Origin of the sequence: Paracoccus sp. PARArs4, assembly GCF_947311865.1 — a bacterium.
In the GTDB taxonomy this organism is placed as follows: Bacteria; Pseudomonadota; Alphaproteobacteria; order Rhodobacterales; family Rhodobacteraceae; genus Paracoccus; species Paracoccus zeaxanthinifaciens.
Genome location: NZ_CAMZMW010000013.1, coordinates 1 through 57,496 on the forward strand (window position 1 = coordinate 1; position 57,496 = coordinate 57,496).

Consider the following 57,496-nt stretch of genomic DNA (forward strand, 5'->3'; position numbering starts at 1 on the left):
ATCATGCCCCCATCAGTTCGGGAGCGTGAATCACGCCGGCAAGGTGGTCGCAACCCGATTAATGGGTCCTGACCCTAGGGTAATGCAACAACGTCGTCAGGAAACCAAGGGGCGGGCCTTCTCGGTGTGACGCTCGACCATGCGGCGCAGCTTGGCGCCCCGCTCCAGCTGGCGGGCGGCGACGGGCATGGGGGCATTCTCGTCCATGATGCCGGGGAAGATCGCCTCGATCTCGGCGATGGCGGCGGCGCCGAGCGCCTTGATCGCCTGCGGCCCGGGATAGAGCGATTCCGTCAAGGCACCGTTCGACATCACCACCTCGTGGGCGTCGAACATGATGTGGCAATAGGTGACGGGCTGGTCGTCCGCGACGATCTCGATGCCCGGGACGCCGGTCAGGTGCTTGGCGGGGGCCAGGATCTCGTCCGTGCCGAACATGCGCCGCGCGATGGCCGAGCGGATCAGCACGCGGTGCTGCGGCGACACGACCAGGTCCTGCGCAGGCTGCTGGTCCCCCAGGGCGCCCGCCGCGATGCGGATCGGGCGCAGGCGCGGGTCCATGCGCAGCGTGGCGGCATCCAGCGTCCGCTGACCGATCCAGCGCAGCGGCTGCAGGCCGTTGTCACGGGTCCAGACCAGGTCGCCCTCGGCCAGATCCTCGACCCGGGTTTCGCCCGTGGCCGTGCGGAGCAGCGTGCCCGCGGCAAAGCAGATCACCTCGAGGTCGGAGATGCTTGGGTTGTAGGAGATGTTTGCGGCATAGGTGCGAACCGGTAGCGGGTCCGCATTGGTGATCTGCACCGAGTTCAGCTGCGTGATGTTGTCCCAGTCGCTCAGGTCCGAGAACGATGGGCGGAAGAACATGTCCCCGTTCCGCATCTGGATCAGAACGCCTTCCTGCGTGTCGGTCGAACCGTCCGGCGCAGTCAGCAGATAGTCCACCCGCAAGAAGCCGGTGATCTGCTGAGTCACGGTGTTGCCGGTCGACGGCGAGACATAGGTGAAGTTCGACGGTCCGTTCGGGTGACCGTTATAGGTCGTCGCGAACGCCTGGACGCCGGTGTTGTTCACGGAGATGCCGCGGGTGGTGCCGGACAGCGTGACGGGTTGGATCTGGGATTTTCCGACCGCGGTATAGCCTTCGATGCTGTCCGCATTCGCCTGCGTTGCAGGGGTCGAGCTGTTGGTGTTGATCTGCGATCCGTTACCGAACCACATCCATGTCACGTCAGGCATACTCACACACTCCGGGCACTACGAGTGGCAGTAGCTAATGGTCTATTAGGTCGCGCGCTATCTATCTCTTCGGATAGGTTTAGCCAAACTGTATAGTTCCGACGCAGCGTCACATATCGAAGGGACAGGAGCTGCGGCATGCAATGGCATACCGACTTCCCATTGGGGGTGGATTGGGGTATCCAGCGCGCATCCTGACCATTCCCGAACCCGAGGGGGACCCCCATGTCGAAGATCAAGGTGGACAATCCCGTCGTCGAACTCGACGGCGACGAGATGACCCGGATCATCTGGGATTTCATCAAGCAGAAGCTGATCCTGCCCTATCTGGACATCGACCTTAAATACTACGACCTGGGCATCGAGGAGCGCGACCGCACCGAGGACCAGGTCACCGTCGATGCGGCCGAGGCGATCAAGAAATACGGCGTCGGCGTCAAATGCGCGACGATCACCCCCGACGAGGCGCGGGTCGAGGAATTCGGCCTGAAGAAGATGTGGCGCAGCCCCAACGGCACGATCCGCAACATCCTGGGCGGCGTGATCTTCCGCGAGCCGATCATCTGCAAGAACGTCCCGCGCCTGGTGCCGGGCTGGACGCAGCCGATCATCGTGGGCCGCCACGCCTATGGCGACCAGTACCGCGCGACCGACTTCAAGTTCCCCGGCAAGGGCAAGCTGTCGATCAAGTTCGTCGGTGATGACGGCCAGGAGATCGAGCACGAGGTCTTCGACGCCCCCGCCGCCGGCATCGCGATGGCGATGTACAACCTCGACGATTCGATCCGCGACTTCGCGCGCGCCTCGTTGAACTATGGTCTGAACCGCGGCGTGCCGGTCTATCTCTCGACCAAGAACACCATCCTCAAGGCCTATGACGGCCGCTTCAAGGACCTGTTCCAGGAAGTCTACGAGGCCGAGTTCGAGGACAAGTTCAAGGCCGCCGGCATCCATTACGAACACCGCCTGATCGACGACATGGTCGCCTCGGCGCTGAAATGGTCGGGCGGCTATGTCTGGGCCTGCAAGAACTATGACGGCGACGTGCAGTCGGACACCGTCGCCCAGGGCTTCGGCAGCCTCGGGCTGATGACCTCGGTGCTGATGACGCCGGACGGGCAGATCGTGGAATCCGAAGCGGCGCACGGCACCGTCACGCGCCACTACCGCGAACACCAGAAGGGCAACGCGACTTCGACCAACTCGATCGCGTCGATCTTCGCCTGGACGGGTGGCCTGAAGCACCGCGCCAAGCTGGACGGCAACGACGCGCTGATGACCTTCGCCAAGACGCTGGAGCGTGTCACCGTGCAATGCGTCGAGGATGGCCACATGACCAAGGACCTGGCCCTGCTGGTCGGCCCGGACCAGAGCTGGCTGACCACGATGGGCTTCCTGGAAAAGGTCGACCAGTACCTGAACAAGGCGCTGTCCTGATCGGCAGCCACGCGAAGGGCCGGGGGAAATCCCGGCCCTTTTCGCATTAAGCGGGCATTCCTCGACCACGCCCCTTTCTTCGATCCCCGTCTTGCGCTATGGCGCTGCCAATCCCCCTGCAGGAGCATTGCGATGAAAGCCGCCGTCGTCACCTTCCCCGGATCCAACTGCGATCGCGACCTTGCCGTCGCGCTGGAGCGCGCGGGCGCCGAAGTGACGCGCGTCTGGCACAAGGATGCCGAACTGCCCGCGGGCACGGATCTTGTCGGCGTGCCGGGCGGCTTCTCCTATGGCGACTATCTGCGCTGCGGAGCCATCGCGTCGCAATCGCCCATCGCGTCGGCGATCCGCGCCCATGCCGAACGCGGCGGCTTCGTGCTGGGCATCTGCAACGGCTTCCAGGTCCTGACCGAGCTGAAGCTGCTGCCGGGCGCGCTGATGCGCAACAGCGGGCTGACCTTCCTGTGCAAGCCCGCCGTCCTGAACGTCGAGACCGCCGACAGCGCCTTTACCGGCGGCTATGCCAAGGGCGCGAAGATCACCGTGCCGGTCGCCCATCACGACGGCAACTACCAGATCGACGCCGAGGGGCTGGCCGCGCTGCGCGACCAGGACCGCATCGCCTTCACCTATGCGCCGGCGATCAACGGCTCGGTCGCGGATATCGCGGGTGTCCTGTCCGAGAACCGCCGCGTGCTGGGCATGATGCCCCACCCCGAGCGCGCCGCCGATCCGGCGGTCGGCGGCACCGACGGCGAGGCCCTGTTCCGGGGCGTCGTGGGTGCGCTTGCCAACGCCTGACTTGAGCGACGCGCCCCTTCGCCGTAGATTGCGTCAGTCGATCCGGAGGGGACGGAGCGCCATTTGGCCAGCGAAGACGATACCGAAGATGCCGCCGCGACGCGGCGTGCCCGCCCGCAGCGGCTGGTCAGCCCGTGGTGGCTGCGTGCCAGCGTGGCCGGGATCTTCCTTGCGGCGCTGGCCTCGGTCTGGATCACCAATGCCTGGCTGACCGAGCGTTTCTCGGAAACGACGCGGGTGCGGTCGGAACTGCGGCTGGCGCTGTATTCCGGCAACCTGATGTCGGAACTGCAGCGCAATTCGGTCGTGCCGCTTCTGCTGGCGCGCGATCCCGCGCTGATCGGGGCGCTGGACGGGAACGACTTCTCGACCACCTCGGCGCGGCTGATGGCCGCCCAGAAGGAGATCGGGGCCGCCTCGATCCGGCTTCTGGACGCGACGGGCCGCGTCGTGGGGTCGACCGACCGCTACCAGATCGGGATGGGCAGCGGCACCGCGCCCTTCTTCGTCGAGGCGCTGCGGTCGCGCGATACCGTCTTCACCGTGTCCGAACAGGCATCCGGCGCCTTCGAATTCGCCTACAGCCGCGCGGTCCTTGCCGATGGCAAGACGCTGGGGGTGATCGTCGTGGGCGCGGACCTGACGCGGCTGGAACGGTCCTGGGCCAGCATTTCCGACGCGGTGGCGGTGACCGACAGCGAAGGCAACATCATCCTTGCGACCGAGCCGCGTTGGCGCGGGCTGACCATGGCCGAGGCGCTGTCGGTGCGCTCGGCGCCATCCGCGATCCAGCGCGCGTTCCAGGTGACGGCGGACTGGACCTCGACCCCGGCCGACGCCTATGTGCAGGGCCGCGCCGTGATGCGGGCCGAGGCGCGCGTGCCCTTCCGCGGCTGGCGCATGATCAGCTTCACCGCCTACAGCAGCGTGCGCGAACGGGTGAACGCGATCCTCGCGCTGGAGATCATGGGCTTCGCGATCCTGCTGGCGGGCACCTTCTGGCTGCTGTCGCGCCGCGCCCGCCGCCAATCGGTCGCCTATATGCGCGAATCCGCGGATCTTCGCGCCCTGAACGCCCGCCTGACCCGAGAGATCGCCGAACGCGAACGCGTCCAGAAGGAACTGCGCGTGGCCGAGCAGACTGTCCAGCAATCCTCGAAGCTGGCCGCGTTGGGCGAGATGTCGGCAGGCGTCAGCCACGAGCTGAACCAGCCCTTGGCCGCGATGAAGACCTATCTTGCAGGCGCGCGCCTGCTGCTGCAGCGGTCCCGCCCCGAAGAGGCTCTGTCCAGCTTCCAGCGGATCGACGATCTGATCGACCGCATGGGCGCGATCACGCAGCAGCTGAAATCCTATGCCCGCAAGGGCGGCGAGGCGGTCGAGCCCGTGGACCTGCGCGCCGCCGTCAGCAGCGCCCTGACCATGATGGAGCCGCAGCTGCGCGCCCGTCCCATCCGCATCGCCCGCAACGTCCCGCGCGAGAAGGTGATGGTGCTGGCCGACCGCATCCGGCTGGAACAGGTGCTGATCAACCTGATGCGCAACGCGATCGACGCCCTGCGCGACACCCGCGATGCCCGCATCGAGATCACGGTCGAGGCCGGCGCTCACGCCCATGTGTCCGTCCGCGATAACGGGCCGGGTATCTCGGACCTGGAAAAGCTGTTTGAACCCTTCTGGACGACGAAGAAGCCCGGCGAGGGCACCGGGCTGGGTCTTGCCATATCATCCACCATCGTGGCCGATTTCGGCGGGCGTCTGACCGCACATAACGAAACCGATGGCGGGGCCGTCTTCGAGGTGGAGCTGCCGCTCTATCGTCCGGGCGAACCGCGCCAGGCCCTTGCGGCCGAGTGATGTAACGAGAGAGGAATTGCGATGTCCCGCAAACTGAAGATCGCGATCGTGGATGACGAGCCCGACATGCGGGAATCCATCAGCCAGTGGCTGGTGCTGTCGGGGTTCGAGACCGAGGCCTTCGCCTCGGCCGAGGATGCGCTGAAGGTGATCGGGCCGGACTGGCCGGGCGTCGTGGTCAGCGACATCCGCATGCCCGGAATGGACGGCATGGCCTTCCTGCGCCGCCTGATGGCGGTGGACAGCAGCCTGCCGGTCATCATGATCACCGGCCATGGCGACGTGCCCATGGCGGTCGAGGCCATGCGCATCGGCGCGATGGACTTCATGGAGAAGCCCTTCAACCCCGACCGCATGACCCAGCTGGCCAAGAAGGCCACGCAGGCCCGCCGCATGACGCTGGACAACCGCGCCCTGCGCCGCGACCTGTCCGAGGGCCAGCAGGTCATGTCCAAGCTGATCGGGTCCAGCCCCGTGATGGAGCGCCTGCGCGAGGACATCCTGGACCTGGGCCAGGCCGACGGTCACGTGCTGATCGACGGCGAGACCGGCACCGGCAAGACGCTGGTGGCCCATGCGCTGCACGCGGTCGGCCCGCGCGCGTCCAAGCGCTTCGTGCCCGTGTCCTGCGCGGCCTATAACGACGAGTCGCTGTCCTCGAAGCTGTTCGGCCCGCTCGAAGACGGGCTTCCGGCGGTCGAGGAGGCGCGCGGCGGCACGCTCTGCCTCGAGGATATCGAGGCGCTGTCCGAGGGGCTGCAGGCGCGGCTTCTGGCCTTCATCGCCGATCAGGGCACGCCCGCCGAGACGCGGATCATCGCCATCTCGAACGCGCGGGGCGAGGGTCGCCGCGCCGAGGATTCGCTGCGCCCCGACCTGTTCTATCGCCTGTCCGCGCTGAAGATCACCCTGCCGCCGCTGCGTGCGCGGGGCGAGGATATCCTGCAGCTGTTCACCCGCATGTCCGAGCAGTTCTCGGAGGAATACGGCTGCGAGCCGCCGCAGGTCAGCGCCCAGGAGGCCGCGCAGCTGCTGCAGGCCCCTTGGCCCGGCAACGTGCGCCAGCTGATCAACGTGGCCGAACGCGCGGTCCTGCAGAACCGCCGCGGGTCGGGCAGCATCGCATCGCTGCTGATGGCCGACGGCGAGGAGACGCAGGAAGCCACCACCACCGAGGGCAAGCCGCTGAAGGAATATGTCGAGAGCTTCGAGAAGATGCTGATCGACAACACCATGCGCCGCCACAAGGGCAGCATCGCCAGCGTGATGGACGAACTGTGCCTGCCGCGCCGGACCCTGAACGAGAAGATGGCGAAATACGGCCTGCAGCGCAGCGATTATCTGTGAAACTGCAGCGCAGCGACTATCTGTGAAATGGCTGCGCCGGGGGACTGTGCCCCCGGCGCGACCGGTCACCTTGCAATCGTTGAACGGACACCACGGCACGCGTCATGGTGAACCGGATACCGTCGGGTCCGAGGGCCCGGAAATCTTGAACTGTGCTGACTGCCGACCCGCCCCGACCGGGGCATGGGGTCATTTCATGGGGGGCAGGGGGCAGAACAAGCGAACGGATAACAAGCAACCATCGCCCCCTGGATACGGACCCGCCGCGCCGATGCCGCCTGTCCGCAAAGGCAGTATTACACTGTAAAGGTAGGCCCCCCAACTGCCCATTGGGACAGGTTTCGCGGCAACATCTGCACATATTGCCACGAATGCGACGGGGTTTGCGCGACGCCGTTCCGCGTGGCGGAACGCCCCTCGGGGGCTTGCCTGAACCGGGCTTTGGGACTAGGCCGCTTGGCAAGCACTGGAAAGGCCGTCCCATGACCAATTCGCCCGACAAGAAGCTTCACCCGCGCACCGAGGCCGTTCATCACGGCACCCGCCGCAGCCAGTATGGCGAGATGGCCGAGGCGATCTTCCTGACGCAGGGCTTCGTCTATGACAGCGCCGCCCAGGCCGAGGCCCGCTTCGAGGGCACCGGCCCGGACGAGTTCATCTATGCCCGCTATGGCAACCCGACCAGCCGCATGTTCGAGGACCGCATCGCCGCGCTGGAAGGGACCGAGGACGCCTTTGCGACCGCCAGCGGCATGGCCGCCGTGAACGGGGCGCTGTTCTCGATGCTGAAGCCGGGCGACCGCGTGGTCGCGGCGCGCGCGCTGTTCGGGTCCTGCCTGTACGTCCTGGACCTGCTGGCCAAGTTCGGGGTCGAGGTGGCCTATGTCGACGGGACCGACATGGACCAGTGGCGCGCGGCGATCACCCCCGCCACCACCGCCGTCTTCTTCGAGAGCGTGTCGAACCCCACGCTGGAGGTGATCGACATGCGGGCCGTGTCCGAGCTGGCCCATGCGGTCGGCGCAACCGTGGTCGTGGACAACGTCTTCGCCACGCCGGTCTTCTCGCGGGCGGTCGAGATGGGGGCCGATGTCGTGGTCTATTCCGCGACCAAGCATATCGACGGGGGCGGGCGTGCGCTGGCCGGCGTCATCTGCGGCACGCGCAAGTTCGTCCGCGAGGTGGCCGAGCCTTACCTGAAGCATACCGGCGGCGCGATCAGCCCGTTCCATTCTTGGCTGATGCTGAACGGCCTGACGACGATGGACCTGCGGGTCCGCGCGCAGGCCGATGCGGCCGCCGCCATCGCCAAGGCGCTACAGGGGCACAAGGCGCTGGCCCGCGTGATCTATCCCGGCCTGGCCGATCACCCGCAGCACGACCTGGCGATGGCCCAAATGGGATCTGGCGGCACCATGATCGCGGTCGAACTGGCGGGCGGCAAGGACGCGGCCTTCGCGGCGCTGGACCGGCTGCGGATCTTCAAGATCTCGAACAACCTCGGCGATGCGAAATCCATCGTGACCCACCCGGCCACGACGACCCACCAGCGCCTGCCCGAGGACCAGCGCGCGCATCTGGGCATCACGCCCGGCCTGCTGCGCCTGTCGATCGGGCTGGAGGATGCCCAGGATCTGATCGACGACCTGACGCAGGCGCTGAACTAGGGTCGGGTTTTCCAGATCGGGGCTGTGATTTGGCGGCAATCGTCCTATATGCAGGGCCAGAGTACCGGAGGCCCCGATGACCGACGCCCGACCCATGACGCCCGCCTATCCGGCGCTGATCCGCGAATATGACGCGGATTTCGCCGTGGACCAGGATTACAAGGACAGCCTGCCGGACCTGCAGAACGGTCCGGCCAGCCTGATCGTCGGCGCGCGCCGTCCGATCCAGCATGTCGGCATCTCGAACTTCCGGCTGCCGATCACCTACCTGACCCGCGACGGCGGCGAGATCCGGCTGGAAACCAGCGTCACCGGCACTGTCAGCCTCGAGGCGGATCGCAAGGGCATCAACATGTCCCGCATCATGCGATCCTTCTACGGCCATTCGGAAACCAGCTTCAGCCTGTCGGTGCTGGAAGCCGCGCTGGACGATTACAAGTCCGACCTGGATGCGCTGGACGCGCGGATCCAGATGCGCTTCAGCTATCCGATGCGGGTCGCGTCGCTGCGCTCGGGCCTGTCGGGCTGGCAGTATTACGACCTGACGCTCGAGGTGATCGAGCAGGCGGGCCGCAGGCTGCGGGTGATGCACGTGGACTACGTCTACAGCTCGACCTGCCCCTGTTCGCTGGAACTGTCGGAACATGCGCGTGAATCGCGCGGGCGGCTGGCGACGCCGCATTCGCAGCGCTCGGTCGCGCGGATCTCGGTGGTGATGGAGGGCCCGGACCGCCTGTGGTTCGAGGACGTGATCGACATGTGTCGCCGCGCCGTCCCGACCGAGACGCAGGTGATGGTCAAGCGCGAGGACGAGCAGGCCTTCGCGGAACTGAACGCCGCCAACCCGATCTTCGTCGAGGATGCGGTCCGCGCCTTTGCCGGTCAGCTGATGGCCGACCCGCGCATTGGCGATTTCCGCGTGCTGGCCAGCCACCAGGAATCGCTGCATTCGCATGACGCGGTCAGCCTGATGACCAGCGGCCCCACATTCGAACAGCAATCGCTGGACCCCAGCACCTTTGCCGCGCTGAAGGCGTGAACACAAAGGGAACGCGGCGCTTTCCATACGCCGCCGCGGCCCCTATGTTGGGGGCATGGACCTGATCGACGATTCCGAGAACGGGGCGAACGTCCCCCTGTCGCGCCGCGCGATGGCCGCGCGGCCATCGCCCTATCTGGACGGGCTGAACGCCGCCCAGCGCGCCGCCGTTGAAACGCTGGAGGGGCCGGTCCTGATGCTGGCGGGCGCGGGCACCGGCAAGACCCGCGCGCTGACCACGCGGATCGCGCATCTGCTGACCTTGGGACTCGCGCGTCCGGGGCAGGTCCTTGCCGTGACCTTCACCAACAAGGCCGCGCGAGAGATGAAGAACCGCATCGCCCGCCTTCTGGGCGAGACGGTCGAGGGCATGCCCTGGCTGGGCACTTTCCACAGCATCAGCGTCAAGATCCTGCGCCGCCATGCCGAACTGATCGGCAACGGGCAGCTGCACCTGAAACCCAGCTTCACCATCCTGGATACGGACGACCAGATCCGCCTGCTGAAACAGCTGATCCAAGCCGAGAATATCGACGAGAAGCGCTGGCCCGCACGGCAGCTGGCCCATCTGATCGACGGCTGGAAGAACCGCTGCCTGACGCCCGGCAACCTGCCGCGCGGCGAAGGGGCGGCCTTCGACGGCCATGGGGGCAAGCTCTATGCCGCCTATCAGGACCGTCTGCTGACGCTGAACGCGGTCGATTTCGGCGATCTGCTGATGCATTGCGTGACGCTGTTCCAGGCGCATCCCGACGTGCTGCGGCAATGGCAGGACCGCTTCCGCTTCATCCTGGTGGACGAATACCAGGACACGAACGTCGCGCAATACATGTGGCTGCGGCTGCTGGCGCAGGCGCACCGCAACATCTGCTGCGTGGGCGACGACGACCAGTCGATCTATGGCTGGCGCGGGGCCGAGGTGGGCAACATCCTGCGGTTCGAGAAGGACTTTCCCGGCGCACAGGTCGTCCGGCTGGAACAGAACTATCGCTCGACCCCCGAGATCCTTGCGGCGGCGTCGGGGCTGATCGCGTCGAACCAGGGCCGCCTGGGCAAGACGCTGTGGACCGACGCCCCCGCGGGCGAGAAGGTGCGCCTGATCGGCCATTGGGACAGCGAGGCCGAGGCCCGCTGGATCGGGGAGGAGATCGAGACCTTCCAGGGCGGCCATCGCGCCGCCATCGGGCCGGTCAGCCTGAACGAGATGGCGATCCTGGTGCGGGCCAGCCACCAGATGCGCGCCTTCGAGGACCGTTTCATGACGATCGGTCTGCCCTATCGCGTGATCGGCGGCCCGCGCTTCTATGAACGGCAGGAGATCCGCGACGCGATGGCCTATTTCCGGCTGGCCGTCAGCCCCGAGGACGATCTGGCGTTCGAGCGTGTGGTGAACACCCCCAAGCGGGGTCTGGGCGACAAGGCGGTCAAGACGATCCAGGGGCTGGCGCGCGAACACGGGCTGACCCTGCTGGACGCCGCGCGCCTTGCGGTCGAGGAAAAGCATCTTGGCGGCAAGGGCGGCGCGAACCTGCGCGAATTCGTGAGTCTGATGACCGGCGCGCATCTGTCGGTGCAATCGGGCGGCGATCACATCCAGATCGCCGAGCGTCTGCTGGACGAAAGCGGCTATACCGCGATGTGGCAGAACGACAAGTCGCCCGACGCGCCGGGTCGTCTGGACAACCTCAAGGAACTGGTCAAGGCGCTGGAGGAATTCGAAAACCTGCAGGGGTTCCTGGAGCACGTGTCGCTGGTCATGGATCGCGACGATGGCGAGAACACCGAAGAGGTCAGCATCATGACCCTCCACGCCGCCAAGGGCCTGGAATTCCCCGTCGTCTTCCTGCCGGGGTGGGAGGAAGGGCTGTTCCCCAACCAGCGTGCCATGGACGAACAGGGCAACAAGGGCCTCGAGGAAGAGCGCCGCCTTGCCTATGTCGGCATCACCCGGGCCGAGCGGCTGGCCACGATCAGCTTCGCGGGGAACCGCAGGCTGTACGGGCAGTGGCAATCCAGCATGCCGTCGCGCTTCGTGGACGAACTGCCCGAGGAGCATGTCGAGGTGCTGACCCCGCCGGGGCTCTATGGCGGCGGATACGGGGCCGCGATGGCCATGGCGGGCGGCGTGCAGATGCAGGAACGCGCGGCCAAGGCGGATGTCTACAACAGCCCCGGCTGGCGGCGGATGCAGGCGCGCGCGAATGAACGCAAGGCCCCCGTGGGCCGCACGCCCGTCACCATCGACGCGGCCCCCGCGACGCGGTTCACCGTGGGCGACCGCGTGCGCCACGCCAAGTTCGGCGAGGGGCAGATCATGGGCATCGCCGAGGATACGCTGACCGTCCAGTTCGACACCGGCTTCAAGACGATCAAGGCGTCCTATGTCCAGCCGCTGGACGGCGCGGACGACGTGCCGTTCTAGGCCCTGCCGCGGCGAAGGAAGCGGGCCTCGCGGACGGGCTTGCCCACCCGGCGCAGTGCCTCGGCATAGGCGGCCTCGACATCGATGTCGGGGTTGTCCTCGGCCAGGCGCAGCAGCCGGAAATGGATATGCGCCACGCGTTCGTAGTAATCGAGATAGGCATAGTTGATCGCCGCGCCCGTCATCGCGCCCAGGACCGGGATCGTCTGCGCGCCCAGCTTGGTGGTGATGCGGCTGCTGGCGGCGGCGGCAAAGCGGCGAAGCAGCGTGGCGGCGGTCTGACCGTTGGCCAGCATCCGGTGCGCAAAGAAGGCCTGCGCGGTGCCGTCGCCATCGGTCCCCGGCTCTCCTCGCTGGAAGACGGCCAGCGATTCAAGGCGGATCACCGGGTCCGAGGTGTCGAAGCCATGCACCCGCGCCACCTTCTGGATGGTGTTGAAGATCAGCGTGGTGGACGCCACCAGATCGGGCACCAGCCCCGCCATCCCGAACCAGCCCCCCGTCGCGCCGCTGAGGACCGCCGCCACCCGGTTCGCCCCGAGCGGCGAATTGCGCAGGATCTCGACCCGCTCTCCTCGGGCCGAGAGGTCATAGAGCCTGCGGAACACCGTCTCCATCGCGCCTTCCAGCATCTGCGGGCTTTGCCCCGCCAGCGTCGAGACGGCACCCTCGGCCAGCCGGCCCACGTTCTCGACCCCCTGCATCAGCATGCCGCGGCTGTCGTTCTGCCGATGCGCAAGGCGGTCCAGCTCGGCCGTCAGGTCGGTGCGGGATTGTGCGGGCAGGCTCATCTTCGGTCCTTTCGGCTGACATGCTGGGGGGCAAACGCCCATCTGCCGCGCGGGGTTTCCCGCCTGCCGCGCGCCCTGACGCGACGCGACATCTGGCCGATCCCCGCGACGCCGTGCTAGCCTTGGGCGAAAGGGGCGGACTGAATGGCGGTGATCCGGCTGTGGCTGGTGCTTCTGGCGCTGGAGGCGGTTTTCTTCGTGGCATTGCGGCTGTATCTGCGGCTGCGGCGGGCCGAGAGGCTGCGCGACCGCTGGCGCGAAGGGCACGGTCGCGGCGCGGCGGGCGAGGATGCCTTCGTCGCGCGCGGCATGGCCGGCTTCGAGAAGGGCCTGCGGGCGCGCCTGTCATTCCTGGTCTTCGTCCTGCCGAACCTGGCGGTGCTGGTCATCGTCTACCTGGTCAACTGGCACTAAGGGGGTGCCCCACATGTATTACGCCCGCGTCGTGATCGGCGTCCTGTTCGGAGTGCTGGTCTTCGCGTTTCTCGACTATGCGCTGCCGTCGCAGAATGTCGTGCGGATCAGCAACACCTATAACCGCCTGACGAACATCCCGGCGTCCAGCAGCCTCTTCTGGGCCGCCGACAGCACCGGCACGGTGGAAAACGCCCGTGGCCAGCGCGACGTGCGCTTCATGGACACGGTGCGCCCGAACGGAAGGGTCTTCGTCTATCGCAACGAGGATACGGGCTGGGTCTGGCCACCTTATTTCAAGTATGACAGCGCCAACCTGCAGGCCGAGGCGACGAACCTGCAATCGACCGGCGCCGATCCGATCTGGGTCAACGTGACCGCCTATGGCTGGCGCGTGGCGCCGATGTCGATCTATCCCAACGCGATCTCGATCAATTCCGTGGCGGGACCGGATGCGCGCCCGACGAACTGGCCGGCGATGATCGTCTGCGCCGTGCTGCTGGCGCTGCTGGCGCTGGTCTGGCGCATGTGGGGCCAGTTCCGCGAAACCGGGCTGCGACGCTTCAGAAGGAAGAGCACATGACCGGAAATCCCGGCACCGACCTGCGGACCGACGGCTTTGCCGATATCCGCATCAACACGCCCGCGGTGGAACGCCGTGCGGCGACGCTGCCCGCACGTCGCAGCCTGAAGAAGGACCACCAGGCGGCGTGGCTTCTGAACGCGGTGCGCTGCATCGACCTGACGACGCTGGCCGGCGACGATACCGAGGACCGCGTGGCACGGCTGTGCGCCAAGGCCCGCCAGCCCATCGCGCCCGAGCTGCTGTCGGCCCTGGGGGTCGAGGGGCTGACCACCGGCGCAGTCTGCGTCTATCCCACGATGGTCGCCGCCGCGAAACGCGCGCTGCAGGGCACCGCCATTCCGGTGGCCAGCGTCGCGACCGGATTTCCGGCCGGGCTGATGCCCCTGGACCTGCGCCTGGCCGAGATCCGCTATGCCGTCGATCAGGGCGCCGACGAGATCGACATCGTCATCACCCGCGCCCATGTGCTGCGGGGCGACTGGGCCGCGCTTTACGACGAACTTCGCGCCATGCGCGAGGCTTGCGGTCCGGCGCGGATGAAGTCGATCCTGGCGACGGGCGATCTGAAATCGCTGGAAAACGTCGCCCGCGCCAGCCATGTCGCCATGCAGGCGGGGTCCGACTGGATCAAGACCTCGACCGGCAAGGAGGGCGTGAACGCCACGCTGCCCGTCAGCCTGGTCATGGTCCGCGCCATCCGCGACTATCGCGCGCAGACGGGTCACATCGTGGGCTTCAAGCCTGCGGGCGGCCTGCGCACCGCCAAGGACGCGATCGGCTGGCAGGTGATGATGAACGAGGAACTGGGCCGCGACTGGCTGACCCCGAACCTGTTCCGCATCGGCGCCAGCAGCCTTCTGGGCGATATCGAGCGTCAGATCAGCCATCACGTGACGGGCCGCTATTCGGCTGCCCATCGCCTTGCCATCGCCTGAGGAAGATATGAGCCGCGTGAGCGAGATCATGGAAAGCATGGAATACGGACCCTCGACCGAGGACAGCAGCGCCGCCCGCGACTGGCTGGCGCGGCGGGGCAGCTTCGGTCACTTCATCGGCGGCAGCTTCACCGCGCCGGGCGATGTCTTCGAGACGCGCGACCCCTCGACCGGGGAGGTGCTGGCCCGCGTGACGCAGGGGACCGCCGATGACGTGGCCGCCGCCGTCAAGGCCGCCCGCAAGGCGCAGCGCCCCTGGGCCAACCTGTCGGGCCAGGAACGCGCGCGGTTCCTCTATGCCATCGCGCGGCACGTGCAGAAGCGCGAACGCTTCCTGTCGGTGCTGGAGACGCTGGACAACGGCAAGCCCATCCGCGAGGCGCGCGACGGGGACATCCCGCTGGTCGCACGGCATTTCTATCACCATGCGGGCTGGGCGGAACTGCGCGATGATCGCTTCCCCGACCACGCGCCCCTGGGCGTCTGCGGCCAGATCATCCCGTGGAACTTCCCGCTGCTGATGCTGGCCTGGAAGGTCGCGCCCGCGCTGGCCGCCGGGAACACGGTGGTGCTGAAGCCCGCCGAATACACCCCCCTGACCGCGCTGGCCTTCGCCGAGATCTGCCAGGAGGTCGGCCTGCCCGCGGGCGTCGTGAACATCGTCACCGGCGACGGCGCGACAGGTGCCGCGCTGGTCGCCGCGGATGTGGACAAGATCGCCTTCACCGGCTCGACCGAGGTCGGGCGCGGGATCGCCTCGGCGCTGGCCGGGACGGGTCGCAGGCTGACGCTGGAACTGGGCGGCAAGTCGCCCTTCGTAGTGATGGAGGACGCCGATCTGGACGCCGCGGTCGAGGGCGTGGTGGACAGCATCTGGTTCAACCAGGGCCAGGTCTGCTGCGCGGGTTCGCGCATCCTGGTCGCGGAATCCGTGGCCGAGCGGTTCGAGGGGCTGCTGCGCGACCGCATGGCGCGGCTGCGCGTGGGTGCGCCGCTGGACAAGTCCACCGATATCGGCGCCATCGTCGATCCGGTGCAGAAGGCGCGCATCCTGTCCATCTGCCAGCGCGCCACGGCTGCGGGCGCCGAACTGGTCGGCGGCCAGCCGCAGGAAGGCTGCTTCGTCGCGCCCGGCTACCTGCGCGCCATCGGCCCCGCGAACCCCGGCATGCAAGAGGAGATCTTCGGCCCCATCGCGACGCTCTCGACCTTCCGCACCGCCGACGAGGCGGTCGAGCTGGCGAACAACACCCGCTATGGCCTTGCCGGATCCGTCTGGTCCGAGAGCGCGACCGTCGCCACCGACATCGCCGCCCGCATCAAGGCCGGTGTGATCTGGATCAACGGCGCGAACATGTTCGACGCGGCGGCCCCCTTCGGCGGCTATCGCGAAAGCGGATACGGCCGCGAGGGCGGGGCGCAGGGGATGCTGGATTACCTGTCCGCGCCTTCGGTGAAATCCGCCAAGGAGGTCGCGCCCAAGCCGCCCGTCGCGGTCACGTCCGCCGATGCGGCCAAGCCGCAGGGGATCGACCGCACGGCCAAGATGTATATCGGCGGCGCGCAGAAGCGGCCCGATGGCGGGGCCAGCTATGCCGTGCCGGGCGGGCTTGCGCCCCTGGGCAGCCGCAAGGACATCCGCAACGCCGTCGAGGCCGCGACCAAGGCCGGCAAATGGGCGGGGATGGGCGGTCATGCCCGCGCGCAGGTCCTGTATTTCATCGCCGAGAACCTCTCGGCGCGGGCGCAGGAATTCGCCGCCCGCACCAGCAAGGCCGAGGTCGAGGCCGCCATCGCGCGCGCCTTCCACTATGCCGCATGGGCCGACAAGTTCGACGGGGCCAACGTGCAGGCCAAGCCGGGGCACCTGGTCAACGTCCTGCCGGAACCGATGGGCGTGCTGGGCATCGCCTGCCCGAACGCGCAGCCTCTGGCGGGCTTCATGTCGCTGGTCATGCCGGCCATCGCGATGGGCAACGCGGTCGTGGTCGTCCCCTCGCAGGACGATCCGCTGCCGGTGACGGACCTCTACCAGGTGTTCGACACCTCGGACCTGCCGGCGGGCGTGGTGAACATCGTGACCGGTCCCGTGGCCGATCTGGCCCCGCATCTGGCGTCGCACGAGGAGGTCGCGGGCTTCTGGCACGCGGCGGGCGCGGACCTGCTGGAGCAGGTGGATCTTGCGGCGGCGGGGAACCTCAAGCCCGTGTGGCCGGTGCCTGCACGCGACTGGACCGGCGCGCAGGCGCAGGGGCAGGGCTTCCTGCAGCGCGCCGTGCGGACCAAGACGATCTGGCTGCCCTACGGCGCCTTGCCCGCGGGCAGCGGCAGCGCGGCCTATTGAAACGGGAAAGGGGGCCGATCCGGCCCCCTTTCGCATTCAGCGTCCGCGGATGCGCGGGTCCATCGCGTCGCGCAACCCGTCCCCGATATAGTTCACGCACAGCACCGTCAGCGAGATCATCAGCCCCGGGAAGATCACCCGCTGCGGATAGAGCACCATCTGGTCCACCGCATCATAGAGAAGCCGCCCCCAGGTCGGGAAATCGGGCGGGAAGCCCAGCCCCAGGAAGCTGAGCGCCGATTCCGTGATGATCGCGGTCGCGATGCCCAGGGTGGCCGCCACCATGATGGGCGACAGCACGTTGGGCAGGATGTGCCGGACGATCATGCGATGCGAGGGCGTGCCGATCGACCGCGCGGCCAGGATGAACTCGCGTTCCTTGAGGCCAAGCACCTCGCCCCGGACGATGCGGGCGGACTGCATCCAGCTGGTGGCCCCGATGGCCGACACGATCAGCAGGAAGATCCCGAAGGCCGACCCGAAGGTCTGGGACAGCGGCTCGCGGAACAGCGTGACCATCAGCAGCAGCAGGGGCAGCAGCGGCAGGGCCAGGAACAGCTCGGTCAGGCGCATCAGCGGCGCGTCCAGCCTGCGGAAATAGCCCGAGACGACGCCCACCAGGCTGCCCAGGAAGATCGCGATGGCCATGGCCGTCAGGCCCACGGCGATCGACACCTGCCCGCCTGCCATCAGCCGCGCCAGCAGGTCGCGACCCAGCTGGTCGGTCCCGAGCGGATGCGCCAGCGAGAAGCCCGAGTTCCGCGCCCGGATGTCCACATAGGTCGGATCGATGGTCCACAGAAGCGGCCCCACCGACACGAACAGGATGATGAACACGAAGATCGCCAGCGCGACCATCGCGCCCCGGTGGCTGCGGAACTGCCGCCAGACGTCGCGCCACTGGCTGCGGGTCTGGACGGTCTCGGGTTCGGCGACATTCGGCACGGCGGGCGGCACGACGGGCGGGCTTGCGCCCTCGGGGGTGGCGGCGTTTCCGGCAGCGGCCTTCAGCGCGTCGGTCGGGTGCGTTTCGGGTCGTTGCGGCTCAGTCATAGCGGATCCTCGGGTCCAGAACCCCGTAGAGAATGTCGGCGATCAGGGTGAAGACCACGATCAGGATGGCGAAGATGAAGGTCAGCGTCAGCACCATCGGGATGTCGCTGCCGTGGATCGCGGTGATCAGCAGCTGCCCGAGGCCGTTCACCTTGAACACCTGTTCGGTGATGATCGCGCCGCCGAAGACGGCGGGCAGGCCCAGTGCGATGACCGTGACGACGGGGATCAGGCTGTTGCGCAGGACGTGCTTCAGCACGACCTTGCGTTCGGTCAGGCCCTTGGCCCGCGCCGTGCGGACATAGTCCTGGCCCAGGTTGTCCAGCATGGACGACCGCATGAAGCGGCTGATCTGCGCGGCGTTGTACAGCGCCAGCACCGTCACCGGCATCACCATCTGCCGCGCCTGCACCAGGAAGCTGTCCCAGTCCGTCACCTCGTGCGTGGTGTCGTAGACCGAGGGGAACCATTGCAGGTTCACCGCAAAGACGATGATCAGCACGACGCCGGTGAAGAAGGTTGGCATGGAAAAGCCGATCATCGACACGAAGGTGCCGATCTGGTCGAACCAGGAATACTGCTTGTAGGCCGACAGGATGCCGATCGGGATCGCGATCAGGATGCCCACGACATAGGACATGCCGACGACCGTCAGCGTCTGGGGAACGCGCTGCGCGATCACGTCGAAGACGGGGCTGCGCGACTGGAAGCTGATGATGCGCTGCATGTCGGCGGCATACGCGGTGCCGAAGATCTGGTCGAACCAGTAGAGCGGCTCGACCCAGAAGAACTGCTTGAGCCACAGCACGTAGCGGACGGGCCAGGGCTCGCCCAGGCCCAGGGCCGCGCGCATGCGTTCGCGCACCTCGGGGGGGACGGTCAGGGGCACGTCGCCAAGCGGATCGCCGGGCGATGCCTCCAGCAGAAGGAAGATCACCAGCGAGATGAACAGAAGGGTGGGGATCGCCAGCAGAAGCCGGCGGATAGTGAAATTCAGCATGGCGCCTCGGTCATGATGTGGACGGGCATGGGACTCCGCCCCCGGCTCGGGCCCCGGCTCGGGCCCCGTCCTGGACACGGCCGCGCCGTCCCCAGGAGAGAGGTGGCGCCGCCCCGGCGCGTGGCCGGGGCGGCAGGGGTCGTCATTCCTCGATGCGGGTCCAGTCGGCCACGTTCCAGATCTCGCTGTCCCATGCGTTCAGCTCCACGCCGCCAAGCGTGTTCGAATGGGCCGAGGCGGTGCCGCGATAGACGATGGGGATGATGACGTTGTTGTCCTTGGTCAGCATGTCGTTCATCTTGCGGCCCATCGCCGCGCGTTCGTCCGCATCCACGATGCCTTCGAGGTCGGCGACCATCTGGTCGTATTCCTCGTTGCAGAAGCGGCTGGTGTTCTCGCCCTGCCACTGGTTCGCGGGCGAGGGGGCCTTGTTGCAGGTGTGCTTGGCCAGGTAGGGCGCCGGGTTCGTGCCGTCGAAGTTGTCGGCATACATCTCGATATCGGCATAGAACTTCTGCAGGGTGTCGGGCGAGCCCGCATCCGACCCGAAGAAGACCGAGGCGTCGATGGTCTTCAGCTCGGTCTCGACGCCGATCTCGGACCACCACTGCTTGATCAGCGCCTGGAAGTCCTGGCGGACCGCGTTGACCGAGGTCTGGTAGGTGATGCTGAGCGTCACGCCGTCCTTCTCACGCACGCCGTTGCCGTTCATCACCCAGCCGGCTTCCTCCAGCAGGGCGTTCGCGCCCTCGATGTCCTGCGTCAGGCATTCGGTGTTCTCGGATGCCCACGCCTCGGGGGCGGGGACATAGTTGCAGGTCGGCTTGCCCGCGGGGCCATAGCCGATCTCGACCAGCAGCTCGCGGTCGATGGCCATGGACAGCGCCTTGCGGACGGCGGGGTCCGACAGGAACGGGTGCGGATGCTCCAGCGTCGAACGCTCGCCCTCGGGCAGGGACGAGGACGGGTCGGTCAGGTTGACATGCAGGCGTTCCACGAGGCTGCCGAAGGCCGCCGCCACCTTGCCGCGACCGGCGGCTTCCATGCCCTCGATGACGTCCGGGGCCAGCTGGGTGTTCCAGGCATAGTCGAACTCGCCCGTTTCCAGCACCGAACGCGCGGCACCGGCCGCGTCGCCGCCGCCCTTGACCAGCACCGTCGCGAAGGCGGGCTTGGCCGGGTCGCGATACTCGCCGTTCGCCTCCAGCGAGATGGTGTCGTTCGTCAGGAACTCGGTCACCGCGAAGGGACCGGTGCCGATCGGGTTGAAGTTCTGGTCCGTGCAGGTCGGCGCGTTCGAGCCGATGCAGTTCTCGAACTGGGCCTTCTGCAGGATCGGCGACTGCGAGCCGACGAATGCCGAGAAGGGATCGGGGCGGGGCGCCGCGAAGGTGATCTTGACGGTCTGCGGGTCGATCGCCTCGATCGAGGTCACGCCCTCGAACTTGGCCAGCTGCGAGCAGCCGCCCTCGGGATGCATGCAGTATTCGCCGGTGAAGACCACGTCCTCGGCGGTGAAGGCGCTGCCGTCCGACCACTTGATGTCGTCGCGCAGCTTCCAGGTGACCGAGGTCATGTCCTCGGGGATGCCGCCGTTCTCCATCGTGGGGATCTCGGTCACGAGGCGCGGATAGATGTTGCCCTGCGCGTCATAGCCGGCCAGCGGCTCGAGCGTCAGGCTGCCCGCGATGATTTCCTTGGTTCCGCCCGACAGATAGGGGTTCATCGTCGAGGGCGCCTGCCAGAGGATCAGGTTCAGCTGCCCGTCGCTGCCGCGTTCCGCCATGGCAGCCGGGGCCATCGCCAATGCGGCGGCAGCGCCCATGAGAACAGTCTTCAGTTTCATCACACTCTCCTGTTGGGTGTTGTGGTCCGCGGTCGTTGCCCCGGCACGATCAGCCATTCGGCTGTTTTTCTTGCGTCCGTCCCTTATGTGTCGCGGGTGCTTCCTTCATCGTGTCGTCGCCCTGCGGAATGGCGTCATCTTCGGATGAAGCCTTCAATCAATGCAAGAGTATTCGCGACCGTGCCCTGACGGCATTCGCCTTTGACTTTTCGCGGGCAGCGATTAGCCTTCGCGCTTGTACTTCTTCAGGGGGCCGCGATGCTGGACGATAAACCACTTGTTTCCATTGAGAAACTTCGCGTCGAATTCGATACGAGCGACGGGGTGGTCGTGGGCGTCAAGGATGTCAGCTTCGACATCAAGCCCGGCGAATGCGTCTGCGTGGTGGGCGAATCCGGTTCGGGCAAGTCGGTCAGCTCGCTGTCGCTGATGCGGCTGGTGGGATTCGGCGGCGGGACCATCGCGGGCGGGCGCCTGATGTTCACCGACGACAAGGGCCGCGACATCGACCTGGCCCAGCAGCCCGGCGGCGTGATGCGCGACATCCGCGGCAACCAGATCGGCATGATCTTCCAGGAACCGATGACCGCGCTGAACCCGGTCTTCACCGTGGGCGACCAGCTGACCGAGGGGCTGATCGCCCATCGCGGCATGTCGAAATCCGAGGCCCGCGCCCGCGCGCTGGAGATCCTGCGCCAGGTCCGCATCCCCGAACCCGAACGCCGCCTGGACCAGTATCCGCACGAATTGTCGGGGGGCATGCGCCAGCGCGTGGTCATCGCCATCGCCATGGCCTGCGAGCCCCGCCTGCTGATCTGCGACGAACCGACCACCGCGCTGGACGTCACCATCCAGGCCGAGATCCTGGCCCTGATCGACCGGCTGAAGCGGGAAAAGCAGATTGCCGTTCTTTTCATCACCCACGACATGGCCGTGGTCGCCCAGATGGCGGATCGGGTGGTCGTGATGTATCGCGGCGACAAGGTCGAGGAGGGCCCGGTCGAGCAGATCTTCGAGGCGCCCCAGAAGGACTATACCAAGATGCTTCTGGCCGCCGTGCCGCGGCTGGGCGAGATGACGGGCAAGCCCGCGCCCGAACGCCTGCGCCTGATGCGCGACGGCAGCCACGGCGCCCCCGAGCCGATCATCGTGGCCGATCCCCAGCCGCTGCTGACGGTCAGGAACCTGACGACGCGCTTCTCGGTCAAGGGCGGCCTGCTGCGCCGTACCGTCGCCCGCGTGCACGCGGTCGAGGATGTCAGCTTCTCGATCAACGCGGGCGAGACGCTGTCGCTGGTGGGGGAATCGGGCTGCGGAAAATCGACCTGCGGGCGTTCCATCCTGCGGCTGGTCGAACCCGACAGCGGCAGCGTGGACCTGGGCGGGACAGATGTGCTGGCGCTGTCGCAATCGGGGCTGCGCAAGGCGCGGCGCGACATGCAGATGATCTTCCAGGATCCCTTCGCCAGCCTCGATCCGCACATGAACCTGTACGACCAGGTGGCCGAGCCGCTGCAGAACTATGGCATCGGCAGCCGGTCCGAGCGCGAGGACCGCATCGCCACCCTGTTCGACCGGGTCGAGCTGCCCCGCAGTTTCATGCGCCGCTTCCCCCACGAGATGTCGGGCGGCCAGCGCCAGCGCATCGCCATCGCCCGCGCGCTGGCCTTGAACCCGCGCCTGATCGTCGCCGACGAAGCGGTGTCCGCGCTGGACGTGTCGGTGCAGGCGCAGGTGCTGAACCTGCTGATGGAACTGCAGCAGGATCTGGGCATCTCGATGCTGTTCATCAGCCACGACATGGCGGTGGTGGAGCGCGTCAGCCACCATGTCGGCGTGATGTATCTGGGCCGCATCGTGGAACTGGGCACCCGCCAGCAGGTCTTCGAGAACCCTCAGCACAGCTATACCCGCCAGCTGATGTCGGCGGTGCCGGTGGCCGATCCGCGCCAGAAGAAGATCTCCGAGGATCTGAACTTCCGCCCGATCCCCTCGCCGATCCATCCGGTCGATTATCAGCCCGTGCCGTCGGTCTATCGCGAGGTTGCGCCGGGGCACCGCGTGCTGGTCGATCCCGTCACCCACGGCTGAGGCGCCCCAACGTTTGCTGCCACGGGGGGCTGCCCGCGCGACGGTCAGCCCCATGCGATTTTCGGGACGGCTGCGATGCGAGACTTGCAGTATCTGCATCCTCGCGCCAGTCTGCCCGCGAAGGAGAAAGACATGCCGATCAAGAACCGCTTTTCCGAACTGCTGCCCGAGATCACCGCGTGGCGTCGCGATTTCCACGAGCATCCCGAACTGCTCTATGATGTGCATCGCACGGCCGGCAAGGTCGCGGGCCTGCTGCGCGATTTCGGCTGCGACGAGGTGGTCGAGGGTGTGGGCCGCACCGGCGTCGTCGGCGTCATCAAGGGTCGCACCGACAGCAAGGGCCGCGTCGTGGGCCTGCGCGCCGACATGGACGCCCTACCGATCGAGGAACAGACCGGCGTCGAATATGCCAGCAAGACCCCCGGCAAGATGCATGCCTGCGGCCATGACGGCCACACCGCCATGCTGCTGGGCGCGGCGAAATACCTGGCCGAGACGCGAAATTTCGACGGCACGGCCATCGTGATCTTCCAGCCCGCCGAGGAAGGCGGGGCAGGGGGCCTGGCCATGGTCGAGGACGGTCTGGTCGACCGCTGGAAGATCGACGAGTTCTACGGCATGCACAACATGCCCGGCATGCCCGTCGGCCAGTTCGCGATCAAGCCCGGCCCGATGATGGCCGCCGCCGACCAGTTCGACATCACCGTGACCGGCAAGGGCGGCCACGCGGCCAAGCCGCATGAATGCATCGACACCACCCTGACCGCCGCGCAGATCATCGTGGCCGTGCAGTCGGTCGTGTCGCGCAACATCGACCCGCTGAAGAATGCCGTGATCTCGGTCTGCGTCGTGTCCACCGATTCGACCGCGCATAACGTGATCCCCCAGGTGGTGAAGCTGAAGGGCACGGCCCGCAGCCTCGATCCGCAGGTGCGCGACCAGCTGCAGGAGGGGATCACCCGCGTGGCGACGAACATCGCCGCCGCGATGGGGGCCACCGCCAAGGTCGATTACGAACGCGGCTATCCCGTGACGATGAACGACGAGCAGGCGACCGACTGGGCCATCGACGTGGCCCAGGGCATCGCCGGTTCGGTCAAGACCGACATGGAGCCGATGATGGGCGGCGAGGATTTCAGCTATATGCTGAACGAGCGCCCGGGCGCCTATATCTGGGTCGGCAACGGCGATACCGCGATGGTCCATCACCCCGCCTACAACTTCAACGACGAGGCGATCCCCGCAGGCTCCAGCTGGTATGCCGGCATGATCGAGGCGCGGATGCCCGCCGCCTGAACCCAGGAGGGGCGCGGCCATGATGTCGCGCCCCGACCTTCGCGCGTCGGAAACGCGATTGTCTTTCAGCGCCATCTGCCCGAAATGACGGGAAAGAAGGACAGCGAAAGGACGTCACTCCAGATGGACAGCTTCACCCTGCGCGTCACCTGCGAATCCACCCGCGGGATCGTCGCGGCCATCTCGGGCTTTCTGGCCCGCCACGACTGCAACATCACCGACAGTGCGCAGTTCGACGATGCCGAGACGGGGCGCTTCTTCATGCGCGTCAGCTTCCGGTCCGAAGGCGCGGCTGCGCTGGATGCGCTGCGCGACGATTTCGCCCCCATCGCCGAGCAGTTCGGCATGCAGGCCGATTTCCACGACCAGGCGTGCAAGCCGAAGGTGGTCATCATGGTCAGCCGCTTCGGGCATTGCCTGAACGACCTGCTGTACCGCTGGCGGATCGGTGCGCTGCCGATCGACATCGTGGCGGTGATCAGCAACCACATGGATTACCAGAAACTGGTCGTGAACCACGACATCCCCTTCCACTGCATCAAGGTGACCAAGGAGAACAAGCCCGAGGCCGAGGCCCAGCAGATGCGCATCGTCGAGGAGACGGGCGCCGAGCTGGTCGTGCTGGCGCGCTACATGCAGGTGCTGTCCGACCAGATGTGCCGCAAGATGTCGGGGCGGATCATCAACATCCACCATTCCTTCCTGCCCAGCTTCAAGGGCGCGAACCCCTACAAGCAGGCCTACGAGCGTGGCGTGAAGCTGATCGGCGCGACCAGCCATTACGTCACCGCCGATCTGGACGAAGGCCCGATCATCGAACAGGACACCGTCCGCGTGACCCATGCACAGTCGCCCGGCGATTATGTCAGCCTTGGCCGCGACGTCGAGGCGCAGGTGCTGGCCCGCGCCATCCACGCCCATATCCACGGGCGCGTCTTCCTGAACGGCGACAAGACCGTGGTCTTCCCGCCCTCGCCCGGTAGCTATGCGAGCGAACGCATGGGCTGATCGTCCAGCAGCCTGGCCGCATGGCGATCCGCAAGGGGAGCGATGCGGTCATGGACGGGGGTGCGGGCGCAGATCTCCCACCACAGGCGGTAGTAGGGCAGGTCCTGCGCCTTGATGTTCTGCGTGGCGTTCAGGGGCATGCCGGGGCGGTTCAGCGTGGCGATGCGGTCAAGGATCAGCCGTTCCTGCCGGTCGTTCAGGCGCAGGTGGAAGGGCTTGGCGATGCGCCCGGCAAAATCCGCCATCGCGGGGCGGAACATGCCCGGCGGCGCCATGTGAAAACGTAGGTTGTAGCGGTCATGCGCGCGGGCATAGTCGCTGCCATGCGTCATCGAGAACAGCCCCTGGTCCCCGAAGGGCATGTCGGTCCGTTCCGCGATCATCCGCGCCATGTCCAGATAGGGCGCCAGCCCGCGATCCTCGCGTCGCATGCGGACAAGGTTCAGCACCATCGCCCCGCTGTTGATCAGCCCGTGCCCGATGCGGCGGGTGCGCGTCATCGCCCTGGGCGCAAGGTCGGTGTCGGTCACGGGGCGGGCGAGCAGCGGGGGCCTGAAGGGCAGCTCCCGGCAGGCGGCGAGCATGCGGCCCAGCAGCGGCTGGTTCAGGAAGGGCACGAGGTCGTCCATCACGATCACATCCAGCGGATCGAGATAGATCACGCGGTCCAGATCGGCGGGCAGGTATTCATGCGCCAGGTACCACAGGAAGCGCGCGCCGAAGGGCTTCTGCCCCAGCTTGCTCAGCTCGGCGAATTCCTGGTGCCGGGTGACGTGGACGACATGCAGGTCCAGATTGGGAAGACCCGCGCAGAATCGCTCTATCCCCGCGATCTGTTCGGGGCCCAGATGCAGGTGGAACAGCCAGAAGCGGATCCGGTCGCGCGGGTGGCTGTCGCACAGCGATTGCAGCATGACCTGCACCACATCCGCATCCTTGCCCCCGACCGAGGTCATCACGTCCAGCGTGACCGGCGCACGCCTGCGCCTGCGCCCGATCGTCTCGATCGCGAATGTCCACGGGCTGGGCGCCCTGCGATAGACCGGCGACAGAAGCGGGCCGGGGTCGGGGAATTTCATGATGTCCTGCGGGATGAGGGTGGTCCGGTAACGGTTCCGTCATCATGCACATGATGCAGGCAGGCGTGCAAGGCATGTGAGGGGGCGCCCCGCCGCGGGGGCGGGGCGCCTGTCGTCTTACTGCGGGATCTGCGCGGTGATGCCCTCGACATAGAAGTTCATCGACTGCAGATCCTCGTCCGAGGCGGTCTCGCCCTCGGCCAGCCAGGCGGTGCCGTCGGCCTTGTTCAGCGGGCCGGTGAAGGGGTGGTATTCACCCGCGCCGATCGCGTCGCGCAGGGCCTCGGCCTCAGCCTTGACCTCGGCGGGGACGGCCTCGGTGATCTCGCCGATCTCGACCTCTCCGTCGCCGATGCCGGCCCAGGTGGCCTTGCTTTCCCAGGTACCGTCAAGCACCTCGCCCACACGCTCGACATAGTAGGGCGCCCAGTTGTCGATGATGGACGCCACGCGGGGGCTGGGGGCGAAGGCCGCCATGTCGCTGGCCTGGCCGAAGCCGATGGCGCCTGCTTCTTGCGCCTTGGCAAGCGGTGCGGTGGAATCGGTGTGCTGCAGGATCACGTCCACGCCTTCGGCCAGCAGGGCGGCGGCGGCGTCGGCCTCTTTCGCCGGATCGAACCAGCTATAGGCCCAGACGACCTTCATCTCGACATCCGGGTTCACCTTCTGGGCGTGGATGAAGGACGAGTTGATGCCCTGGATCACCTCGGGGATCGGGAAGGACCCGATATAGCCGATCTTGTTCGATTCCGTCATGTGGCCCGCGATGGTGCCGATGACCGCGCGACCCTCGTAGAAACGGGCGTCATAGGTCGCGACGTTGTCGGCGCGCTTGTAGCCGGTGGCGTGTTCGAACTTCACGTCCGGGAACTTCGCGGCCACGTTGATGGTCGGGTCCATGAAGCCGAAGCTGGTCGCGAAGATCAGCTTGTTGCCCGCCAGCGCCAGCTGGGTCAGCGCGCGTTCGGCATCGGCGCCTTCCGGCACGCTTTCGATGAAGGTGGTTTCCACCCGGTCGCCATATTCGGCCTCGACCGCCTGGCGGCCCAGGTCGTGCTGATAGGTCCAGCCGCCGTCGCCGACCGGGCCGACATAGATGAAGCCGACCTTCAGCGGCTCGTCCTGGGCCATGGCGGGGGCGGCGATCAGGGCCGAAAGCGCGGCGGCGCCGGCAAGAAGTGTTCTGCGTTTCATGTCTACCCTCTCTGATGGACGGCTGCGTTCAGCGCAGCGCGTGGAAGTTCTGGCCGAGCGATCCGGGCGCGGCGGCCCCCGCACGGCGGCTGTATTTCTGCCGACCCGAGATCAGCACGAGGACGATGATCGTGGCAAGATAGGGCGCCATCGACAGCAGCTGCACGGGCACGTTCACCCCCGCCGCCTGCAGCCGCAGCTGCAGCACCGTCACCCCGCCGAACAGCCACGCCCCCGCCAGCACGCCGACCGCGGTCCAGTTGGAAAAGACGACGATGGCCAGCGCGATCCAGCCCGCGCCCGCCGTCATCCCTTCGGTCCATTGCAGCACCGTCGCGATCGAGATGAACGCCCCGCCGATCCCGGCCATCGCGCCGCCGAAGGCGATGGCCGCCAGCCGCGTCAGGCGCACGTCATAGCCCAGGGCGTGGGCTGCCTCGTGGTTCTCGCCCACGCCGCGCAGGATCAGGCCGCGCCGCGACCGGGTCAGGAACCACCAGATCGCGGGCACGGCCAGAAGGCCCAGCCAGACGATCCAGTTGATGCCCAGGGGGCCTCCGGGCATCGGGGGCGCCTTTACCCCCTCGAACGGCTTGCCGAACATGGCAGCAAGGCCCAGCCCGAACAGCGTCAGCGCAAGGCCGGATGCGACCTGGTTGGCCAGGAACGCCTGCGTCAGCGCCGCGAACAGGGTCGATATGGCGGCCCCCGCGACGGCGGCGGCGACGAAGCCCGCAAAGGGGTTGCCCGTCGCATGTGCGACCGCGAAGCCTGCCAGCGCGCCGGTGATCATCATCCCCTCGACGCCCAGGTTCAGGACGCCCGCGCGTTCGACGACCAGCTCGCCCAGGGCGGCGAAGAGGATCGGGGTCGAAGCCGACAGCAGCAGCAGGAAGACCGAAAGCGGATCGATCATGCGCGCACCCTCCGGACGATGCGGAACCGGGTCAGGATGTCGAAGCCCAGCAGGAAGAACAGCAGCATCCCCTGGAAGACCTGCACCGATGCGGCGGGAAGCTGCATGGTCAGCTGCGCCAGTTCGCCCCCGATATAGGTCAGCGCCAGCAGCAGCCCCGCCAGCAGGATGCCGACCGGATGCAACCGGCCCAGGAACGCCACGATGATCGCGGTGAAGCCGTAGCCCACGCCCAGCTTGTCGGTGACTTGGCCCGCGGGGCCCGCCACCTCGAACAGGCCCGCCGCACCGGCCAGCGCGCCCGACAGCCCCAGGCAGAAGGCCACCAGAACCTGCGGACGCACGCCCGCGAAACGCGCGGCACGGGGCGCGGTGCCCGCCGCGCGGATGTGGAAGCCGCGGATGTGGCGGCTCATCAGCACCCATGTCGCCACCACGGCGGCAAGCGCCGCGAAGACGCCCCAATGCGCGCCGGTATTCGCGAACAGCTCCGGGTTCGAGGCCGAGGGGTATTGCTGCAGGTTGCGCGAACCGGGGAAGCCGAAGCCCTCGGGGTTCTTCATCGGACCGAAGGCCATCCATGCCGCCACGCGCTGGGCGACATAGACCAGCATCAGCGACACGAGGATCTCGGACGCGCCGAACCAGTTGCGCAGCAGGGCGGGGATCATGCCCCAGGCCCAGCCGCCCGCCAGCCCCGCCAGCACCATCGCCGGAAAGATCCAGAACGCATCCAGCGGATAGAGCGCAAGCGCCACGCCCGCGCCGGTGATCCCGCCGATGATGTACTGACCCTCGGCGCCGATGTTCCAGATGCCGGCGCGGAAACCCACCGCCAGCCCCGAGGCGATCAGGATCAGCGGCGCGGCCTTCACCAGCAGCTGCGGGCGGGAATAGGACGCGGCCATACCGAACAGCGGATCCCAGAAGATCGTGCGGATCGCGGCGACCGGGTCGTGGCCCAGCAGCGCGAACAGCAACCCGCCCGTCAGCATGGTGGCCAGCACGGCAAGAACGGGCGTCGCGACCTGCCACAGGCCGGATGCGCCCGTGCGCGGAACAAGCTGGATCATATGCGGGCCTCCTCCATCCCGTGTGCGCCGCCCAGCATCAGGCCGATGCGTTCGAGGGTCAGCCCCTCGGTCGGGACCGGATCGGACAGGCGCCCCTCGTTCAGGGCGCAGAAACGGTCGGACAGTTCCAGGATCTCGTCCAGGTCCTGGCTGATGACGATGACGCCCGCGCCCGATCGCGCAAGATCCAGCAGCGACTGGCGCACGGCGGCGGCGGCGCCCGCATCGACGCCCCATGTGGGCTGGTTCACGACCAGCACGCGCGGGTCCTGCAGGACCTCGCGGCCGATGACGAATTTCTGCAGGTTGCCGCCCGACAGCGCCTTGGCGGCGGTGCCGGGACCGGGGGTGCGCACGTCGAAGGCGGCGATCACGGCCTGTGCGAAATCGCGCGCGGCGTCATGGTCGATCAGCCCGCGCCGGACCAGCGACTTGCGGTCGCCCGCAGTCAGCAGCGTGTTCTCGGTCAGGCTGAAATCGGGCACGGCGGCATGGCCCAGCCGGTCCTCGGGGGCGGCCAGAAGGCCCGCGCGGCGGCGAGCGGCGGGACCGGCCTGCGACAGGTCGGCGCCCTCGACACTCAGGGTGCCGGCAGCGGAGGGCATCTCGCCCGACAGGGCCGCCAGCAATTCCTCTTGCCCGTTGCCCGCGACGCCGCCGATGCCCAGGATCTCGCCCGCGCGAAGCGACAGGGACACGGATTTCAGGGCCACGCCCTCGGCCGTGGGGGCGGGCAGGGACAGGTCGCGCAGGTCCAGCAGCGTCTCGCCCGCGTTGCGGCCCGAGCGGTCGACGGCGCGCATCTCTCCTCCGACCATCATGGCGGCCAGCTGGTTGGCGGAATGGTCGCGCGGGTTGCAGCTGTCCACCACGCGGCCATGGCGCAGGATCGTGGCGCGGTCGCAATTTGCGCGGATCTCTTCCAGCTTGTGGCTGATATAGAGGATCGCCGTCCCCTGCGCGGCCAGCTTGCGCAGGGTCGCGAACAGCAGCTCGGCCTCTTGCGGGGTCAGCACGCTGGTGGGTTCGTCCATGATCAGCAGGCGCGGGTTCTGCAGCAGGCAGCGGATGATCTCGACCCGCTGGCGTTCGCCCGCCGACAGGGTGACCACGCGACGCGCGGGGTTCAGCGGCAGGCCGAATTCGTGGCTGACCTTGGTGATCCGGTCGGCCAGCTCGCGCCGGGGGGGCGGGTTCTCCATCCCCAGGGCGATGTTCTCGGCCACGGTCAGCGCGTCGAACAGGCTGAAATGCTGGAACACCATCGCCACGCCCGCCGCACGGGCCGCGCGCGGGTCGGACGGTTCGTGGGGGCGGCCCAGCAGCGTCATGTGCCCGTCATCGGGCCGCACGAGGCCATAGATCATCTTGACCAGCGTGGATTTCCCGGCGCCGTTCTCGCCCAGCAGGGCGTGGATCTCGCCTTTGGCGATCTCGAAGGAAACGTCGTCATTCGCGCGCACACCGGGATAGGTCTTGCCGACCCCCTCTGCGCGAAACACCGTGGCGCTGTCCAAATTCACCTTCCCCTGTCGAGCCTTGCGAGAAACCCGGCCTGCTTAGACCGCAAATCGCGGGGCTGGCAATTGCGCTGTTTGGTCAGGCTGCGATACTGTTGCAATCATGGCCGCAAAATCCCCCCGATTCATCCATCTTCGCACACATTCCGAGCATTCCTTGCTGGAAGGTGCCATTCCTGTCGGCAAAATGCCCGCGATTGCCGCCGAAATGGGCATGCCGGCCGTCGCGCTGACGGATACGAACAACATGTTCGCCGCGCTGGAATTCAGCGTGAAGGCCAAGGACAAGGGCGTGCAGCCCATCATCGGCTGCCAGGTGACGGTGCAGGCCGACGCGACGGGGCCGGTCGTGCTTCTGGCGCAGAACCGCGCGGGCTGGATGAACCTGATGGCCCTGTCCTCGTGCATCTATCTGCGCGAGGGGGGCGCGCTGCCGCATGTGACCCTGGACGAGCTGTGCGCGCGGGCCGAGGGGCTGATCTGCCTGACGGGCGGGGCGTTCGGGCCGCTTGGGCAGCTGATCGCGCAGGGGCAGGGCGAGAAGGCCGCCGCGCTGACGACCCGGCTGGCGGATGCCTTCGGCGACCGGCTCTATGTCGAACTGCAGCGCCACCCGTCCGAGAACGGCACCCTGATGCCCGCGGAATCCGCAAGCGAGGCCGGCCTGATCGAGCTGGCCTATGCCCGCGACCTGCCGCTGGTCGCCACGAACGACGTCTATTTCCCCAAGCCCGCAATGTACGAGGCTCATGACGCGCTGATCTGCATCGCCGAGAAGGCCTATGTCGATCAGCCCCAGCCGCGCCGCCGCCTGACGCCGCAGCACTACTTCAAGTCCCCCGAGGAGATGGCCGTCCTGTTCGCCGACCTGCCCGAGGCGCTGGAGAACACGGTCGAGATCGCCCGCCGCTGCGCCTTCGCGGTCAGCAAGCACGCCCCCATCCTGCCGAAATTCGCCGATGACGAGGTGGCCGAACTGCGCCGCCAGGCGAACGAGGGGCTTCAGGCCCGCCTGAAGGTCATCCCCCATGCCGTCACCCCCGAGGAATACCAGCAGCGCTTGGATTTCGAGCTGAACATCATCGAGCAGATGGGCTTTCCCGGCTATTTCCTGATCGTCGCGGATTTCATCGGCTGGGCCAAGGATCACGACATCCCCGTCGGGCCGGGGCGCGGCTCGGGGGCGGGCAGCCTCGTGGCCTATGCGCTGACGATCACCGACCTGGATCCGCTGCGGTATTCACTGCTGTTCGAACGCTTCCTGAACCCGGAACGGGTCAGCATGCCCGACTTCGACATCGACTTCTGCATGGACCGCCGCGAAGAGGTGATCCGCTACGTGCAGGAGAAATACGGCAAGGAGAAGGTCGGCCAGATCATCACCTTCGGTGCGCTTCTGTCCAAGGCCGCCGTGCGCGACGTGGGCCGCGTGCTGCAGTTGCCCTTCGGCCAGGTGGACCGCCTGTCCAAGATGATCCCGGTCGAGGGCGTGAAGCCCGTCAGCATCACCAAGGCCCGCGCCGAGGAACCGCGCCTGCGCGAGGCCGCCCGCGAAGAGGTCGTGGGTCGTCTGCTGGATTACGCCGAGCAGCTGGAGGGGCTGTACCGCAACGCCTCGACCCACGCGGCGGGGGTGGTGATCGGGGACCGGCCGCTGGACCAGCTGGTCCCGCTGTACCGCGATCCCGCATCCGACATGCCCGCGACGCAGTTCAACATGAAATGGGTCGAGCAGGCCGGCCTGGTGAAGTTCGACTTCCTCGGCCTCAAGACGCTGACGGTCATCCAGAACGCGGTCGATCTGATCAACGGTGCGGGCCGCCCCCTGCATGTCGATGCCGAGGGCCGAGAGCTGTACCAGCCCCCCGCCGGGACCGAGAACCAGATCAACACGATCCCGCTGGACGACAAGGCCAGCTATGACCTGTTTGCCAGCGCCCGCACGGTCGCGGTGTTCCAGGTGGAATCCAGCGGCATGATGGACGCGCTGCGCCGCATGCGCCCGACCTGCATCGAGGATATCGTGGCACTGGTCGCGCTGTACCGCCCCGGCCCGATGGAGAACATCCCCGTCTATTGCGACGTGAAGAACGGCGCGCGGGAACTGGAATCCATCCATCCCAGCATCGACCACATCCTGGCGGAAACGCAGGGCATCATCGTCTATCAGGAACAGGTGATGCAGATCGCACAGGTCATGGCGGGATATTCGCTTGGCGGCGCAGACCTGCTGCGCCGCGCGATGGGCAAGAAGATCGCCGCCGAAATGGCCAAGGAGCGTCCGAAATTCATCAAGGGCAGCGTCGAGAACGGCGTGTCGGAAAAGAAGGCGGGCGAGGTCTTCGACCTGCTCGAGAAGTTCGCGAATTACGGCTTCAACAAGTCGCACGCGGCGGCCTATGCGGTCGTCAGCTATCAGACGGCGTGGCTGAAGGCGAACCACCCGGTCGAATTCATGGCGGCGGTGATGAACTGCGACATCCATCTCACGGACAAGCTGGCGATCTACAAGCGCGAATGCGACCGCATGGGGATCGAGATCGTGCCGCCCTGCGTCAACCGCTCGGCCCCGACCTTCACCACGGGCAAGGGGCGCATCTTCTATGCCCTTGGCGCGCTGAAGGGCGTGGGGATCGAGGCGATGCGACTGATCCACGAGGCGCGGGGCGACCGGCCCTTCCGCGACATCAACGATTTCGCCCGTCGCGTGGACATGAAGCGCGTGGGCAAGCGCCCGCTGGAGATGCTGGCGCGCGCAGGGGCGTTCGACCTGCTGGACGACAACCGCGCAAGGGTGCTGAAATCGCTGGACGGGCTGGTCGCATGGTCGGCCGCCGTGCAGGAACAGGCGGCCTCGAACCAGTCCTCGCTGTTCGGTGGGGGCGAGGATCTGCCGCCGCCGCGCCCGGCCATCGCGCAGGTCTGGCTGCCGACCGAGAAGCTGGGCGAGGAGCACAAGGCCGTCGGCTTCTACCTGTCGGGCCACCCGCTGGACGATTACCAGACCGCGTTGCGCCGCAAGAAGGTCCAGACCCTGGCCGAGATTTCCGCCGAGGCCGCGGGCGGTCCCATGGTCGCCTTCATCGCGGGCACCGTTGCCGCCCGGATGGAGCGCAAATCTGCCAAGGGCACGCAATACGCCTTCGTCAGCCTGTCCGATCCGACCGGGCTTTACGAGGTCACGCTGTTCTCGGACTTGCTGAACGCATCGCGAGAGCGGCTGGAATCGGGGATGAACGTGGTCCTGCAGGTCAAGGTCGAGCCCTCGGGGGAACAGGTGAAGATGCTGGCCAACAGCGTCGCCAGCCTCGAGGATTTCGTCGCGGATGCGGGGGCAGGGTCCTTGGCGGTCGAGATCCAGGGCGTCGACACGGTCGGTCGCCTGGCCGAGACCCTTGGCCGCATCCAGGCCGAGCTGGTCGCCCCGTCGCGTGCGCGCGGTCCGGTGCGCCTGCGCATCCGCGAGGGCGACGAGCTGATCGAGATCGAGGTCGCGAACGACGCGCCCCTGACCACGCCCGCCCGCCAGGCGCTGCGTGCGGTTCCGGGCGTGATGGACGTGATCGAGGAATAGGGCGGGGCCGTTTCTTCTGGTCAGATGTTCCCGCTTCGTGCTAGCCATCGGAAAAAAGGGGGCAGCATGAAGGTCTTGGGCATCGATCCCGGTTTGCGGAACATGGGCTGGGGCGTGATCGAAGTGGACGGCCCGCGCATCCGCCATGTCGCGAACGGATGTGTGCATTCGGACGGGGCGCTGGACCTGGGCCCGCGCCTGTCCACGCTGTTCCGCGGCCTGTGCGAGGTGATCCGCATCCACGCACCCGACGCTGCGGCGGTCGAGCAGACATTCGTGAACAAGGACGCGACCGGCACGCTGAAGCTGGGCCAGGCACGCGGCGTGGCGCTTCTGGCCCCCGCCGAGGCCGGGCTGGAGATCGGCGAATACGCCCCGAACGCGGTCAAGAAGACCGTCGTCGGCGTGGGTCATGCCGGCAAGGAACAGGTGCAGCACATGATCCGCGTGCAATTGCCGGGCGTGCTCTTCGACAGCCCCGATGCGGCCGACGCGCTGGCGATCGCCATCTGCCATGCGCGGCATCTGCAGGGTCGGAACCTGCGCGCGGTGACGGCCAAGCGGGGTGCGGCATGATCGGCCGCATCGCAGGCATGATCCTGCATCGCGCGAACGATCACGTGCTGATCGACGTGCGCGGCGTGGGCTATATCGTCCATGTCAGCGAGAGGACGGCGGCGGGGCTGCCGCCCGTGGGCCAGGCGGCCGCGCTCTATACCGAGCTGATGGTGCGCGAGGATCTGCTGCAGCTGTTCGGCTTCCCGACGATGCTGGAAAAGGAATGGCACCGGCTGCTGACCTCGGTCCAGGGGGTGGGCGCGAAGGTGTCGCTGGCGATCCTGGGGACGCTCGGGGCCGAGGGGCTGTCGCGGGCGATCGCGCTTGGCGACTGGGCATCGGTGCGCAAGGCGAACGGCGTGGGGCCGAAGCTCGCGCAGCGGATCGTGCTGGAACTGAAGGACAAGGCACCATCGGTCATGGCGCTTGGGGGGGCGTTGACGGTCGATGCGGGCGATGTGCTTGGCGGGGCGGATGCGGTCGCGACGGGCATCGAGCCCGTCGCGACCGCCGCCTCGGCGCCGGGCTCGATGCCCGGCACCGAGGCGCGCCCCCCGCGCAAACCTGCGCAGGACAGCGGGCAGGCGATGGCCGATGCGCTGTCGGCGCTGTCGAACCTGGGCTATGGTCCCTCCGAGGCGGCCAGCGCCGTGGCCGAGGCACAGGCCGCGGAACCGACGGCAACGACGCCTGCGTTGATCCGCGCGGCGCTGCGGCTTCTGGCGCCCAAGGACTGATCAGGGGGGCTGGCGATGGCTGGGAATATGAAGGTCTTCATGCTGATGGCCGCGCTGACGGCGCTGGTCATGGGGCTTGGCTGGATGATGGGCGGGCAGGGCGGCGCGATACTAGCTCTGCTGATCGCGGGGGGCATGAACTTCTTCGCCTTCTGGACCAGCGACAAGATGGTCCTGCGCCAGCAGGGCGCGGTCGAGCTGTCGCCCCAGCAGGGCGAGGACCTGTACCGGATGACCGCCGACCTGGCCCGCCGCGCCGATCTTCCGATGCCCAAGCTGTACCTTCTGCCGACCGAGCAGCCGAACGCCTTCGCGACCGGACGCAATCCGCAGAACGCCGCCGTCGCCGTCACGCAGGGGCTGCTGAACGCGCTGGACCGGGACGAGATCGCCGGCGTGATCGCGCATGAGCTGGCCCATATCAAGCATCGCGACACGCTGACCATGACCGTCACCGCGACCATGGCGGGTGCCATCGCGATGATGGGCAACATGATGCTGTTCACCGGCAACCGCGAGGGGCGTGGCGGCACGCTTGGCGCGATCGTCGCCATGATCGTGGCCCCCATGGCCGCGATGCTGGTGCAGATGGCGATCTCTCGCGCCCGCGAATACGAGGCCGACGCGACCGGCGCGCAGATCTGCGGCAACCCGCGCGCGCTGGCCACGGCGCTGGCCTCGATCGCGCGGGCGGCGGGGCGCAGCGTCAACGTCCCGGCCGAGCGCAACCCGGCCGCGGCCTCGATGTTCATCATCAACCCGCTGCACGCGCTGCGCGCCGACAAGCTGTTCGCCACCCATCCCCCGACCGAGGAACGCATCGCCCGCCTGATGGCGATGCAGCCGGCGCATCCCGAACCGCAGACCGCCAGCCGCATCCCGCGCAGCGGCGGCGATGACCGCAACGACGGCCCCTGGGGGCATGCATGAGCCAACCCGACCCCGTCCTCCGCGCCGACAAGATGGAGAGCGACGCCGAGGATCGCGCCCTTCGCCCGCAGAATCTGTCCGAATTCGTGGGGCAGGCCGAGGCGCGCGCGAACCTCAAGGTCTTCATCGAAAGCGCGAAGATGCGCGGCAAGGCGATGGACCACACGCTGTTCTTCGGTCCGCCTGGCCTGGGCAAGACCACGCTGGCGCAGATCATGGCGCGCGAGCTGGGCGTGAACTTCCGCATGACCTCGGGGCCGGTGATCGCGCGGGCGGGCGACCTGGCGGCAATCCTGACCAATCTCGAAGCCCGCGACGTCCTGTTCATCGACGAGATCCACCGCATGAACCCCGCGGTCGAGGAAGTCCTCTATCCCGCGATGGAGGATTTCGAGCTGGACCTGGTCATCGGCGAGGGTCCCGCCGCGCGCACGGTGCGGATCGAGTTGCAGCCCTTCACCCTGGTCGGCGCGACGACGCGCCTGGGCCTGCTCACGACGCCCCTGCGCGACCGTTTCGGCATCCCGACCCGCCTGCAATTCTACGAAATCCCCGAGCTGGACCAGATCGTCCAGCGCGGCGCGCGCATGCTGGGCGTGCCTGCCGAGCCGGAGGGCACCTGGGAGATCGCCCGCCGCTCTCGCGGGACCCCGCGCATCGCGGGGCGCCTGCTGCGCCGCGTGGTCGATTTCGCACTGGTCGAGGGCGATGGCCGCCTGACGCGCGAGATCGCGGACATGGCGCTGACGCGGTTGGGGGTGGACGATCTGGGCCTGGACGGGGCGGACCGGCGATACATCTCGTTGATGGCCGAACATTACGGCGGCGGGCCGGTCGGGGTGGAAACCCTGTCCGCGGCCCTGTCCGAAAGCCGCGATGCGATCGAGGAGGTGATCGAGCCCTACCTGCTGCAGCAGGGCCTGATCGCGCGCACCCCGCGCGGGCGGCAGCTGGCACCGCGCGCATGGCGCCACCTGGGGCTGGATGCGCCGCAGCCGCAGGGGCAGCAGACGCTGTTCGACGGCTGACCCATGGCACATGACCTGAGCATCCGCGTCTATTACGAGGATACCGACCTTGCCGGTATCGTCTACTATGCCAACTATCTGAAATTCATCGAAAGGGGGCGCAGCGAATGGCTGCGCGACCTTGGCATCGACCAGCTGGCGCTGAAGCGCGACGGCCTCGTCTTCGCCGTGCGCCGGGTCGAGGCCGATTACCTGCGCCCCGCGATCTTCGACGACCTGTTGACGGTGCGCACCGAACTGGCGGACCATTCGCCTGCGCGCATCGCCGTCGATCAGCAGGTGATCCGCGACGGGCAGGTCCTGTTCCGCGCCCGCGTCGTCATCGCCTGCCTGAACGCCGGCGGCCGTCCGGCCCGGCTGCCCGCGACGCTGGTCGCGCAGTTGGGTGGCTGAGGCAAAAGCGGCACATCGCGGGCGGATCGCGCGGCGGGTGACGCCATTGTGTTGCGGCGGGGGATGAAACTTGCCCTAGGAACGCGCTAGAAACCGCGCGACACCGGGCCGCATCCGCGCCGCCCGGTCCCTGACGATGAGGCAGTGACTATGGAACCCATTCAGGCCGCCGAGGCCATCGATTTTTCGGTCGTGGCGCTGTTCATGCGCGCATCCCTGACCGTGCAGGTGGTGATGATCGTGCTGATCGTCGCCTCTGTCTGGGCATGGGCCATCATCATCCAGAAGTTCCTGGCCTTCGCCCGCGCCCGCCGCGAGGCGTCGAAATTCGACCGCTCGTTCTGGTCGGGCGAGCCGCTGGACGACCTGTACGACCAGCTGGGCGACCGCCCGCGCGGCGCCTCGGAACGGATCTTTGCCGCCGGCATGACCGAGTGGCGCCGCAGCCACCGGGATGACGGACGCCTGATCCCCGGCGGCATCGCCCGGATCGACCGCGCCATGAACGTCGCCATCCACCGCGAGGAGAACCGCCTGTTCCGCGGGCTGTCCTTCCTTGCAACCGTCGGTTCCACCGCGCCGTTCATCGGCCTGTTCGGGACGGTCTGGGGCATCAAGACCGCGTTCGAGGGGATCGCCCTGTCGCAGGACACCAGCCTTGCCGTGGTGGCCCCCGGCATCGCCGAGGCGCTTCTGGCGACCGCCCTGGGTCTTGTCGCGGCCATCCCCGCCGTCGTCTTCTACAACAAGCTGTCGGGCGACGCGGAACGCATCACCGGCAACTGGGAACAGTTCTCCGACGAGTTCTCGACCCTGCTGTCGCGCCAGATGGACGAGGTGTGATCCATGGCCGGTCAGATGGTCAAGCGGGTTCGCAGCAAGGGACGCAGGCGCAACCTGCCCATGTCCGAGATCAACGTGACGCCCTTCGTGGACGTCATGCTGGTGCTTCTGGTGATCTTCATGGTCGCCGCGCCGCTGATGACGGCGGGCGTGCCGCTGGACCTGCCCGAGACCGCCGCGAACGCCGTCCCGACCGAGCAGGAGGAACCGCTGGTCATCTCGATCCCCGCCGAGGGACAGATGAGCGTGATGGACCGCGCCGTCGGCGATGACGGCCTGGTCCCCGCCCTGCGCGAGGTGCTGGAGACACGCGAATCGGCGCGCGTCTACCTGCGGGCCGATGGCGGCATTCCCTATTCCCGCGTGGTGCAGATCATGGGCGCGCTGAACGCCGCCGGCATCACCGACATCGTCCTGGTCACCGAGACCGGCGGCCCCCGGATGGACGGCTGACGATGGCGGATCGCGACGAGAGGATCGGCTGGTGGGTCTCGGGCGGCGTGCATGGCGCGCTGCTGGTGGCGCTGATCCTTGGCGGTGCGCTGTTCCGCCCCCAGCCGGGGCCGGGGACGCGCAGCACGCAGGTCTCGACGATCAGCGGGGCCGAGTTCGAGGCCCTGGCCGCCGCCGCGCGCGGATCGGGCCCCGTGGGCGCCAATGCGACCGATATCGACCAGATGACCGCGCCCTCGGATGCCGAGGCCGAGGCCGAGCGACCGGCCCCCGCGGCGCCGCCGGCGCCCGCCGATGCGGCTGAACTCTCGGCGCCCGATGCATCCGAACCCGCGCCCGACCTGAGCGATTTCGCCGAGCGCGATCAGGTCGAGGTGGCGACCGATCTGCCCGCGACCGCGACCCCTGCCGCCCCCGAGGCGCTGCCGGATCTGCCTGCCGTGCCCGATGCCCCGCAGGCTGCGGGCACCGCCGCGCCGCCCGCCGCACCCCTGCCGGACCAGGCCGCCGAACCCGTCGCGCCGCGATCGGCGCTGGCGCTGGAGCGTTCGCGCAACCCGCAGTCGCGCCCTGACGGCCTGGTCGAAGCCTATCGCCAGCGCCAGGCGGAAGCGGCCGAGGCCGCGCGTCAGGAAGCCGCGCGCCAGCAGGCGGCACGTGCAGCCGAGGCCGAGGAACAAGCCCGCGCCGAAGCCGAGGCAGAGGCAGAGGCCGCAGCGGCCCGAGAGGCCGAGGCCGCAGAGCGTGCCGAAGCCGCCGCCGCCGCCGAGGCGCGCCAGCAGGCCGAAGAGGAACGTCGCGCCGCCGAAGCTGCCGAGGCCGAGCGTCGCGCCGAAGAAGAACGCCGCGCTGCGGAGGCCGCCGAGGCCGAGCGTCGTGCCGATGAGGAACGACGCGCTGCGGAGGCCGCCGAGGCCGAGCGCCGTGCCGAAGAAGAACGGCGCGCCGCGGAGGCTGCCGAGGCCGAGCGCCGCGCCGAAGAGGAACGCCGCGCCGCGGAGGCCGCCGAGGCCGAGCGTCGTGCCGAAGAGGAACGCCGCGCCGCGGAGGCTGCCGAGGCCGAGCGTCGCGCCGAAGAGGAACGCCGCGCTGCGGAAGCCGCCGAGGCCGAGCGTCGTGCCGAAGAGGAACGTCGCGCTGCGGAAGCTGCCGAGGCCGAGCGTCGTGCAGAAGAGGAACGCCGTGCTGCGGAGGCCGCCGAGGCCGACCGGCAGGCGTTGGAGGATGCGCTGCGCGAGGCGCAGGGCGCGGGCGGGGGTGCCGATGGCACCGACACCGCCTCGGGTGCGGACAGCTTCGGCGACAGCCAGAGCATCGAGGGCGGCAGCGGTGCCTCGGCCGAGATGGACCCGCTGGCCGCGGCGCTGGCCGGTGCCATGTCCGCAGGCTCGGGGACCGAGGATCCGGCCCCGCTGGATCCCGCGCCGAACCAGCTGATCCCCGGCGACATCCGTCCCTCGACGCTGCCCGACCCGTCGCAGCAGGGTTCGCTGCCGCTTGGCGATCCGCTGTCTCTGTCCGAACGCGACGGTCTTCGCATGGCGATCAACCGCTGCTGGAACGAGGGGCGGCTGTCGGTCGAGGCATCGCGGATGACCGTCTCGGTCGGGGTCCGCCTGTCGCCCGAGGGCATACCGGAACCCGGCAGCCTGCGGCTTGCGGGCTATCGCGGCGGGTCCGAGGGTGCCGCGCAGCAGGCATTCGAGGTCGCGGCCAACGCGATCATCGACTGCGGGCGCGCGGGCTATGACCTGCCCATGTCGAAATACGGGCGCTGGCGCGATGTCGTGGTGGATTTCCGCCCCGGCGGGGTCGAGTTCTGACGATGCCCATGCCGACGATGCCCCTTCCGACAATCCACCGAGATCTTTTGCTTTTCGCCGTCCCAAGGTAATGAGGATTCCATGTTCCGCCGTCTGATCCTTGCCTCGACCTTCCTGACCGCAGCCTCGGCCGCGGTGATGGCCCCCGTGGCACCCGCACATGCGCAGGACGAACCCCTGCGCATCGAGATCACCGATGGCGTGATCGAGCCCATGAGCATCGCGATCCCCGCCTTCCACGGCGACGAGGAGATCGCCGCCAAGGTCCGCCAGGTCGTGGCCGAGGACCTGACCGGAACGGGCCTGTTCTCGGAGATCCCGGCCGAGGCCCAGGTCGCCCGGCCCGGAAGCTTTGCCGAGCCGGTCAGCTACGAGGACTGGCGCGCGGTCGATGCCGAGGCGCTGGTCACCGCCGAGGTCCGCCAGATGGGCGAGAACATCTCGGTCCGGTTCCGGCTGTTCAACGTCGTGTCGGGTCAGCCGCAGGGCGACGGGATGCAGTTCGACGCCCGCGCCGGCGACTGGCGCCGCGCCGCCCACAAGATCGCGGACCAGGTCTATGCCCGCCTGACCGGCGAGCGGCCCTATTTCGACAGCCGCGTGGCCTTCGTGCAGGAAACCGGCCCCAAGAACGCCCGCATCAAGCGGATCGGCGTGATGGATTACGACGGCAAGAACACGCTGTGGATGACGAACGGTGCCTCGCTGGTGCTGGCGCCGCGTTTCTCGCCCGATGGGACGAAGATCCTCTATACCAGCTATGACAGCGGCTTCCCGCAGATCCGCCTGCTGGACGTGGCGACGGTGACCTCGCGCGCGCTGACGCAGGACGGGCAGGCGATGTCCTTCTCGCCCAGCTTCGGGCCCAAGGGGCAGTCGATCGTCTACAGCCGCGAACAGGGCGGCAATACCGACATCTGGCTGATGGAGCCCAATACCGGCGCGGGCCGTCCGCTGACGAACGCCCCCTCGATCGAGACCTCGCCCAGCTTCAGCCCCGATGGCCAGCGCATCGTCTTCGAGAGCGACCGTTCCGGCAGCCCGCAGCTGTACATCATGGGCGTCGATGGCGGCGAGCCTGTGCGCATCAGCTTCGGCGACGGGCGCTATGGCAGCCCCGCCTGGTCGCCCAAGGGCGACATGATCGCCTTTACCAAGCAGGTCGGCGACCGCTTCCACATCGGGGTCATGCGCACCGATGGGTCGGGCGAGAAGATGCTGACCGAATCCTTCCTTGACGAGGGTCCGACCTGGGCCCCCAATGGGCGCGTCGTCATGTTCACGCGGGTGACGCCCGGCGGGAACGGCCAGCCGCGCCTGCATTCCGTGGACATCACGGGGCGCAACATGCGTCCCATGAACCTCGATTTCGCCGCCTCGGACCCGTCCTGGGGTCCCCTGATGCAATGAGGACCAGATGATCAACGCCGCGACGAAGCCCGCCCTGCTGATGGCCCTTCTGGGTCTTGCCGCCTGCGCCCAGCCCGCACCGCCGCCCGCGGCGCCGGTGGTGGACCCCTATGCCAATACCGGCGGAGGGGCGGTCTTCCAGGGCAATGTCGCCGGCGGCAACCTGGGAAGCGAGGCCACGCCCGAGCATTTCAGGTCGCAGGTGGGTGACACGGTGCTGTTCGCGGCCGATCAGACGACGCTGGACGCCGATGCCCGCGCGATCCTGGCACGTCAGGCGCAGTGGCTGAACAGCCACGGGTCCTTCCAGGCGGTGATCCAGGGCCATGCCGAGGAAACCGGCACGCGCGAATACAACCTTGCGCTTGGGGCGCGGCGTGCCAGCGCGGTGCAGGAATACCTGGTGGCCGAGGGCGTGTCGCCCGGTCGCATCCGCACGCTGTCCTTCGGCAAGGAACGCCCCGCCGAGACCTGCTCGGACGAGAGCTGCTGGTCGCGCAACCGTCGCGCCGTCACCGTGGTCAGCGAAGCAGGCCCCGGCGCATGATCCGCAAGGCCGCGCTGACCCTGTTCCTTGCGTTCGGCGCACCCGCGCTGGCGCAGACCGCGCCGGACCCGGCCACGCTGGCCGATCTGCGGGCCGAACTCACGCAGTTGCAGGGCAACCTGACCTCGCTTCGGGCGGAACTGGTCGCGTCGGGCGCTGCGGGCATCCGCGCGGCGGGCGGTGCGTCGGCCATCGACCGGATGAACGCGATGGAGGCGCAGCTGCGCCGCCTGACGAACCAGGCCGAGCAGTTGCAGAACCGCGTCGGACGCATCGCGGCGGACAATGAGCGCCGCCTGTCCGACATGGAATTCCGCCTGTGCGAGATGGAGCAGGGCTGCGATCTGTCCAAGCTGACCATGCAGGGGGGCGCGGGCGGTCTTGCGCCCGAACTGCTGCCCGCCGACCCGGCCGAGCGTCCCTCGCAGGCGCCCGCTTCGACCGAGGCCGAGCGCAGCGATTTCGACGCAGCCGAGGCCGCGCTGACCGAAGGCGATCACCTTCGCGCCGCCGAGATGTTCGGCGCGGTCGCCGAAAACCACGCGGGCGGCCCCCTGACCGCCGAGGCGCTGTTCCGTCGCGGGCAGGCGCTGGAGCTGGCGGGCCAGCCCCGCGATGCCGCCGCCGCGTGGCTCGAAGGGTTTGCCGCCGATCCCGACGGATCGCGTGCAGGCGCCAGTCTGCTGGGCATCGCCCGCATGATCGAGGCCGAGGGCGACCGCACCGCGTCCTGCCTGTACCTGGCCGAGATCCCGGCCCGTTTCCCCGGATCGCCCGAAAGCGCCACCGCGGTCGCCAGCGCCGAACGGCTGGGCTGCGGAACCGCCGATCTGGGCGCGCTGGACCCGCTTCTGGATCCCTCGCTGGACCCCGAGGCCGCAGCGGACCTGGCCGTGCATGAGTGACGTCGCCGCCCGCATCCGTGCGGCGCTGGACCGGCTGGCAGGGGATCGCCCCGCCCTGGGTCTGGCCGTCTCGGGCGGGGGCGACAGCGTGACGCTGATGCGGGTCGCCGCCGAATGGGCGGGGGGCCGCAAGCTGATGGTGGCGACGGTCGATCACGGCCTGCGCCCCGACAGCGCCGCCGAGGCCGAGCGGACCGCCCGCATGGCCCGCGCCCTGGGTCTGCCCCACGCGATCCTTCAATGGCAACGAGAAACCGAGCTGGGCAATCTCATGGCGCAGGCCCGCGATGCGCGGTTGCGGCTGCTGTCGGCCTGGGCGCGCCGCAACGGGTTGCCGGTCGTGGCACTCGGGCATACAGCCGACGATCTGGCCGAGACGTTGCTGATGCGGCTGGCGCGCGGGTCCGGCATCGACGGGCTGGCCGCGATGGCCGAATGGCGCGACGCCTTCGGGATGCGCTGGCTGCGGCCCATGCTGGGCGTCGGCAGGGCCGAGACCCGCGACTGGCTGCGCCTGCAGGGGGCCGACTGGATCGACGACCCCACGAACGAGAATACCGATTACGAACGCGTCCGCACCCGCCGCGCGATCGCGACACTGGGCCTGGATGTCGCGGGGCTGGCCCGCTCGGCCCGCCACATCGCCGAGGCACGCTCGGCCCTGTCGGATTACGCCTCGCTGCTGGCCCAAGGCGCGACATTCGACCGGGGCAGCCTGACCCTGCCGCGCCACGTCCTGCGCGACAGTGCCGCCGATATCCGGCGCAGGCTGGTCATCGCGGCCTGCCGTTGGGTGACGGGCGCCGATTACCCGCCGCGCCGCGCCACGCTACTGCACGCGCTCGAGGCGCTGAGGTCGCAATCGCGCGTGACGCTGGACGGATGCCTGATCAGCCCGACGCATGGCGACCGCATCCGCATCACCCGAGAGGCGGCGGCCGCGCTGCGGGCCATGCCCTCGACCGGGGCGGTCTGGGACCGTCGCTGGCGGATCGAGGGCCTGCCCGAGGGGCATCACGTCGCGGCGCTCGGGCTTGCTGGCCTCGAAGGGCGCGACTGGCGCGGCAGCGCGCTGTTGCGGGACGAGGCGGCCGCCTCTCCGGCGCTGTGGCAGGGGGGGCGGCTGGTCGCCGCGCCGCTGCTGCGGCCGCATCCCGGCCTGACCCTGCGCCCGCTTCGGGGCGCGGCAGATTTCCGCAGTCTTGTGAAGGCGCATTGAACCTTCGCCGATAATCCCTATTTTCAGGGCAAACCGCTTTTCCGCCGGAGGAACCCGATTTGGGCAACGCTCGCAACCTCGCCTTCTGGGTGGTCCTGTTCCTGATGATCCTGGCGCTGTTCAACCTGTTCAGCGACGGACCGGGCAACATGAACAGCCGCCAGATCAGCTATTCCGACTTCATCCAGAGGGTCGAGAACGATCAGGTCAGCACCGTGACCATCGACGGCGAGGATCTGACCTTCGCCGGTGCCGATGGTCAGCAATACGCGACCGTCCGCCCGATGGGCGAAGAAATCTCGGATCGGCTGATCGCGCGCGACATCGACGTGCGGGTCGTCAAGCAGCAAAGCTCGGGCTTCATGTCGCTGCTGGGCGTCTGGCTGCCCTTCATCCTGCTGATCGGCGTGTGGATCTTCTTCATGAATCGCATGCAGGGGGGCGGCAAGGGCGGCGCGATGGGCTTCGGCAAGTCGCGCGCCAAGCTGCTGACCGAGAAGCATGGCCGCGTCACCTTCGACGATGTCGCGGGCATCGACGAGGCCAAGGAAGAGCTTGAGGAGATCGTCGAATTCCTGCGCAACCCGCAGAAGTTCAGCCGCCTGGGCGGCAAGATCCCGAAGGGCGCGCTGCTGGTCGGCCCTCCGGGCACCGGCAAGACGCTGCTGGCGCGCGCCATCGCGGGCGAGGCCGGCGTGCCGTTCTTCACCATCTCGGGTTCGGACTTCGTCGAGATGTTCGTGGGCGTCGGTGCAAGCCGTGTCCGCGACATGTTCGAGCAGGCCAAGAAATCCGCGCCCTGCATCGTCTTCATCGACGAGATCGACGCCGTGGGCCGTGCGCGTGGCGTCGGCATCGGCGGCGGCAATGACGAACGCGAACAGACGCTGAACCAGCTTCTGGTCGAGATGGACGGCTTCGAGGCGAACGAGGGCATCATCATCGTCGCCGCGACCAACCGCAAGGACGTGCTGGACCCCGCGCTGCTGCGTCCGGGCCGCTTCGACCGCCAGATCCACGTGCCCAATCCCGACATCAAGGGCCGCGAGAAGATCCTGTCGGTCCATGCCCGCAAGGTTCCGGTCGGCCCCGATGTCGACCTGCGCCTGATCGCGCGCGGCACGCCCGGCTTTTCGGGGGCCGACCTGATGAACCTGGTGAACGAGGCCGCGCTGACTGCCGCGCGGATCGGGCGCCGCTTTGTCAGCATGGCCGATTTCGAGAATGCAAAGGACAAGGTCATGCTGGGCGTTGAACGCCGCAGCCTGGTCCTGACGCCCGAGCAGAAGGAAAAGACCGCCTATCACGAGGCCGGTCACGCCATCGTCGGGCTGTCGCTGCCGAAATGCGATCCGGTCTACAAGGCGACGATCATCCCGCGCGGCGGCGCCCTGGGCATGGTGGTCAGCCTGCCGGAGATGGACCGTCTGAACTTCCACAAGGACGAAGCCAAGCAGAAGATCACGATGACCATGGCCGGCAAGGCCGCCGAGATCATCAAGTATGGCGAGGAAGGCGTGTCGAACGGTCCTGCGGGCGACATCCAGCAGGCCAGCCAGCTTGCGCGCGCGATGGTCATGCGGTGGGGCATGTCCGACAAGGTCGGCGCCGTGGACTATGCCGAGGCGCATGAGGGCTATTCCGGCAATACCGGCGGCTTCTCGGTCTCGGCCTCGACCAAGGAACTGATCGAGCAGGAGGTCCGCGACCTGATCGAGACCGGTTACCAGGAGGCGCGCCAGATCCTGATCGACAAGTCCGAAGAGTTCGAGCGCCTGGCGAAGGGGCTTCTGGAATACGAGACCCTGACGGGCGAGGAGATCGGCAAGATCATCCGCGGCGACTCTCTGGACGGTGACGACGATGATTCGTCGTCCAGCGTGATCCCCTCGGTCACGTCGATCCCAAAGGCAGGGAAACCCTCACCCGGCGGAGATCCTGCCCCGGCGTGATTCCCGAAGAACCAGAAACCCCGGCGCAGGCCGGGGTTTTTTTATGCGTATCGCGAAGAATGGACCGTGCGGCGTGCCGCAGCGTCACTCGAACGGACCGCGATTTGCGTTGCACATATGCAACTTCATTAGGTTAACAAAGATTAGTTTTGCCTATGAAGTGTGCCCACAATCATCGCGCGAAAAATGTCTTCATACAATTTATTGCAATATTCGCATGTGTTTACCATTGCGTGTCCTAAGCGTTGAAAACGACGCTTATTCCTTGATCAAGCAGTCAATCAAACCGAGCGGTTCGTTTCCACCTTGAGGTTAATTTTCGCGAGACATATCCTTTAGGTCATACGAAAGCCCGATCCCTCAAAGTTGGTGTTCCGTCATGTCCAAGATCGATCATTCTCCCATGGCTGAAATGCTCTGCTTCGATGTCTATGCGCTGAACCTGGCGTTCGGGCGCATCTACAAGCCGCTTCTGGACCCGCTCGGGGTGACCTATCCCCAGTACCTGGTGCTGATGACGCTGTGGCGCGAAGGCGACCTGGCGGTGGGCGAGATCGGCGCGCATCTGGGGCTGGACAGCAGCACGCTGACGCCGCTTCTGAAGCGCCTGGAGAATGCTGGCCTGGTCCGGCGCCGCCGCGACACCAAGGACGAGCGCCGCGTGATCATCAGCCTGACCGAGGAGGGCCGCAAGCTCGAGACCGAGGAAAGCCGCATCGAGGGCTGCCTGGTCAATGCCGGGCGCATCTCGCACGAGGAAAAGCTGGCCATGCAGGAACTGCTGCAGAAGCTGACGACCCATCTTCAGGCGGGCATCACCGCCTGAGGCTTGCGATCCGGCGCGCATGGGTGCAAGACACCCATGCCATGACCGAGATCCACGATATCCCCGACATGCCCGCGCTGCGCGCCCGGATCGACGATGTCGACCGGCAGCTCATGGCGCTTTTCGCCCACCGTCACGCGCTGATCGACCGCGCCGCGCAGATCAAGCGCGGCAACGGCTTGCCCGCCCGCATCGACGACCGCGTCGAGGAGGTGGCGATGAACGCCCGGCGCAACGCGGAAGCCGCGGGATTGGACCCGGATTTCTACGAGGCCCTGTGGCGGCAGCTGATCGAGGCTGCGATCGCCCAGGAGGATCGTCAGCTGAACAAGGATCGCCCATGACTGCCCAGATCATCGACGGCAAGGCCTTTGCGGCCGGCCTTCGCGCCCGCATCACCACCGAGGTCGCCGCGATGGCCGATCGCGGCATCACACCCGGCCTTGCGGTCGTGCTGGTGGGCGAGGATCCGGCCAGCCAGGTCTATGTCCGCTCGAAGCACCGCCAGACGGTCGAGGTGGGCATGAACTCGTTCGAGCATCGCCTGCCCGCCGAGACGGACCAGAAGACGCTGCTGGACCTGATCGCGCAACTGAACGCCGATCCCGCGGTCAACGGGATCCTGGTGCAGCTGCCGCTGCCCGCGCATCTGGACGAGGCGCTGGTGATCAACGCCATCGCCGCCGAGAAGGACGTGGACGGGTTCCACATCCTGAACGTGGGTCGCCTTGCGACCGGCCAGAAGGCGATGGTGCCCTGCACGCCGCTCGGCTGCCTGATGATGCTGCGCGAGCAGCTGGGCAGCCTGTCGGGCAAGAACGCCGTGGTGATCGGGCGCAGCAACATCGTGGGCAAGCCGATGGCGCAGCTGCTGCTGCGCGACAGCGCGACCGTGACCGTCGCCCATTCGCGCACCGCGGATCTGCCCGCCGTTGTTCGCGGCGCCGATATCGTCGTGGCGGCGGTGGGGCGTCCGAACTTCGTGCAGGGCGACTGGATCAAGCCGGGCGCGACGGTGATCGACGTGGGCATCAACCGCACCGATGACGGGCTGGTGGGCGATGTCGATTTCGCCGCCGCGTCCCAGGTGGCGGGTGCGATCACGCCGGTGCCGGGTGGGGTGGGGCCGATGACGATCGCCTGCCTGCTGGCCAACACGCTGACCGCCACCGCGCGCGCGAACGGCCTGCCCGACCCCGAGGGTCTGACCCCCTAGGCCATCCGCGCCATCAGCCGCAGCGCGTGCGAGGGATCGTCCGCGACCACAGGCATCACCGGATCATAGGCCGCGCGGATCAGCGCGGCCTTTTGCGCATCGGGCTGGATTTCCTGCGCGAAGGTCAGCATGGATTCCATCGCGATCTTCTCGGCCAGCGCGCCGGGATGCGCATCGGCCAGGGGCCCGCTCATGTCGAAGAAGGCTAAGCAGGCGCGGATCGCCCCAGCCTCGTCGAAGCGGAAGATGCGGTAGCTGGCAGCGCCTTCGGACGCGAGGCGCGCAGGCAGGTCGGGTTGCCCCGTCAGCCGGTCCAGATCGGGCACGCCCGCAAGGTCGTCCCATCCGCGCGCGAAGAACAGCATCAGGTTCGAGCCGCTTTCGGGATCGGTATCGACCACCGGATGCCCCGCATGGGCAAAGCCCGCCTTCAGCGCGCTGCGCAGGATGTCCAGCGTCTCGTCCGCCAGGCCGAAGGCCACGGGGGCCACGGGGCGTCCCCATCTGGCGCATCGATAGGTTCCGTCGGCGCGGGTGAAGAGGGCCGCGATCTGGTCCGCTGTCATGTTCGTTCCCGGAAATGGAAATGCCGGGGCAGGGCGTCGTGCCCCGCCTCGGCAGTGGTGGGTGTCGGTCGTCAGTCGACGATGGTGGCCTCGGTCGCGGAGCGCAGTTCGTCCTCGGTGACGCCATCGGCCAGCTCGACGATCTTCAGGCCGCCCTCGACCACGTCCAGAACGCCCAGGTTGGTGATGATGCGGTTCACCACGCCCTTGCCGGTCAGAGGCAGGGTGCATTCGCGCAGCAGCTTGGATTCGCCCGCCTTGTTGGTGTGGTCCATGACCACGATCACGCGCTTGACGCCCGCGACTAGGTCCATCGCGCCGCCCATGCCCTTGATCAGCTTGCCGGGGATCATCCAGTTCGCCAGGTCGCCGTTCTCGGCCACCTCCATCGCGCCCAGGATCGCCGCCGCGATCTTGCCGCCGCGGATCATCCCGAAGCTGGTCGCGCTGTCGAAATAGCTGGTGCGGTCAAGTTCGGTGATGGTCTGCTTGCCGGCGTTGATCAGGTCGGGATCCTCCTCGCCCTCGAAGGGGAAGGGGCCCATGCCCAGCATGCCGTTTTCGGATTGCAGCGTGATGTCCTTGTCGCCGGTATAGTTCGCCACCAGCGTCGGGATCCCGATGCCGAGGTTCACGTACATGCCGTCTTCCAGCTCGTCCGCCGCGCGCGCGGCCATCTGATTGCGATCCCAGGGCATCACGCGGTCTCCTTCTTGCGGGTGGTGCGCTGTTCGATGCGCTTCTCGTGCTGGCCCTGGATGATGCGGTGGACATAGATGCCGGGCACGTGGATCATGTCGGGGTCGAGGCTGCCGCGCGGGACGATCTCCTCGACCTCGGCCACGCAGATCTTGCCGCACATGGCCGCGGGCGGGTTGAAGTTGCGCGCCGTCTTGCGGAACACGAGGTTGCCGGTGTCGTCGGCCTTCCACGCCTTCACGATGGACAGGTCGGCAAAGATCCCGCGTTCGAGGATATAGGTCTCGCCGTCGAAATCCTTGTGCTCCTTGCCCTCGGCGATGACGGTGCCGACGCCGGTCTTGGTGTAGAAGCCCGGAATGCCCGCGCCCGCCGCGCGCATGCGCTCGGCCAGCGTGCCCTGCGGGTTGAATTCCAGCTCCAGCTCTCCGGACAGGTATTGGCGCATGAACTCGGCGTTCTCGCCGACATAGCTGCTCATCATCTTGCGGATCTGGCGCGTTTCCAGCAGCTTGCCCAGCCCGAACCCGTCGACGCCGCAATTGTTGCTGGCGACCGTCAGGTCCTTCACGCCGCTTTTCACCAGCGCGTCGATCAGCAATTCCGGAATTCCGCAGAGCCCGAAGCCCCCCGCAGCGATGAGCATCCCGTCATGCAGGACCCCCTCCAGCGCATCCTCCGCGCTTGCATAGACCTTTTTCATTGGCCCTCCCGTCCAAAGATTTCTGCAACTGCACAATATGTCGCTTGCGCATGACGCAGTGTCAATCGCGACGGGAAAGGCGAAGGGGGCCACGCGGCCCCCCTCTCTCATTCCTCGGATTTCGGCGCGGCCTTCTTGGTTGCCGTCTTCTTGGCTGCCGGTTTCTTCGCCGCCGTCTTCTTCGCGGCGGGCTTCTTGGCGGCAGGCTTCTTCGCGGCGGCCTTCTTGGGCGATTTGGCGGCCTTGGCGGCGATCAGCTCCAGCGCCTGTTCCTGCGTCAGGTCGGCGGGTTCCACATCGCGCGGCAGGGTCGCGTTGATCTTGGCCCATTTGACATAGGGACCATAGCGCCCGTTCATCACCTGGATCGGCCCGCCATCGGGATGCTCGCCCAGCTCCTTGAGCGGTGCCGCGGCAGTGCGCCCGCGCGTCTGCTTCTGGGCCAGGACCTCGACCGCGCGGTTCATGCCGACGATGAAGACCTCGTCCACATCGGGCAGGTTCGCGTATTTCGACCCGTGCTTCACATAGGGGCCATAGCGGCCGATCCCGGCCTCGATCAGGACGCCGTCATCGGGATGCGGGCCGACGGGGCGGGGCAGGGACAGAAGCTGGACGGCTCGGTCCAGGTCCATCTCGGCGGGGTTCCAGCCCTTGGGCACGGATGCGCGCGGGGGCTTGGGCTGTTCCTCGGTCGCCTCGCCGCGCTGGACATAGGGGCCGAAGCGCCCCGAGCGCAGGCTGATCTCGTCGCCCGCGTCATGGCCCAGCACGCGGTCGCCCACGGCCTCTTCGCCATCCGGCGCGGACAGCGGGCGGGTATAGCGGCATTCGGGATAGTTGGTGCAGCCGATGAAGGCCCCGCCCGACCGCGCGGTCTTCAGGTTCAACCGGCCCTGACCGCAAAGCGGGCATTCGCGCGGATCGCCCCCATCGGCACGCGGCGGATACAGATGCGGCGCCAGCGCATCGTCGATCGCGTCCAGCACCTCGGTGATGCGCAGCTCGGACGTGCCCTCCAGCGCCTTCGAGAAGTCGCGCCAGAACCGGCCCAGAACCTCGCGCCACATCAGGTCGCCGGCGCTGATCTCGTCCAGCTCGTTTTCCAGATCGGCGGTGAAGTCGTAGCTGACATAGCGGGGGAAGTATTTCACGAGGAAGGTCGTCACCAGACGGCCCTTGTCCTCGGGGATCAGGCGGTTCTTGTCCTTGCGGACATAGTCGCGGTCCTGGATCGTCGTGACGATGCTGGCATAGGTCGAGGGACGGCCGATCCCCAGTTCTTCCATGCGCTTGACCAGCGTGGCTTCCGTGTAGCGCGGGGGCGGCTGGGTGAAGTGCTGGCGGCCCGCGGTGGATGCAGCCTGATCGGCCAGCATGCCGGGCGCGGCCAGCTGGGTCGCGGGCGCATCGGGCAGGTCGCCGCCCTTGTCGCGGGCCTTGGCCAGTTCCGGCTCGAACGCCTTGGCGACCAGCTTCGCGGCCTCGCCTTCGGTGATCGCGGGCAGGCGGGCGCTGTCCTCGGCATCGTCATCGTCGCGGCCCTGGTCGTAGACGCGCAGGAAGCCGTCGAACAGCATGACCTGACCGGTCGCGCGCAGGCCGACCTGATTGTCAGGGCTGGCGATCTCGACGGTCGTGCGTTCCATCCGGGCGGCTTCCATCTGGCTGGCGATGGTGCGCTTCCAGATCAGGTCGTACAGGCGGCGCTGATCCTCGGCCGTGACCTTCAGCTTGTCGGGCGACAGCATCATGTCGGTCGGGCGGATGCACTCGTGGGCTTCCTGCGCGTTCTTGGCCTTGTTCTTGTACATGCGCGGGCTTTTCGGGACATAGTTTTCCCCGAACTTGGCCTTGATCGCGTCGCGGGCGGCATGGACGGCCTCGGGGGCCATGTCGATGCCGTCGGTCCGCATATAGGTGATCAGCCCGGCCTCGTAGAGGCGCTGCGCCGCCGACATGCAGGCCTTGGCGCCCATGCCCATCTTGCGGCTGGCCTCCTGCTGCAGGGTCGAGGTCATGAAGGGCGGCCACGGGTTGCGGCTGGCGGGCTTGGCGGTGACGCCCGTCACCTTCAGATCGCGGCTGGAGACCGCGCTGACGGCCATCGCGGCCTTTTCGGCATCGGCAAGGTCGTAGCGGTCCAGCTTGGCCCCGGCCAGCGAGGTCAGCGTGGCGTCGTATTCGTCGCCGCCGGGCGTGGCCAGGCGGGCATGGACCGACCAGTATTCGCGGGGCTTGAAGGCCTCGATCTCCATTTCCCGGTCGACGATCAGGCGCAGGCAGACGGACTGGACGCGGCCTGCCGACTTCGCGCCGGGCAGCTTGCGCCACAGGACCGGCGACAGCTTGAACCCCACCAGGTAATCCAGCGCGCGCCGGGCAAGGTAGGCATCGACCAGCGACTGGTCGATCTGGCGGGGCTGCTTCATCGCCTCGGTGACGGCGGGCTTGGTGATGGCGTTGAAGGTGACGCGGCTGACCTCGCTGGTCTTCTTCAGCGAGGATTGCAGCGCTTCCAGCAGGTGCCAGCTGATCGCCTCGCCCTCTCGGTCGGGGTCGGTGGCAAGGATCAGGTTCGGATCGTTCTTCAGCGCGTCCTTGATCGCCTTGAGGTGCTTCTTGCTGTCGGAGGCGACCTCCCATTTCATGTCGAAATCATGGTCGGGATCGACGCTGCCATCCTTGGGCGGCAGGTCGCGGACATGGCCGAAGCTGGCCAGCACGGTGAAGTCGCCGCCGAGATACTTCTCGATGGTCTTGGCCTTGGCCGGGGATTCGACGACGACAACGGGCATATGAACCTCGGGCTGCTTCAATGGGGCGGCAACATGGGTCCGGCACGACCTGCTGTCAACGGGTCAGCTGGGGGTGCCCCGTGCAAATGCCCGTCAGACGATCGCCAGCCGCCCCCCCGCAAGACGCTGTACCCGACCTTCCAGTTCCAGCGCGAGGATCGCGGCGCTGGCCGTCGATGCGGGTACGCCAAGATCGCGGATCAGGTCGTTCTCCTCGGTGGGCGAGGGGCCGAGCCGCGAGAGGATCCGCGATTCCAGGTGGACCGGACCGCCGGCATCGCGCCGCGCGGGTTGCGCCTTGGGCTGACGGGCGGGGTGCTGCGCGGCGGGGGCGCGGCGCAGGGGCAGGTGCCCGATCGCGTCGATCACGTCCGCCGCGCTGCGCACCAGCGTGGCTCCGTCGCGGATCAGCTCGTTGCAGCCCGAAGCGCGCGCGTCCATCGGGTGGCCCGGTACGGCCATCACGTCGCGATGCTGGTCCAGCGCGTTGCGCGCGGTGATCAGGCTGCCCGAGCGGCATGCGGCCTCGATCACGACGACGCCGCGCGACAGCCCCGACACGATGCGGTTGCGCGTCGGGAAATGGCGTGCCTGCGGCTCGGTTCCCGGCGGCTGTTCGGAGACCAGCGCGCCGCATTCCGCGATCCGTGCGGCAAGGGCCGCGTTCTCGGGGGGATAGATCACGTCGACGCCGCCCGCCATCACCGCGATGGTGCCCGTCGGTAGGGCCGCGTCATGGGCGGCAGTGTCGATCCCGCGTGCCAGCCCCGCGATGACGCCCAAGCCCCCTTCGCCAAGCCCTGCGGCCATCCCCCGCGCCATCCGCAGCCCCAATGAGCTGGCATTGCGCGCGCCGATCACCGCCATCGCGTCATGCGACAGCCACGCCGGATCGCCCCTGACCCACAGGATGGGGGGCGCGCCGTCAATCTCTCTTAGCCGATGCGGATAGCGGCGATCGTCGCTGCGGATCGGCACCGCGCCCGCGCGTCGGCCCGCGGCCAGTTCGGCGGCGGCGACGCCCTCGGGGCAGGTGCGGTAATCGGGCATGCCCGAGAGCGCGGCGATTTCGGGCAGGGACTGAAGCGCGGCGCGGGCGCTGCCATGTTCGGCCAGCAACCGGTGGAAGGTCGCCGGACCCACGCGCCGCGACCGGATCAGCCGCAGCCAGTCGATGTCGCTGTCGATCCCCGGCGACAGGGGCAGGGCGGTTCCGGTATCCATCGCAAGCCTCCGGCACGAATTCCGGAGACCTGCATAGCGCGCAACTGGTTAAGGAAGCGTTGACGTCAGGCCGAGCCGCCGACCGTCAGCCCCCCGATCATCAGCGTCGGCTGGCCCACGCCCACCGGAACCCATTGCCCCTGCTTGCCGCAATTGCCGATGCCGGGGTCCAGCGCCATGTCGTTGCCGATGCCGCGCACCTGCTGCAGCGCGGTGGCCCCGTCGCCGATCAGGGTGGCGCCCCGGATCGGATCGCCGACCACGCCGTTCTTCACACGATAGGCCTCGGTGCAGGAAAAGACGAACTTGCCGTTGGTGATGTCGACCTGCCCGCCGCCGAAGCCCACGGCATAGATGCCGTCCTTCAGATCGGCCAGGATCGCCGCCGGATCGGCATCGCCGCCGGGCATGTAGGTGTTGGTCATGCGCGGCATGGGCATGTGCGCGAAGCTTTCGCGGCGACCGTTGCCGGTCGGGTCCACCCCCATCAGCCGCGCGTTCTGGCGGTCCTGCATGTAGCCCACAAGGATACCGTCCTCGATCAGCACGTTGCGGGCGGGGGGCGTGCCCTCGTCGTCAATATTGATGCTGCCGCGGCGGCCCTCGATGGTGCCGTCATCGACCACCGTGACGCCGGGGGCCGCGACGCGCTGTCCCAGAAGGCCCGCGAAGGCCGAGGCCTTCTTGCGGTTGAAATCCCCCTCCAGCCCGTGGCCCACGGCCTCGTGCAGCAGGATGCCCGGCCAGCCAGGCCCCAGCACCACGTCCATCACGCCCGCAGGCGCCGCGACCGAGCGCAGGTTCACCAGCGCGATGCGCAAAGCCTCGTCCACCAGCGGCTTCCAGTGTCCGGGATCGATCAGCGCGGTCAGGCCGTGGCGTCCGCCCCCGCCGGCGGTGCCGCTTTCGCGGCGGTCGTTGTTTTCCACGATGACGGTGACGTTCAGGCGCGCCATCGGGCGCGTGTCGGTCGCAAGCGTCCCCTCTGGGCGCAGGATCGCGACCTCCTGCAGGGCGCTGGCCATCGACACGCTGACCTGCACCACGCGCGGATCGGCGGTGCGGGCATAGGCGTCGATCTCTCGCAGCACCTCGATCCGGTGGGCGGTGGGCAGCCCCTCGGCGGGGTCGATCGCGGGATAGAGGTTCACCGGCGCCATCGCCGGGGGCAGGGCCAGCGTGCCGCCGCCATCGCCCACGGCCAGACGCGCGGTCGCGGCAGCGCGGCGCAGCGCGGCCTCGGTCAGTTCGGTCGAATGGGCATAGCCGGAGACGGCACCGCGCACCGCGCGCAGCCCGAAGCCCTGTCCCGCCATGAAGGAGGAATTGCGCAGCCGCCCGTCGTCGAAGACCAGGGACTCGGCCTGGGAGCGTTCCAGGAACAGCTCTCCGTCGTCGGCGCCGTGGACCGCTTCGCCAAGAATGGCCTGCGCGGTGTCGCGGTCTATCCGGGCGAAGGGATCGAAGGGCGTTCGGCTCATGCAATGCTCCTGCAGGGGATCGTGGTTTCGAGGCCGCCCGAAGGGGCGCGGCAGCCGGTCGCAATGCCCGCAGGGGCGGGAATGCTGTAGGTATGTCTTGCCCGGACAGGCATTATATGGTCATAGAACCTGTACTGTGAAAGGGAAAGGGGCAGGCTCGACCTGCGCCTGCGGCCGGTTCGGCCAGACCAACACGATGGGATGGGAAGATGGCAATAGCGATGATTCGCCGTGGATGCGCGGCAGTGGCGGGCTTGGCTTCGGCGGCTGCGCTGACTGGGGCGGCTGCGGCGCAGGACGTAATCGGGGACCTGCCGGTGATCGGCAAGCCCGTCGACGGCGGCATGGGGTTCCAGCCGGCAGCGACGGAACTGGCGCGCGATCAGCAGTGGCTGGACCATTTCGTGCTGGTGATCATCGCGGTGATCACGGTCTTCGTCTGCGGCCTGCTGCTGGCGGTGATCCTGCGCTTCAACTCGCGCGCGAACCCGGTTCCGGCCAAGTTCACCCACAACACCGCGCTGGAGATCGGCTGGACCTTGGTTCCCGTCCTGGTGCTGATCGCGATCGGCGTCTTCTCGTTGCCGATCCTGTTCCGCAGCCAGGAAATGCCCGAGAACCCGGACGTGGTGATCAAGGCCACCGGCCACCAGTGG

The 57,496-nt window shown here is 67.8% G+C and carries 47 protein-coding genes and 1 pseudogene (1 of these 48 cut by a window edge); 32 read left to right on the forward strand and 16 right to left on the reverse strand.

Annotation, left to right across the window (positions count from 1 at the left end; genetic code table 11):
- Positions 1 to 96: 96 nt before the first annotated feature.
- On the reverse strand, positions 97 to 1,236 hold the full coding sequence (locus tag QMZ16_RS11470) for a Hint domain-containing protein (RefSeq protein WP_282603363.1): 1,140 nt from the start codon (positions 1,234 to 1,236) through the stop codon (positions 97 to 99).
- A gap of 225 nt (positions 1,237 to 1,461) precedes the next feature.
- Between QMZ16_RS11470 and QMZ16_RS11475 the strand changes: the two genes are divergently transcribed.
- From QMZ16_RS11475 to QMZ16_RS11505, 7 genes and pseudogenes are all read left to right on the forward strand, one after another.
- The gene (locus tag QMZ16_RS11475; RefSeq protein ID WP_282603364.1) at positions 1,462 to 2,673 is read left to right on the forward strand and encodes an NADP-dependent isocitrate dehydrogenase; all 1,212 of its coding nucleotides are present in this window, start codon (positions 1,462 to 1,464) and stop codon (positions 2,671 to 2,673) included.
- A 132-nt stretch (positions 2,674 to 2,805) separates the two neighbouring features.
- Positions 2,806 to 3,474: a phosphoribosylformylglycinamidine synthase subunit PurQ gene (purQ, locus tag QMZ16_RS11480; RefSeq protein ID WP_282603365.1), complete on the forward strand. Its 669-nt coding sequence runs from the start codon at positions 2,806 to 2,808 to the stop codon at positions 3,472 to 3,474.
- A gap of 141 nt (positions 3,475 to 3,615) precedes the next feature.
- Positions 3,616 to 5,331 carry an ATP-binding protein gene (locus QMZ16_RS11485; RefSeq protein ID WP_282603431.1) on the forward strand — a complete coding sequence of 572 codons (1,716 nt, stop codon included), beginning with the start codon at positions 3,616 to 3,618 and terminating at the stop codon, positions 5,329 to 5,331.
- Between the two features lie 21 nt (positions 5,332 to 5,352).
- Positions 5,353 to 6,678, forward strand: a complete 1,326-nt coding sequence (locus QMZ16_RS11490) for a sigma-54 dependent transcriptional regulator (protein ID WP_282603366.1) — start codon at positions 5,353 to 5,355, stop codon at positions 6,676 to 6,678.
- Positions 6,679 to 7,160: 482 nt separating this feature from the next.
- A complete protein-coding gene (metZ, locus tag QMZ16_RS11495; protein WP_282603367.1) occupies positions 7,161 to 8,345 on the forward strand; it encodes an O-succinylhomoserine sulfhydrylase in 1,185 nt (394 codons plus the stop codon).
- Positions 8,346 to 8,451: 106 nt separating this feature from the next.
- A pseudogene (gene folE2 / locus QMZ16_RS11500) lies at positions 8,452 to 9,384 on the forward strand (GTP cyclohydrolase FolE2); the annotation flags it as partial.
- A 55-nt stretch (positions 9,385 to 9,439) separates the two neighbouring features.
- Positions 9,440 to 11,806, forward strand: coding sequence for a UvrD-helicase domain-containing protein (locus tag QMZ16_RS11505; RefSeq protein WP_282603368.1), 2,367 nt, complete (start codon positions 9,440 to 9,442; stop codon positions 11,804 to 11,806).
- Here QMZ16_RS11505 and QMZ16_RS11510 read toward each other — a convergent pair.
- Positions 11,803 to 12,597 (reverse strand): EcsC family protein, encoded by a 795-nt coding sequence (locus QMZ16_RS11510; protein ID WP_022707760.1) that lies wholly within the window; start codon positions 12,595 to 12,597, stop codon positions 11,803 to 11,805. The two genes, QMZ16_RS11505 and QMZ16_RS11510, sit on opposite strands and share 4 nt — an antisense overlap.
- A 144-nt stretch (positions 12,598 to 12,741) precedes the next feature.
- Between QMZ16_RS11510 and QMZ16_RS11515 the strand changes: the two genes are divergently transcribed.
- Genes QMZ16_RS11515 through QMZ16_RS11530 form a run of 4 tightly spaced genes read left to right on the forward strand, consistent with a single transcriptional unit; the run spans position 12,742 to position 16,876 of the window.
- Entirely contained in the window at positions 12,742 to 13,011 is a 270-nt protein-coding gene (locus QMZ16_RS11515; RefSeq protein WP_282603369.1) for a hypothetical protein, read from the forward strand.
- A gap of 13 nt (positions 13,012 to 13,024) precedes the next feature.
- Positions 13,025 to 13,594: a DUF1523 family protein gene (locus QMZ16_RS11520; RefSeq protein ID WP_282603370.1), complete on the forward strand. Its 570-nt coding sequence runs from the start codon at positions 13,025 to 13,027 to the stop codon at positions 13,592 to 13,594.
- Positions 13,591 to 14,532, forward strand: a complete 942-nt coding sequence (gene deoC, locus QMZ16_RS11525; protein WP_282603371.1) for a deoxyribose-phosphate aldolase — start codon at positions 13,591 to 13,593, stop codon at positions 14,530 to 14,532. The genes QMZ16_RS11520 and deoC overlap by 4 nt, the downstream gene beginning before the upstream one ends.
- A 7-nt stretch (positions 14,533 to 14,539) precedes the next feature.
- Complete coding sequence (locus QMZ16_RS11530) at positions 14,540 to 16,876, forward strand: aldehyde dehydrogenase family protein (RefSeq protein ID WP_282603372.1); 2,337 nt, start codon at positions 14,540 to 14,542, stop codon at positions 16,874 to 16,876.
- A gap of 36 nt (positions 16,877 to 16,912) precedes the next feature.
- Here QMZ16_RS11530 and QMZ16_RS11535 read toward each other — a convergent pair whose 3' ends face one another.
- From QMZ16_RS11535 to QMZ16_RS11545, 3 genes are all read right to left on the reverse strand, one after another.
- Positions 16,913 to 17,929, reverse strand: coding sequence for an ABC transporter permease (locus tag QMZ16_RS11535; RefSeq protein WP_282603373.1), 1,017 nt, complete (start codon positions 17,927 to 17,929; stop codon positions 16,913 to 16,915).
- Positions 17,922 to 18,929, reverse strand: coding sequence for an ABC transporter permease (locus QMZ16_RS11540; protein ID WP_022707754.1), 1,008 nt, complete (start codon positions 18,927 to 18,929; stop codon positions 17,922 to 17,924). The genes QMZ16_RS11535 and QMZ16_RS11540 overlap by 8 nt, the downstream gene beginning before the upstream one ends.
- A 142-nt stretch (positions 18,930 to 19,071) precedes the next feature.
- Positions 19,072 to 20,775 carry a peptide ABC transporter substrate-binding protein gene (locus tag QMZ16_RS11545; protein WP_282603374.1) on the reverse strand — a complete coding sequence of 568 codons (1,704 nt, stop codon included), beginning with the start codon at positions 20,773 to 20,775 and terminating at the stop codon, positions 19,072 to 19,074.
- A 258-nt stretch (positions 20,776 to 21,033) separates the two neighbouring features.
- Here QMZ16_RS11545 and QMZ16_RS11550 point away from each other — a divergent pair, with 258 nt between their 5' ends.
- The 3 genes from QMZ16_RS11550 (at position 21,034) to purU (ending at position 25,173) form a co-directional block, all read left to right on the forward strand.
- Positions 21,034 to 22,866 (forward strand): ABC transporter ATP-binding protein, encoded by a 1,833-nt coding sequence (locus QMZ16_RS11550; protein WP_282603375.1) that lies wholly within the window; start codon positions 21,034 to 21,036, stop codon positions 22,864 to 22,866.
- Positions 22,867 to 22,998: 132 nt separating this feature from the next.
- On the forward strand, positions 22,999 to 24,165 hold the full coding sequence (locus QMZ16_RS11555) for a M20 aminoacylase family protein (RefSeq protein ID WP_022707751.1): 1,167 nt from the start codon (positions 22,999 to 23,001) through the stop codon (positions 24,163 to 24,165).
- A gap of 123 nt (positions 24,166 to 24,288) precedes the next feature.
- Positions 24,289 to 25,173 (forward strand): formyltetrahydrofolate deformylase, encoded by an 885-nt coding sequence (gene purU, locus QMZ16_RS11560; RefSeq protein WP_282603376.1) that lies wholly within the window; start codon positions 24,289 to 24,291, stop codon positions 25,171 to 25,173.
- On the opposite strand, the gene QMZ16_RS11565 is transcribed toward purU, so the two are convergent.
- The 5 genes from QMZ16_RS11565 to QMZ16_RS11585 form a co-directional block, all read right to left on the reverse strand.
- Positions 25,149 to 26,252, reverse strand: a complete 1,104-nt coding sequence (locus tag QMZ16_RS11565) for a glycosyltransferase (RefSeq protein WP_282603377.1) — start codon at positions 26,250 to 26,252, stop codon at positions 25,149 to 25,151. The two genes, purU and QMZ16_RS11565, sit on opposite strands and share 25 nt — an antisense overlap.
- Positions 26,253 to 26,369: 117 nt before the next feature.
- On the reverse strand, positions 26,370 to 27,446 hold the full coding sequence (locus QMZ16_RS11570) for a BMP family ABC transporter substrate-binding protein (protein WP_282603378.1): 1,077 nt from the start codon (positions 27,444 to 27,446) through the stop codon (positions 26,370 to 26,372).
- A 28-nt stretch (positions 27,447 to 27,474) separates the two neighbouring features.
- A complete protein-coding gene (locus tag QMZ16_RS11575) occupies positions 27,475 to 28,362 on the reverse strand; it encodes an ABC transporter permease (RefSeq protein ID WP_282603379.1) in 888 nt (295 codons plus the stop codon).
- On the reverse strand, positions 28,359 to 29,435 hold the full coding sequence (locus tag QMZ16_RS11580) for an ABC transporter permease (protein ID WP_282603380.1): 1,077 nt from the start codon (positions 29,433 to 29,435) through the stop codon (positions 28,359 to 28,361). The genes QMZ16_RS11575 and QMZ16_RS11580 overlap by 4 nt, the downstream gene beginning before the upstream one ends.
- Positions 29,432 to 30,958 (reverse strand): ABC transporter ATP-binding protein, encoded by a 1,527-nt coding sequence (locus QMZ16_RS11585; protein WP_282603381.1) that lies wholly within the window; start codon positions 30,956 to 30,958, stop codon positions 29,432 to 29,434. The genes QMZ16_RS11580 and QMZ16_RS11585 overlap by 4 nt, the downstream gene beginning before the upstream one ends.
- Before the next feature lie 100 nt (positions 30,959 to 31,058).
- Here QMZ16_RS11585 and dnaE point away from each other — a divergent pair, with 100 nt between their 5' ends.
- From dnaE to folD, 17 genes are all read left to right on the forward strand, one after another.
- On the forward strand, positions 31,059 to 34,529 hold the full coding sequence (gene dnaE / locus QMZ16_RS11590) for a DNA polymerase III subunit alpha (protein WP_282603382.1): 3,471 nt from the start codon (positions 31,059 to 31,061) through the stop codon (positions 34,527 to 34,529).
- 66 nt (positions 34,530 to 34,595) lie between these two features.
- The gene (gene ruvC, locus QMZ16_RS11595) at positions 34,596 to 35,105 is read left to right on the forward strand and encodes a crossover junction endodeoxyribonuclease RuvC (protein ID WP_282603383.1); all 510 of its coding nucleotides are present in this window, start codon (positions 34,596 to 34,598) and stop codon (positions 35,103 to 35,105) included.
- On the forward strand, positions 35,102 to 35,824 hold the full coding sequence (gene ruvA, locus QMZ16_RS11600) for a Holliday junction branch migration protein RuvA (RefSeq protein WP_282603384.1): 723 nt from the start codon (positions 35,102 to 35,104) through the stop codon (positions 35,822 to 35,824). The genes ruvC and ruvA overlap by 4 nt, the downstream gene beginning before the upstream one ends.
- A gap of 15 nt (positions 35,825 to 35,839) precedes the next feature.
- Complete coding sequence (htpX, locus tag QMZ16_RS11605; RefSeq protein ID WP_282603385.1) at positions 35,840 to 36,754, forward strand: zinc metalloprotease HtpX; 915 nt, start codon at positions 35,840 to 35,842, stop codon at positions 36,752 to 36,754.
- Positions 36,751 to 37,782, forward strand: a complete 1,032-nt coding sequence (gene ruvB, locus QMZ16_RS11610) for a Holliday junction branch migration DNA helicase RuvB (RefSeq protein ID WP_028725880.1) — start codon at positions 36,751 to 36,753, stop codon at positions 37,780 to 37,782. Before htpX ends, ruvB begins: the two co-directional genes overlap by 4 nt.
- A gap of 3 nt (positions 37,783 to 37,785) precedes the next feature.
- Positions 37,786 to 38,175: a tol-pal system-associated acyl-CoA thioesterase gene (gene ybgC, locus QMZ16_RS11615; protein WP_282603386.1), complete on the forward strand. Its 390-nt coding sequence runs from the start codon at positions 37,786 to 37,788 to the stop codon at positions 38,173 to 38,175.
- 150 nt (positions 38,176 to 38,325) lie between these two features.
- Complete coding sequence (gene tolQ / locus QMZ16_RS11620) at positions 38,326 to 39,018, forward strand: protein TolQ (protein WP_022707738.1); 693 nt, start codon at positions 38,326 to 38,328, stop codon at positions 39,016 to 39,018.
- Positions 39,019 to 39,021: 3 nt separating this feature from the next.
- Entirely contained in the window at positions 39,022 to 39,471 is a 450-nt protein-coding gene (locus QMZ16_RS11625; protein WP_022707737.1) for an ExbD/TolR family protein, read from the forward strand.
- A 2-nt stretch (positions 39,472 to 39,473) separates the two neighbouring features.
- Positions 39,474 to 41,294: a protein TolA gene (locus QMZ16_RS11630; protein WP_282603387.1), complete on the forward strand. Its 1,821-nt coding sequence runs from the start codon at positions 39,474 to 39,476 to the stop codon at positions 41,292 to 41,294.
- Positions 41,295 to 41,375: 81 nt separating this feature from the next.
- The gene (gene tolB / locus QMZ16_RS11635) at positions 41,376 to 42,704 is read left to right on the forward strand and encodes a Tol-Pal system beta propeller repeat protein TolB (protein ID WP_022707735.1); all 1,329 of its coding nucleotides are present in this window, start codon (positions 41,376 to 41,378) and stop codon (positions 42,702 to 42,704) included.
- Positions 42,705 to 42,711: 7 nt separating this feature from the next.
- Entirely contained in the window at positions 42,712 to 43,251 is a 540-nt protein-coding gene (pal, locus tag QMZ16_RS11640; RefSeq protein ID WP_022707734.1) for a peptidoglycan-associated lipoprotein Pal, read from the forward strand.
- Complete coding sequence (locus tag QMZ16_RS11645; RefSeq protein WP_282603388.1) at positions 43,248 to 44,156, forward strand: tetratricopeptide repeat protein; 909 nt, start codon at positions 43,248 to 43,250, stop codon at positions 44,154 to 44,156. Before pal ends, QMZ16_RS11645 begins: the two co-directional genes overlap by 4 nt.
- Complete coding sequence (gene tilS, locus QMZ16_RS11650) at positions 44,149 to 45,375, forward strand: tRNA lysidine(34) synthetase TilS (protein ID WP_282603389.1); 1,227 nt, start codon at positions 44,149 to 44,151, stop codon at positions 45,373 to 45,375. Before QMZ16_RS11645 ends, tilS begins: the two co-directional genes overlap by 8 nt.
- 59 nt (positions 45,376 to 45,434) lie before the next feature.
- Entirely contained in the window at positions 45,435 to 47,327 is a 1,893-nt protein-coding gene (ftsH, locus tag QMZ16_RS11655) for an ATP-dependent zinc metalloprotease FtsH (protein WP_282603390.1), read from the forward strand.
- Positions 47,328 to 47,730: 403 nt separating this feature from the next.
- Entirely contained in the window at positions 47,731 to 48,153 is a 423-nt protein-coding gene (locus QMZ16_RS11660; RefSeq protein WP_282603391.1) for a MarR family transcriptional regulator, read from the forward strand.
- Positions 48,154 to 48,194: 41 nt separating this feature from the next.
- Positions 48,195 to 48,497 carry a chorismate mutase gene (locus QMZ16_RS11665; protein WP_282603392.1) on the forward strand — a complete coding sequence of 101 codons (303 nt, stop codon included), beginning with the start codon at positions 48,195 to 48,197 and terminating at the stop codon, positions 48,495 to 48,497.
- A complete protein-coding gene (folD, locus tag QMZ16_RS11670) occupies positions 48,494 to 49,369 on the forward strand; it encodes a bifunctional methylenetetrahydrofolate dehydrogenase/methenyltetrahydrofolate cyclohydrolase FolD (protein ID WP_282603393.1) in 876 nt (291 codons plus the stop codon). Before QMZ16_RS11665 ends, folD begins: the two co-directional genes overlap by 4 nt.
- Here folD and QMZ16_RS11675 read toward each other — a convergent pair.
- The 6 genes from QMZ16_RS11675 to tldD all read right to left on the reverse strand — a co-directional run bounded on the left by QMZ16_RS11675 (position 49,366) and on the right by tldD (position 56,840).
- On the reverse strand, positions 49,366 to 49,935 hold the full coding sequence (locus tag QMZ16_RS11675) for a hypothetical protein (RefSeq protein ID WP_282603394.1): 570 nt from the start codon (positions 49,933 to 49,935) through the stop codon (positions 49,366 to 49,368). The two genes, folD and QMZ16_RS11675, sit on opposite strands and share 4 nt — an antisense overlap.
- 71 nt (positions 49,936 to 50,006) lie before the next feature.
- Positions 50,007 to 50,633: a CoA transferase subunit B gene (locus QMZ16_RS11680; RefSeq protein WP_282603395.1), complete on the reverse strand. Its 627-nt coding sequence runs from the start codon at positions 50,631 to 50,633 to the stop codon at positions 50,007 to 50,009.
- Positions 50,633 to 51,337 carry a CoA transferase subunit A gene (locus tag QMZ16_RS11685; protein WP_282603396.1) on the reverse strand — a complete coding sequence of 235 codons (705 nt, stop codon included), beginning with the start codon at positions 51,335 to 51,337 and terminating at the stop codon, positions 50,633 to 50,635. The genes QMZ16_RS11680 and QMZ16_RS11685 overlap by 1 nt, the downstream gene beginning before the upstream one ends.
- Positions 51,338 to 51,444: 107 nt before the next feature.
- Positions 51,445 to 54,135, reverse strand: coding sequence for a type I DNA topoisomerase (gene topA / locus QMZ16_RS11690; RefSeq protein WP_282603397.1), 2,691 nt, complete (start codon positions 54,133 to 54,135; stop codon positions 51,445 to 51,447).
- Between the two features lie 93 nt (positions 54,136 to 54,228).
- A complete protein-coding gene (dprA, locus tag QMZ16_RS11695; RefSeq protein WP_282603398.1) occupies positions 54,229 to 55,359 on the reverse strand; it encodes a DNA-processing protein DprA in 1,131 nt (376 codons plus the stop codon).
- 65 nt (positions 55,360 to 55,424) lie between these two features.
- Entirely contained in the window at positions 55,425 to 56,840 is a 1,416-nt protein-coding gene (tldD, locus tag QMZ16_RS11700; protein WP_282603399.1) for a metalloprotease TldD, read from the reverse strand.
- Between the two features lie 221 nt (positions 56,841 to 57,061).
- Between tldD and coxB the strand changes: the two genes are divergently transcribed.
- A protein-coding gene (gene coxB, locus QMZ16_RS11705) for a cytochrome c oxidase subunit II (protein WP_040595973.1) crosses the window boundary here: on the forward strand, positions 57,062 to 57,496 show its 5' end (the start). 450 nt of this gene lie beyond the right edge of the window; the window shows 435 of its 885 coding nt (coding positions 1-435); its start codon is at positions 57,062 to 57,064; the stop codon falls past the right edge of the window.

Excerpts from the sequence above, each read along its gene's own strand:
- QMZ16_RS11470 (WP_282603363.1), bottom strand. The coding sequence starts at position 1,236 with ATGCCTGACGTGACATGGATGTGGTTCGGTAACGGATCGCAGATCAAC.
- QMZ16_RS11475 (WP_282603364.1), top strand. The coding sequence starts at position 1,462 with ATGTCGAAGATCAAGGTGGACAATCCCGTCGTCGAACTCGACGGCGAC.
- purQ (WP_282603365.1), top strand. The coding sequence starts at position 2,806 with ATGAAAGCCGCCGTCGTCACCTTCCCCGGATCCAACTGCGATCGCGAC.
- QMZ16_RS11490 (WP_282603366.1), top strand. The coding sequence starts at position 5,353 with ATGTCCCGCAAACTGAAGATCGCGATCGTGGATGACGAGCCCGACATG.
- metZ (WP_282603367.1), top strand. The coding sequence starts at position 7,161 with ATGACCAATTCGCCCGACAAGAAGCTTCACCCGCGCACCGAGGCCGTT.
- QMZ16_RS11505 (WP_282603368.1), top strand. The coding sequence starts at position 9,440 with ATGGACCTGATCGACGATTCCGAGAACGGGGCGAACGTCCCCCTGTCG.
- QMZ16_RS11510 (WP_022707760.1), bottom strand. The coding sequence starts at position 12,597 with ATGAGCCTGCCCGCACAATCCCGCACCGACCTGACGGCCGAGCTGGAC.
- QMZ16_RS11515 (WP_282603369.1), top strand. The coding sequence starts at position 12,742 with ATGGCGGTGATCCGGCTGTGGCTGGTGCTTCTGGCGCTGGAGGCGGTT.
- QMZ16_RS11520 (WP_282603370.1), top strand. The coding sequence starts at position 13,025 with ATGTATTACGCCCGCGTCGTGATCGGCGTCCTGTTCGGAGTGCTGGTC.
- deoC (WP_282603371.1), top strand. The coding sequence starts at position 13,591 with ATGACCGGAAATCCCGGCACCGACCTGCGGACCGACGGCTTTGCCGAT.
- QMZ16_RS11530 (WP_282603372.1), top strand. The coding sequence starts at position 14,540 with ATGAGCCGCGTGAGCGAGATCATGGAAAGCATGGAATACGGACCCTCG.
- QMZ16_RS11535 (WP_282603373.1), bottom strand. The coding sequence starts at position 17,929 with ATGACTGAGCCGCAACGACCCGAAACGCACCCGACCGACGCGCTGAAG.
- QMZ16_RS11540 (WP_022707754.1), bottom strand. The coding sequence starts at position 18,929 with ATGCTGAATTTCACTATCCGCCGGCTTCTGCTGGCGATCCCCACCCTT.
- QMZ16_RS11545 (WP_282603374.1), bottom strand. The coding sequence starts at position 20,775 with ATGAAACTGAAGACTGTTCTCATGGGCGCTGCCGCCGCATTGGCGATG.
- QMZ16_RS11550 (WP_282603375.1), top strand. The coding sequence starts at position 21,034 with ATGCTGGACGATAAACCACTTGTTTCCATTGAGAAACTTCGCGTCGAA.
- QMZ16_RS11555 (WP_022707751.1), top strand. The coding sequence starts at position 22,999 with ATGCCGATCAAGAACCGCTTTTCCGAACTGCTGCCCGAGATCACCGCG.
- purU (WP_282603376.1), top strand. The coding sequence starts at position 24,289 with ATGGACAGCTTCACCCTGCGCGTCACCTGCGAATCCACCCGCGGGATC.
- QMZ16_RS11565 (WP_282603377.1), bottom strand. The coding sequence starts at position 26,252 with ATGAAATTCCCCGACCCCGGCCCGCTTCTGTCGCCGGTCTATCGCAGG.
- QMZ16_RS11570 (WP_282603378.1), bottom strand. The coding sequence starts at position 27,446 with ATGAAACGCAGAACACTTCTTGCCGGCGCCGCCGCGCTTTCGGCCCTG.
- QMZ16_RS11575 (WP_282603379.1), bottom strand. The coding sequence starts at position 28,362 with ATGATCGATCCGCTTTCGGTCTTCCTGCTGCTGCTGTCGGCTTCGACC.
- QMZ16_RS11580 (WP_282603380.1), bottom strand. The coding sequence starts at position 29,435 with ATGATCCAGCTTGTTCCGCGCACGGGCGCATCCGGCCTGTGGCAGGTC.
- dnaE (WP_282603382.1), top strand. The coding sequence starts at position 31,059 with ATGGCCGCAAAATCCCCCCGATTCATCCATCTTCGCACACATTCCGAG.
- ruvC (WP_282603383.1), top strand. The coding sequence starts at position 34,596 with ATGAAGGTCTTGGGCATCGATCCCGGTTTGCGGAACATGGGCTGGGGC.
- ruvA (WP_282603384.1), top strand. The coding sequence starts at position 35,102 with ATGATCGGCCGCATCGCAGGCATGATCCTGCATCGCGCGAACGATCAC.
- htpX (WP_282603385.1), top strand. The coding sequence starts at position 35,840 with ATGGCTGGGAATATGAAGGTCTTCATGCTGATGGCCGCGCTGACGGCG.
- ruvB (WP_028725880.1), top strand. The coding sequence starts at position 36,751 with ATGAGCCAACCCGACCCCGTCCTCCGCGCCGACAAGATGGAGAGCGAC.
- ybgC (WP_282603386.1), top strand. The coding sequence starts at position 37,786 with ATGGCACATGACCTGAGCATCCGCGTCTATTACGAGGATACCGACCTT.
- tolQ (WP_022707738.1), top strand. The coding sequence starts at position 38,326 with ATGGAACCCATTCAGGCCGCCGAGGCCATCGATTTTTCGGTCGTGGCG.
- QMZ16_RS11625 (WP_022707737.1), top strand. The coding sequence starts at position 39,022 with ATGGCCGGTCAGATGGTCAAGCGGGTTCGCAGCAAGGGACGCAGGCGC.
- QMZ16_RS11630 (WP_282603387.1), top strand. The coding sequence starts at position 39,474 with ATGGCGGATCGCGACGAGAGGATCGGCTGGTGGGTCTCGGGCGGCGTG.
- tolB (WP_022707735.1), top strand. The coding sequence starts at position 41,376 with ATGTTCCGCCGTCTGATCCTTGCCTCGACCTTCCTGACCGCAGCCTCG.
- pal (WP_022707734.1), top strand. The coding sequence starts at position 42,712 with ATGATCAACGCCGCGACGAAGCCCGCCCTGCTGATGGCCCTTCTGGGT.
- QMZ16_RS11645 (WP_282603388.1), top strand. The coding sequence starts at position 43,248 with ATGATCCGCAAGGCCGCGCTGACCCTGTTCCTTGCGTTCGGCGCACCC.
- tilS (WP_282603389.1), top strand. The coding sequence starts at position 44,149 with ATGAGTGACGTCGCCGCCCGCATCCGTGCGGCGCTGGACCGGCTGGCA.
- QMZ16_RS11660 (WP_282603391.1), top strand. The coding sequence starts at position 47,731 with ATGGCTGAAATGCTCTGCTTCGATGTCTATGCGCTGAACCTGGCGTTC.
- QMZ16_RS11665 (WP_282603392.1), top strand. The coding sequence starts at position 48,195 with ATGACCGAGATCCACGATATCCCCGACATGCCCGCGCTGCGCGCCCGG.
- folD (WP_282603393.1), top strand. The coding sequence starts at position 48,494 with ATGACTGCCCAGATCATCGACGGCAAGGCCTTTGCGGCCGGCCTTCGC.
- QMZ16_RS11675 (WP_282603394.1), bottom strand. The coding sequence starts at position 49,935 with ATGACAGCGGACCAGATCGCGGCCCTCTTCACCCGCGCCGACGGAACC.
- QMZ16_RS11680 (WP_282603395.1), bottom strand. The coding sequence starts at position 50,633 with ATGCCCTGGGATCGCAATCAGATGGCCGCGCGCGCGGCGGACGAGCTG.
- QMZ16_RS11685 (WP_282603396.1), bottom strand. The coding sequence starts at position 51,337 with ATGAAAAAGGTCTATGCAAGCGCGGAGGATGCGCTGGAGGGGGTCCTG.
- topA (WP_282603397.1), bottom strand. The coding sequence starts at position 54,135 with ATGCCCGTTGTCGTCGTCGAATCCCCGGCCAAGGCCAAGACCATCGAG.
- dprA (WP_282603398.1), bottom strand. The coding sequence starts at position 55,359 with ATGGATACCGGAACCGCCCTGCCCCTGTCGCCGGGGATCGACAGCGAC.
- tldD (WP_282603399.1), bottom strand. The coding sequence starts at position 56,840 with ATGAGCCGAACGCCCTTCGATCCCTTCGCCCGGATAGACCGCGACACC.